Below are 57,671 nucleotides of genomic sequence, written 5' to 3' on the forward strand. Positions count from 1 at the left end.
AAAGGGACCGAGGCGCTGGTGATACTTGCCAGAAAACTGGCTCGGGTACTGTTTGCCTTGATGAAAAACCAAAGTGAATACAAGCCTATTTCTATGTTTGGGGGTTCCCCCCAAACATAGAATCTCCCACAGTGGTTTGTGGTGTTCAGAAATTCGGGATTATCCCCGCCGATCCAACAGATTCACCACCACCCGATCCACCCATCCCCAGACCCTCTGCTTGACCCGCTTCCACAGCGGTCGACGCTGCCAGGCCTCCAGGCTGACTTCCTGGCTCAGGGCAAAGTCTCTTTCGAAACTTGCCGTTACTGCACGAGTCAGCCCAGGGTCCAGCGCTTCGAGGTTGGCTTCGAGGTTGAAACGCAGATTCCAGTGATCAAAGTTGCACGACCCGATGCTCACCCAGTCGTCGACCAGCACCATTTTCAAGTGCAGGAAGCACGGCTGATATTCAAAGATCTGCACCCCGGCCTTGAGCAGTCGCGGGTAGTAGCGATGCCCGGCGTAACGCACGGACGGGTGATCGGTGCGCGGCCCGGTCAGCAGCAGGCGCACATCGACGCCTCGAGCAGCAGCCCGGCGCAGTGAGCGACGGACTTTCCAGGTCGGCAGAAAATACGGCGTGGCCAGCCAGATCCGGCGCTGGCCGCTGTTCAACGCGCGAATCAGCGATTGCAGAATATCGCGGTGCTGGCGGGCGTCGGCGTAGGCCACACGGCCCATGCCCTCACCCAAGGACGGTAACCGTGGCAAGCGCGGCAAGCCAAAATGCGAGGCCGGTCGCCAGGCACGTCGATGGCGGTTGGCAATCCACTGACGATCGAACAGCAGTTGCCAGTCGAGCACCAGCGGCCCGGTGATTTCCACCATCACTTCGTGCCACTCGCTAACATCTTCACCTGGCGTCCAGAATTCATCGGTGGCGCCGGTGCCGCCCACGACGGCCAGACTCTGATCGACCAACAACAGCTTGCGGTGATCGCGATAGAAATTACCGACCCAACGCCGCCAGTTCAGGCGATTATAGAACCGCAACTCGACCCCGGCGGACGTCAGGCGCTGGCGTAAAGCCAGAGTGAAGGCAAGGCTGCCGTAGTCATCGAACAGGCATCGCACCCGCACGCCGCGCTCGGCAGCCTGGACCAACGCCTGAACCATCGCTTCGGCGCAAGCGCCCGCCTCGACCAGGTACAACTCCAGCTCGACCTGTTCTTCGGCACGGGCAATCGCCACCAACATGCGCGGAAAAAACTGCGGGCCATCGATCAGTAGCTCGAAATGGTTGCCTTCACGCCAGGGAAAGATCGCGCCGGCCATGTCAGCGCGCCGTGAAAATCAGCACCGCACCCACCGGTACCGACAGGCTGATTGCCGATAAACCGGCCAGTTTGCGCAAGGTTTCCAGACCCGGCGCCAGATCAAAATCTTCGGCATTGATGACCACCGGTTCAAGTGTCACCACTTGAAAACGTCGGTCATCGAGTCGGGTCGCCAACAACTGCGCGTCGTAGGTGTGCTGCTTGCCGTGCAGGTCGACGGTCAACGGCAGACGCAACTCCAGCTGCGCGCCGGGGGCGAGATCGTTGATCGGACGCAAATCGATCTGCGTGGTGATCAGTGCTTCGGGAAACTTGTCGATCTCGAACAGTTCTTTGCGCATGCGCTCATCGCGCAGCGGAATGCCGCTGTTGATCGAGTCCAGTTCGACTTCCACCCGCGCCAGCCCTTTGGGATCGACCTGACCGTGCAACACCAGAAAGCGCTGCACTTCAGAAACATTGGCGTTTTTGGTGCTGACAAACGACAGCCGAGAGGACTCGCCGTCGAGGTACCAGTCGGCGCGGGCCGACAGCGTAGCGCCGGTCAACAGCAGGAAAGCGAGGGTTTTCAGGGTGAAACGCTTGAACATAAAAACTCGTGAGGGCAGATAAACCTGTGCTGAACCTTAACTGGCCCTCAGCGCATTGCAAGCCGTCTACGACACCAAACCCGCTTTTGTGGTGAGGGAGCTTGCTCCCTCACCACAAAAGCCCCCACCTGGACTTTCCGCTTCATTGTTGCAAGCGACAGCCCTGGCGTTCGCCGATCCATACTGCGCTGTTGCTTCGACCCATGCCGCTGACTGTTATTTGCTTGCTGGCAACATCATCGACGAAACCGCTGGTCGGCAGCCACTGTTTCACGTATCCGCGGCAGTACTCGGCATCGTTGTTCATCACATAACGGCACGAGCAATACTCCTTGGCGGTGTAGGCGCTGATGATGCCGGGGAACGCCCACAGCGCAACACGTTCGTGCCAGATCCAACCGAGCAAGGCCAGCAACAGGATCAGCAACAGTGAACTGATCGGTCGGCGTCGAAAAAAACCGCTCATGGCTGCACCTCGGCGGCGAAGGTTTTTAGCGCGAGCTTGAGCAATTCGTTATGTCGATAGCTACCGTCGCGGTCATCGCCGTAGCGCACGATCACCAGGTTTTCACTGGGGATCACGTACATCGCCTGCCCCCAATGGCCCAGCGCGGCGAAGGTGTCGGCCGGGGCATCAGGCCAGGGTTGGGCGGCCCCGTCGACTGCGCGATTGAGCCACCAGTGTCCGCCAGGCACGGCGGCGTCCTGATTCGCACGATAGTGGGCGAAGGGCTCGCGATTGAACGCGACCCAGTCTTTGGGCAGCAGTTGCCTATCACCCCAACGTCCATCACGGGCCATCAACAGGCCGACTCGCGCCAGATCCCGCGCAGTGAGATAGGCATAAGAGGACGCGACGAACGTGCCGGTGGCATCGGTTTCCCACACGGCACGGCGAATGCCCAGCGGTTCGAATAATGCAGCCCACGGATAGTCCGCATAGCGATTCGGCCCGACCATGGTTTTCAACGCGGCGGACAGCAGATTCGTGTCACCGCTGGAATAGCGAAATGCCTGGCCCGGTGCTGCGTAGCTGTCGTGATCGACAGTGAATGCGCCCATGTCTGCGCGGCCTCGGGTATAGAGCATGGCCACCACCGAGGATTTCAACGGTGCGTATTCGTAGTCTTCCTGCCAGTCGATGCCCGAGGCCCAGTGCAACAGGTCGGCCAAGGTCATGGTCGGGTATTTCTTCAGCGGGGGATAAAATTTTTGTACAGGATCCTGGAGCTTGAACAGCCCTTCGCCATAGGCCACACCCAGGACGGTTGCCATCAAGCTTTTACTGATGGACCAGGTCAGGTGTGGAGTCTCGGCGGTGGTCGGCCCGGCGTAGCGCTCGTAGATCAATTGGCCGTCGCGGATCACCAGCAAGGCATCGGTGCGGATGCCTTGGCGGGTGTTGTCGTTGCGGGGCGCGAAGGCGTATTGCTCCAGTGCCTGAAGTGCGGGTCCGGTCATGACCGGGCCGGACGGCCATTGCTCCGCGGGCCATTGTTCGGCGCGGGTGCCGAAGCTGAGCAACAGCAGGAAAATCAGGGGCAAGCCTTTCAACATGGCGGGGGCTCATGGGAAATAACCGGGTTAGCCTAGCCCAATTAAATGACACTCACGCGAGCCTTGCAGGAGCTGCAATTGTCAAAGGCCTGCCAGTGCCTTCACCAACCGTTTCCCCCGTGCCCCGGCAGCCAAATCCATCACGGCCTGATCCCTCTGCCACATTGCCGACCACTCTGGCGGTCCCTCCGCCAGCGCTTCATTGATGTCAGGCTTCAGAGCATCAAACTGCGCAAATAACCCGCCCAACAACACATGCCCGGCCGGACTGGTAGGCGGCTGTCGACTGACTTCCGCGCAGCCGGCGAGCAACGCCAGCAGGCGCAGTTGCAAGCCCTGAGACCAATCGCTGTCCTGTCCGACGCCATACAACCACGCCGTCATTGCGCTCAACACATAAACATCTTCCAGCGTTCGGAATGGTTTGACGTAGGCATCCCAGCCATCCCCCGCCAGCAATTCACACAAGGCGTTATCCAGAAACAAGCGGCCATGGCTGATGTCGGGCATCAACGGGATCGCTGGCAACTGCTCCACCCGCACACCGGGTTCTTCGCGATAGATCACCGCCAGGCTCAAACGCGGATCTTCGCCGGGCTCTTCACTGCGTGCCGCCACCAGCAACCAGTCGGCGGCGTCGCCAGCGGTGACGAAATCCTTGCGCCCGTTCAGGCGCAAACCGCTGAGCCGGGTCTGCATGTCCGCCGGGCGCAGGCTGCGCTGTTCGGTGGCACACAACGCGCCGAGGCTTGCGGGTGCACTCGGCCAGAGCATGCGCAACGCCGCCTGATAACCCACCAGAAACGCCAGCCCCGGCGTTGCCATCAAGCGTGCGCCCGACACCGCCAATTCAAATGGCGTGACGGTACCCAACTGCTGCAACAGAGTCGCGAAACCTTCGGCCAGATCAGGGTTGGCGGGCAGGCGCTCGCCACGGTTCAACAGGGTTTGCCAGGGCATAAGAGGCTCCTTGTGGGCTGTCATATAAGCATCACCAAAGCTTAATGGCGATGACACCGGGGCTACATAGCCTGACTTTGCACAACACGGCTAGACAAAGAAAGTCGATTTGCTGTAGCCCAAAGACGGGTGAGCAGCCCGAATGGAGATTCGCCATGACTCAGATCGCCCGCATCAGCGACACCGGCACCGAACGCCGACTGCAAGCCGAACGCCTGGTGGGCGCCGAGGCTTTGCAAGAAGCCCAGGCCTTGCGATTCAACGTGTTCAGCGGCGAATTCAACGCCAAGCTCAAAGGCGCGGAGCGGGGTCTGGACATGGATGACTACGACGTTCACTGCGCCCACATCGGTGTGCGTGACCTCAACACCGGTCGTCTGGTGGCGACCACCCGTTTGCTCGACCATACAGCCGCCAGCAGCCTGGGTAAATTCTACAGCGAAGAAGAATTCAGCCTGCACGGCCTGGTCCACTTGCAAGGCCCGATCCTGGAAATCGGCCGCACCTGCGTCGACCCGGCCTACCGCAACGGCGGCACCATCGCCGTGCTCTGGGGCGAGCTGGCCGAGGTCCTGAACCAGGGCGGCTACAGCTATTTGATGGGCTGCGCGAGCATTCCGATGCAGGACGGCGGCATTCAGGCCCACGCGATCATGCAGCGTCTGCGCGAGCGCTACCTGTGCACCGAACACCTGCGGGCGGAGCCGAAAAAACCGTTGCCGAGCCTCGACATTCCTTCGAACGTGATTGCCGAAATGCCACCGCTGCTCAAGGCCTACATGCGCCTGGGCGCGAAGATTTGCGGCGAGCCGTGCTGGGATGAAGATTTCCAGGTCGCCGACGTGTTCATCCTGCTCAAGCGCGACGAACTTTGCCCGCGCTATGCCAAACACTTCAAGGCGGCTGTGTGATGAGCCGGCTGCGCATTTACGCGCGAATCGCACGAGTATTGCTGGTAGTGGCGCTAGGCCTGGGCATGGCCAGTGTGTTCGGGTTGTTCGAGCGCCTGGGCATGGCCCATTCGATGGAACGTCGTCAACGCTGGTCGCGATTTTTCATGGCACGCCTGAGCAATGCCCTGCCCTTTGACGTGACGGTTCAGGGTGAACTGCCAAAGACACCGATGCTGTGGGTGAGCAATCACGTGTCCTGGACCGACATCCCGCTGCTGGGCATGCTCACGCCCATGTCGTTCCTGTCCAAGGCCGAAGTGCGCACCTGGCCGGTGGCCGGTTGGTTGGCGGCCAAGGCTGGCAGCCTGTTCATCCGTCGCGGTTCGGGCGACAGCCAGTTGATCCGCAAACAGATGACCCGTCATCTGGAAACGGCGCATCCGCTGCTGATGTTTCCGGAAGGCACCACCACCGATGGCCGTTCACTTCGCACCTTCCACGGTCGCTTGTTGTCCGCGGCCATCGATTCCGAAGTGGCGATGCAACCGGTGGCGATTCGTTATGTGCGCAACGGCGAGCTCGATGCGCTGGCGCCGTTCATTGGTGACGATGATTTGCTGTCGCACCTGATGCGTCTGTTTGCCAATGATCGTGGCGGCGTGGAGATTCATCTGCTCAAGCCGATTGCCTGCGAAGGCCGGGAACGCGCGGCACTCGCGTTCGAGGCGCAGCAGGCGGTGCAGAAGGCGTTGTTTGGTGCTGTTGTTGAATCGCAACGAGCTCCCCTGCGCCCCGCGATTGCCGCGTAAACACATTCCCCCTGTAGGAGCGAGCCTGCTCGCGATAGCGGATTTACATTCAACGATGATGCTGAATGACAAATCGAAATCGCGAGCAGGCTCGCTCCTACAGAGGTTCAGCGTGCTGGGTGGCTCTGCGCAAAATTCTGAAGCTGCGGATAGAACAACCGGAAGTCCTCGCTCAACGGCTCGTACAACCGCCGCAACTCCGGCATCGCCGCCGCCAACTCTTCCGGCCGGGTCAACCGCCGCGAAATCCCGCGCAACACCTGCTCCAGCACCTCGAACTCCCGGTAAGAACCCAACCAGTCATCAGCCACCATATAAGGCGCGATGCGAGCCAGGCGCTCCGGGAGTTGCGGTTCAGTGGACAACACTCGGTAAACGTCCGAGGTGAACAACGCCAGCGGCCGCTCGGCATACAGCGTCCAGTCCCGCGCCAGGCAATGATCGAAAAACACGTCGAGGACGATCCCGGCATACCGCCGGCGCGTCAGGGAAAACCGTGACAACGCCGTATCCACCAGTGGATGGCGGTCAGTGAACACGTCGATGCTGCGATGCAACTGGATGGCCGCTTCGATCTCTGGATCGTACTGCCCTTGCAGCCTGCCTTTGACGAAATCGCCATACAGGCTGCCGAGCCATTGACCGGGACGCTGGCCACCGAGGTGAAGATGTGCGAGATAGTTCATGGGCGCAGCTTAGCACCGCGGCCTTGCCTTGTTACACTCAACGTATCGTTATAACTCGATATACCGATTTTCTCAGTCATAAGAGCAAAATCATATTGGTATATCGCGAAATACCGATTTAAAGTTCGCTTCATCGCGATATAGCGTTTTACTGATCACGAGCCCACTGCCATGAACCTAGACCTCGACGAAATAATAAAAGCCCTGGCGCACCCGGTACGGCGAGAAATCCTGCACTGGCTCAAAGACCCGACCGTCGAATTTCCCGACCAGTCCCACAGTAACGAGCACGGCGTTTGCGCCGGGCAGATCGATCAACGTTGCGGCTTGTCGCAATCCACGGTGTCCGCACACCTGGCGACCCTGCAACGCGCCGGCCTGATCAGCAGCCGAAAAGTCGGCCAGTGGCATTTTTTCAAGCGCAACGAGGAAACCATTCAGGAGTTCCTCCGCATCTTCAGCAACGAGCTCTGACCCTGTGGGGGCGTTCTCAATTGGTTTTCACACAGCCCCGGGAAAGCCAATTGAGAACGCCCCCCACGTCAGCCAGCCATAAGGAATTAGACATGCCCCTCTCGCTACTCATCCTCGCCTTGAGCGCCTTTGCCATCGGCACCACCGAGTTCGTCATCATGGGCTTGCTGCCCAACGTGGCGGCCGACCTCGGTGTGTCGATCCCCGGCGCCGGCTGGCTGGTGACCGGTTACGCCCTGGGCGTGGCCATCGGCGCGCCGTTCATGGCGCTGGCCACCGCCAAGCTGCCGCGCAAGGCCGCCCTGGTGGCGTTGATGGGCATCTTCATTATCGGCAACCTGCTCTGCGCAGTGGCTGGCGACTACAACGTGCTGATGTTCGCCCGTGTGGTCACCGCCCTGTGCCATGGCGCCTTCTTTGGTATCGGTTCAGTGGTGGCAGCGGGCCTGGTGCCTGCGAACAAACGTGCTTCAGCCGTCGCATTGATGTTCACCGGCCTGACCCTGGCCAACGTCCTCGGCGTACCGCTGGGCACCGCGCTCGGCCAGGAAGCCGGGTGGCGCTCGACCTTCTGGGCGGTGACCGTGATCGGCGTGATCGCACTGATCGGCCTGATCCGCTTCCTGCCGGCCAAGCGCGATGAAGAGAAGCTCGACATGCGCGCCGAACTGTCCGCGCTGAAAGGTGCCGGGATCTGGCTGTCGTTGAGCATGACCGCGCTGTTCGCCGCCTCGGTGTTCACGCTGTTCACTTACGTCGCACCGCTGTTGGGTGAAGTCACCGGCGTCTCGCCCCGCGGCGTGACCTGGAGCCTGATGTTGATCGGCCTGGGCCTGACGGTCGGCAACATCATCGGCGGCAAGATGGCCGACAAAGGCCTGGCGGCAACGCTGATCGGTGTCTTCATCGCCATGGCCGTGATTTCCACCGTCCTGACCTGGACCAGCGTCGCGCTGATCCCGACCGAAATCACCCTGTTCCTCTGGGCCACCGCGTGTTTCGCCGCCGTGCCGGCCTTGCAGGTGAACGTGGTGACCTTTGGCAAAGCCGCTCCGAACCTGGTGTCGACCCTGAACATTGGCGCTTTCAACGTCGGTAACGCCTTGGGTGCCTGGGTCGGCGGCAGTGTGATTGCCCACGGTTTCGGCCTGACCAGCGTGCCGCTTGCTGCAGCTGTATTGGCGGTTCTCGCCCTGCTGGTGACCCTGATTACGTTTCGTCAGAGCGGCAATCCCGATCTGGCACCTGCTACCAACTGATCATCCATTACCTCACGAGGGTTGCATTAAATGACGACTATTTTCGATCCGATCAAACTGGGCGACCTCGAGTTGGCCAACCGCATCATCATGGCCCCGCTGACCCGCTGCCGCGCAGACGAAGGTCGCGTGCCCAACGCGCTGATGGCCGAGTACTACGTGCAACGCGCTTCCGCTGGCCTGATTCTCAGCGAAGCCACGTCGGTCACGCCGATGGGCGTCGGCTACCCGGACACCCCGGGTATCTGGTCCAACGACCAGGTGCGTGGCTGGTCCAACGTGACCAAAGCCATCCACGGCGCCGGTGGCAAAATTTTCCTGCAACTGTGGCACGTGGGCCGGGTTTCGCATCCGTCGTATCTGAATGGCGAAGCTCCGGTTGCACCAAGCGCCATCCAGCCAAAAGGCCACGTCAGCCTGGTGCGTCCGCTGGCGGACTACCCTACCCCACGCGCACTGGAAACCGCTGAAATCGCCGACATCGTCGACGCTTATCGTGTGGGTGCTGAAAATGCCAAGGCAGCGGGATTTGATGGCGTGGAGATCCACGGCGCCAACGGATACCTGCTTGACCAGTTCCTGCAAAGCAGCACCAACCAGCGCACCGACCATTACGGCGGTTCCCTGGAAAACCGTGCACGCCTGCTGCTGGAAGTGACCGACGCAGCGATCGAAATCTGGGGCGCCGGCCGCGTGGGCGTGCATTTGGCTCCACGTGCCGACTCCCATGACATGGGCGACGACAACCTGGCTGAAACGTTCACCTACGTCGCTCGTGAACTCGGCAAGCGTGGCATCGCCTTCATTTGCTCACGAGAAAAAGAAGGCGCCGACAGCCTCGGCCCACAATTGAAAGAAGCTTTCGGCGGCCCTTACATTGCCAACGAACGCTTCACCAAGGACAGCGCCAACGAATGGCTGGCCAGTGGCAAGGCCGATGCCGTCGCGTTCGGCGTGCCGTTCATTGCCAACCCGGATCTGCCGGCGCGCTTGAAGGCTGATGCGCCGCTCAACGAAGTGCGTCCTGAACTGTTCTATGCCAAGGGCCCGGTTGGTTATATCGACTACCCGACGCTGTAATCAGTCATCCTGGAAATGCAAAAGCCCCGACTCGAAAGAGCCGGGGCTTTTTGTTATCTGAAAACAATATTGTGGTTTTGACACCGCGAAAAGGACTTGCTCACAGTCTCGACACAAAACTCCTACAAATTACTGAGCTCGCAACCTGTCAACGGGCCGAGTGTAAGTATATAAAAGCAGCCCATTGTCGAAGGGCACGTGAAGAACCGTTCATTTACGGTCTCGACGGTTGACACACATGACGTCGATTTCGCATTTTGCTTCATTTACGCAGGCTGGGGCTCAAGCGCAGCATGTCCAGCCCCGTATCGGCCCAACGCTCGGCTTCGGTGTGCAGTTCAAAGCTGTCGGGGGCCAGCAACCACTGGTACAGGATGCCGTCGATGTAGGCATGCAGGCTGATGGCCGCACGGACAGTGTCGAGGTTTTCCGGCAGTTGCCCGCGGTTGACTGCATTACTCAGGGCCACGCCGATGCGCACGTTGCAGTCGAGGCTGGCTGCCACACGCTGTTGACGCAGGTCGCACATTTCATCGGTGAATTCGCACTTATGAAACAGAATTTCGTTGATGCGCCGGGTTTTCGGGTCCAGCGCAACTTGATGAAACAAATGAACCAACAACTTGCGCATGCAACCCAGGGGATCGAGTTCATCTTCGCTCTCGCTGGCCTTGGCCATTTCTTCCAGCGGCTCATGCAGTGTGTCGAGCATGGCCTGCACCAGATCCGCCTTGTTGCTGAAATGCCAGTAAATGGCCCCGCGCGTCACGCCCGCGAGGGTCGCGATGTCCGCCAGCGTGGTGCGCGCCACGCCCCGCTCGAAAAAGGCCTTCTCCGCCGCCACGAGAATCTGGGCACGGGTTTCCTGAGCTTCTTCTTTGGTGCGACGGACCATGGCAGTACAACCTCAATCAGGGTGCTTCAGCGATGTCTGAATATCAGCTGAATAAAAGTGGGGCGAACGTTCTTGGGTATCGTCCCCGGCCTACAATTCGAACCTGCGAACGGCTTCTGTAACGGTATGAGTACACAGTCTAGGTATTTACAAACAGCCATGTACGTAAGTATATTCCTTAGCAAGCTACTTATCCACTCGGCACACATTTTTAAACCTTCCACCTTTCTTGTGCGCACCTTGCGCGCCTGACCCGAGGATTTTCATGCAATTCAAGCCAGCTGTTACCGCTCTGGTCGCCGCCGTCGCCCTGGCATCGCTACTCAGCGGATGCAAAAAGGAAGAGGCAGCACCAGCCGCACCGCCCCCTCAGGTCGGCGTCGTAACCCTGCAACCGCAACTTTTCACCCTGACGTCTGATCTTCCGGGACGCACCAGTGCATTCCGCATGGCCGAGGTTCGCCCTCAGGTCAACGGCATCATTCTGAAGCGCCTGTTCAAGGAAGGCAGCGACGTCAAGGCCGGCCAGCAGCTGTATCAGATCGATCCGTCGGTCTATGACGCAACACTGAAAAGCGCTGAAGCCAACCTGCGTTCGACCAAGTCGGTCTCCGACCGCTACAAGCAATTGGTCGATGAGCAAGCCGTCAGCCGTCAGGAATACGACACCGCCGTGGCCAACCGCCTGCAATCGGAAGCCGCCCTGCAAACCGCCCAGATCAACGTGCGCTACACCAAGGTCTACGCACCGCTGACCGGCCGCATCGGTCGTTCTTCGGTGACTGAAGGCGCGCTGGTCAGCAATGCCCAGGTCGATGCGATGGCAGTCATTCAGCAGCTCGACCCGATCTACGTCGACGTGACGCAGTCCTCGGTCGAGATGCTGCAACTGCGTCGCGAACTGGAAAGCGGTCGCCTGCAGAAGGCCGGTGCCAACGCGGCAACGGTCAAGCTGACCCTTGAAGACGGCAGCCAGTACAAGCTGGACGGCAAGCTGGAGTTCTCCGAAGTCTCGGTTGACCAGACCACCGGTTCCGTCACCCTGCGCGCCGTGTTCCCGAACCCTGAGCACACCCTGCTGCCAGGCATGTTCGTACACGCCAAATTGCAGGCCGGTGTAAACAGCGCCGCAATCCTGGCCCCGCAGCAAGGCGTGACACGCGACCTCAAGGGCACGCCGACCGCTTTGGTCGTGGGTCCGGATAACAAGGTTGAACTGCGTCAGCTCAAGGCCAACCGCACCGTCGGCAACCAATGGCTGATCGAAGATGGCCTGAAGGCTGGCGATCGCCTGATCACCGAAGGTCTGCAATTCGTCAAACCGGGCATCGAAGTCAACGCTCGGGAAGCGACCAACGTAGCCGCAAAGAACCCGGTCCCCGCACAGGCAGCTGACAAGGCTTCCAGCGGCAAAGGGGAGTAAACCATGTCGAAATTTTTTATCGACCGTCCGATTTTCGCCTGGGTAATTGCCCTGGTGATCATGCTGGTCGGGGCACTATCGATCCTCAGACTGCCGATCAACCAATACCCGAGCATTGCGCCTCCGGCCATTGCGATCTCCGTGTCCTACCCGGGTGCTTCGGCACAAACGGTTCAGGACACCGTGGTCCAGGTGATCGAGCAACAGCTCAACGGTATCGACAACCTGCGTTATGTCTCGTCGGAAAGTAACTCCGACGGCACCATGACCATTACCGCGACCTTCGAGCAAGGCACCAACTCCGACACCGCACAGGTTCAGGTGCAGAACAAACTGAACCTGGCCACCCCGCTGCTGCCGCAAGAAGTGCAGCAACAGGGTATCCGCGTGACCAAGGCAGTGAAGAACTTCCTGCTGGTGATCGGCGTGGTGTCGCGTGACGGCAGCATGACCAAGGACGACCTGTCCAACTACATCGTGTCCAACATGCAGGACCCGATCTCGCGGACCGCTGGTGTGGGTGACTTCCAGGTGTTCGGTTCCCAGTACGCCATGCGTATCTGGCTCGACCCGGCCAAGTTGAACAACTTCAACCTGACCCCGATCGACGTCAAGAACGCCATCGCCGCACAGAACGTGCAGGTGTCCTCCGGCCAGCTCGGCGGTTTGCCTGCTCTGCCCGGCACACAGCTGAACGCGACAATCATCGGCAAGACCCGTCTGCAGACCGCCGAGCAATTCGACAAGATCCTGCTCAAGGTCAACAAGGACGGTTCGCAAGTTCGTTTGAAAGATGTCGCCGAAGTCGGCCTGGGTGGTGAAAACTACAGCATCAACGCCCAGTTCAACGGCGCTCCGGCATCCGGTCTGGCGGTGAAACTGGCCACCGGCGCCAACGCCCTCGACACCGCAAAAGCCCTGCGCACGACCATCGACAGCCTCAAGCCGTTCTTCCCTGAAGGGATGGAAGTGGTGTTCCCGTACGACACCACTCCGGTGGTGACTGAGTCGATCAAAGGCGTGGTTAATACCTTGGTCGAAGCGGTTGCGCTGGTGTTCCTGGTGATGTTCCTGTTCCTGCAGAACTTCCGCGCCACCATCATCACCACGATGACCGTGCCGGTGGTATTGCTCGGTACGTTCGGCATCCTCGCGGCCGCCGGTTTCAGCATCAACACCCTGACCATGTTCGGTATGGTCCTGGCCATTGGCTTGCTGGTGGACGACGCCATCGTCGTGGTGGAAAACGTCGAACGGGTAATGAGCGAAGAAGGCCTGTCACCCAAGGAGGCCACCAAGAAATCCATGGGGCAGATCCAGGGTGCCCTGGTCGGTATCGCCCTGGTGCTGTCGGCGGTTCTGCTGCCAATGGCGTTCTTCAGCGGCTCTACCGGTGTGATCTACAAGCAGTTCTCGATCACCATCGTCTCGGCCATGGCCCTGTCGGTACTGGTTGCACTGATCTTCACCCCGGCGCTCTGCGCCACCATGCTCAAGCCGATTGCGAAAGGCGATCACGGCACCCCGAAACGCGGCTTCTTCGGCTGGTTCAACCGCAACTTCGATCGCGGTGTCAGAAGCTACGAGCGCGGCGTGGGCAGCATGCTCAAGCACAAAGCACCGTACCTGCTGGCGTACCTGTTGATTGTCGTCGGCATGATCTGGCTGTTCACCCGCATTCCAACCGCGTTCCTGCCGGAAGAAGACCAGGGCGTACTGTTTGCCCAGGTGCAAACACCTGCCGGTTCGACGGCGCAGCGTACCCAAGTGGTCGTGGACGAAATGCGCGAATTCCTGCTGCGTCCGGGCAAGGACGGCGGTGAAGGCGATGCAGTGAACTCGGTGTTCACCGTGACCGGCTTCAACTTCGCCGGCCGTGGCCAGAGCTCGGGCATGGCATTCATCATGCTTCGCCCGTGGGACGAACGTAACGCTGACAACAACGTGTTCAAGGTTGCGGCCCGTGCCCAGCAGCACTTCTTCACGTTCCGTGACGCCATGGTGTTCGCCTTCGCGCCACCCGCGGTACTCGAGTTGGGTAACGCCACCGGTTTCGACGTGTTCCTTCAGGACCGCGCCGGTATCGGTCACGACAAGTTGATGGAAGCGCGCAACCAGTTCCTCGGCATGGCGGCACAAAGCAAGATCCTGTCCCAGGTCCGTCCGAACGGCCTGAACGACGAACCGCAATTCCAGCTGGAAATCGATGACGAGAAGGCCAGCGCCCTGGGCGTGACCATCGCCGACATCAACAACACCTTGTCGATTGCCCTGGGTAGTAGCTACGTCAACGACTTCATCGACCGCGGTCGTGTGAAGAAGGTTTACGTGCAAGGTCAGCCCGGCGCTCGCATGAGCCCTGAAGATCTGCAGAAGTGGTACGTGCGCAACAGCGCCGGAACCATGGTGCCGTTCACGGCGTTCGCCAAGGGTGAGTGGATCTACGGTTCGCCGAAACTGGCCCGTTACAACGGTGTGGAAGCGATGGAAATCCTCGGTTCCCCGGCGCCGGGTTATTCCACCGGTGAAGCCATGGCCGAAGTCGAAGCCATCGCCAAGAAACTGCCGGCCGGTGTCGGTATTTCCTGGACCGGTCTGTCATACGAAGAACGTCTGTCCGGTTCGCAAGCGCCAGCGTTGTATGCCCTGTCGCTGCTGATGGTGTTCCTGTGCCTGGCGGCATTGTATGAAAGCTGGTCGATTCCGATCGCGGTGATGTTGGTGGTACCGCTAGGGATCATCGGTGCGCTCATGGCTACCAGCCTGCGCGGCTTGTCCAACGACGTGTACTTCCAGGTGGGCTTGTTGACGACCATCGGGCTGGCGGCGAAAAACGCCATTCTGATTGTCGAATTTGCCAAGGAGCTGCACGAACAGGGCCGCAGTTTGCATGATGCGGCGATCGAAGCCTGCCGGATGCGTCTGCGGCCGATCATCATGACCTCGCTGGCGTTCGTCCTCGGTGTGGTTCCGCTGGCGATCTCCTCGGGCGCAGGTTCGGGTAGCCAGCACGCAATCGGTACCGGTGTGATTGGCGGTATGATCACGGCAACCGTGCTGGCGATTTACTGGGTCCCACTGTTCTTCGTCACTGTGTCTGCCATGGGTCAGCGTAAAAACGTCGACCAGCAAGACGCTACTGAAACTCCTAAAGAGGCTGGCTAATGAGCAAGTCGCTACTTTCCCTGGCAGTTGCCGCCTTCGTGCTCAGTGGCTGCTCGTTGATACCTGATTATCAGCAGCCGGACGCTCCGGTGGCGGGCCAATACCCTGAAGGGCCGGCGTATTCGTCGGCCCAGGCACCGGCTCAGGCCGCTGCCGAACAGGGCTGGAAGCAGTTTTTCCATGACCCGGCGTTGCAACAGTTGATTCAGGTTGCCCTGGAAAACAACCGTGACCTGCGTGTCGCGGCCCTGAACATCGACGCCTTTGCAGCTCAATACCGCATCTCGCGCGCCGACCTGTTCCCGGCGATTTCGGCCAACGGCACCGGCAATCGTCAGCGGTTACCGGCCGACGCGTCGCAGACCGGTGAGTCCAGCATCACCAGTTCCTACTCGGCAACCGTGGGTGTCAGTGCCTACGAACTCGACCTGTTTGGTCGCGTTCGCAGCCTGAACGAAGAAGCACTGCAAAAGTACTTCGCCACTGAAGAAGGCCGCCGCAGCACGCAAATCAGCCTGGTGGCCAGCGTGGCCAATGCCTACCTGACCTGGCAGGCCGACAAGGAACTGCTGAAGCTGACCCAGGACACTCTTGCCGCGTTTGAGGAGAGCTACAAGCTCACCGCCCGCAGCAACGAAGTCGGTGTCGCCTCGGCCCTGGACCTGGCGCAGTCGCGCACCTCGGTGGAAAACGCCCGCGCACAACTGGCCAAGTACACCCGTCAGGTCGCGCAGGACGAGAACAGCCTGGTGCTGCTGCTCGGTACCGGCGTCCCGGCGAACCTGCAAGCGGCCAAACCGCTGAACGACGACCTGCTGAGCGAAGTACCGCCGGGCTTGCCATCGGATCTGCTGCAACGTCGCCCGGACATCCTCCAGGCCGAGCACAACCTGAAGGCCGCCAACGCCAACATCGGCGCGGCACGGGCTGCGTTCTTCCCGAGCATCAGCCTGACGGCCAATGCGGGCACCTTGAGCCCGGACCTGTCCGGTCTGTTCAACGGTGGTTCGGGTACCTGGCTGTTCCAGCCGCAGATCAACCTGCCGATCTTCAACGCCGGCAGCCTGCGTGCCAGCCTGGATTACTCGAAAATCCAGAAAGACATCGGCGTGGCGACCTACGAGAAGTCCATTCAAACGGCCTTCCAGGAAGTCGCCGACGGCCTGGCCGCCCGCCAGACCTACGTCCAGCAGTTGCAGGCGCAGAAAGATTTCGTCAGCGCCAACCAGGACTACTACCGTCTGGCCGAGCGTCGTTACCGCATCGGTGTCGACAGCAACCTGACCTTCCTCGATGCCCAGCGTCAGCTGTTCAGTGCGCAACAAGTGCTGATCACCGACCGTCTGGCGCAACTGGTCAGCCAGGTCAACCTGTACAAGGCACTGGGTGGTGGCTGGAACGAGCAAACGGCGAAGAACGAGCCGTTGAAAAAAGAAGCACCGGAGTTGAAGTTGTTCTGATAGCGCTGTGAAAACACGAAGCCCACCGATTGGTGGGCTTTTTGTTGGCCGTCTGAAAATCTGTGTTGTTCGTTATGACCCCATCGCCAGCAGGCTAGCTCCCACAGGTGACCGAGTTCCTCCCGAAGAAATGCGGTCGAATGTGGGAGCGAGCCTGCTCGCGATAGGGCCGGCCAATACACCACAAAACTCCGCTCAATGTTTCGTTCGATAATCGCCCAAAACCAATTTTAGATTATTGAACCATTCAGTACATTTCCCACACCATCCGAACCACAAAACCAAAAACAACAGGTTCGACACCATGCCCCCGCGCCCCGCCCTCTCCGGCTGATCCGCTTCGCTTGTCCTGACCGAATGTTCGTCTGCAACCCCAAGTTGCGGCATCACCCCGTTTCATCCCCAAGAATTAGAGAGACCCACGCCCATGACGCCTTTTCCTGCGCAGTATTTCGTTCCCGGCCTGATCGCCATTGCCGTGACCAGCGCGGCCCTGCCCGCTCACGCCGAGGAGTCGGGCTTTGTCGAAGGAGCCAAGGTCAACCTGAACCTGCGTAACTTCTACCTCAACCGCAACTTCACCAACCCGACCAAGGCTCAGGGCAAGGCTGAAGAGTGGACGCAAAGTTTCATCCTCGACGCCAAGTCCGGTTTCACCCAAGGCATCGTCGGATTCGGCGTGGATGTGCTGGGGTTGTACTCGGTAAAACTCGATGGTGGTAAAGGCACGGGCGGTACGCAATTGCTGCCGCTGGACAGCGACGGTCGCCCGGCGGATAACTTCGGGCGCACCAACGTCGCGTTCAAGGCCAAGCTGTCGCAGACTGAAGCGAAGGTCGGCGAATGGATGCCGGTGCTGCCGATCCTGCGTTCGGACGACGGGCGCTCGCTGCCGCAAACCTTCCGTGGCGGCCAGATCACCTCGAAGGAAATCAATGGCCTGACGCTCTACGGCGGCCAGTTCCGGCAGAACAGCCCGCGCGACGACAGCAGCATGGGCGACATGTCGATGACCGGAAAAGCCGCGTTCACCTCCGACCGTTTCAACTTCCAGGGCGGCGAGTACGTGTTCAACGACAAACGCACCCAGATCGGTCTGTGGAACGCCGAACTCAAAGACATCTACAGCCAGCAATACGTCAATCTGATCCACAGCCAACCGCTGGGCGACTGGACCCTGGGCGCCAACCTCGGCTACTTCTACGGCAAGGAAGACGGCAGCGCCCGGGCCGGCGACCTGGACAACAAGACCTGGTCCGCAATGCTCTCGGCCAAATACGGCGGCAACACCTTTTATGTCGGCCTGCAAAAACTCACGGGCGACAACGCCTGGATGCGGGTCAACGGCACCAGCGGCGGGACGTTGGCCAACGACAGCTACAACTCCAGCTATGACAATGCCCAGGAGAAATCCTGGCAAGTGCGTCACGACTACAACTTCGCCACCCTCGGCGTTCCGGGCCTGACGCTGATGAACCGCTACATCAGCGGCGACAACGTGCACACCGGTACGATTACTGATGGCAAGGAATGGGGACGTGAATCGGAACTGGGCTACACCGTGCAGAGCGGTGCGCTGAAGGACTTGAACGTGAAGTGGCGCAACTCGACCATGCGCCGGGATTACAGCAACAACGAGTTCGATGAAAACCGCGTGATCGTCAGCTATCCGATCAGCTTGCTTTAACTACCAGCACTGCCATTTCTGTAGGAGCTGGCTTGCCAGCGAAGTCGGCCTCAGCAGCGACGCACAATTCCAGGGCCTCTTCGCCGGCAAGCCGGCTCCTACAGGGATCAGATCACTTACTCCCGCGATTCAACCCCCAACTCATCCCACACCGATTCCGCCAGGTGGAACGTCGCATTGGCAGCCGGAATGCCGCAGTAGATCGCGCTCTGCATGATCACTTCCTTGATCTCGCCACGGCTGACGCCGTTGTTGGCGGCGGCGCGCAGGTGCAGTTTGAGTTCGCCCTCGCGGTTCATGCCGATCAGCATGGCGATGGTGATCAGGCTGCGGGTATGGCGCGGCAGGCCTGGACGGGTCCAGATGTCACCCCAGGCGTGGCGGGTGATCATTTCCTGAAACTCCGAGTTGAACTCGGTCAGGGTGGTCAGGCTGCGGTCGACGTGGGCATCGCCCAGTACCGCACGACGGAGTTCCATTCCTTCGTCGTAACGTTGTTTCTCATCCACAAAATAATCCTCAATGTGCCGTCAAAAACGTCAGCACGCGCTCGCTGAAAGCGTCGCCTGCCTGGACGTTGGACAAGTGCGCGGCATAGAACTCGGCGTACTCGGCGCCTGGCACATGCTCCTGAATGAAGTGCCCGCCAGACGGCGGCGTCACCGCATCCTGAGCGCCGGCAATCACCAGCAGTGGCGCTTTGATCAAGGACAACTGATCACGAAAATCAGCATCACGCACCGCTGCACAGTTGGCCGCGTAACCTTCTGGCGACGTGGCCGCGAGCATGTCGGTGATCTGCTTGGCCGCTGCCGGGTTGGCCTCGGAAAAGTCCGGGGTGAACCAGCGGGCAATCGACGCATCGCGCAGGGCAATCATGGCTGCCTGACCATCGCGCAAGACCATTTCAATGCGCGGGTCCCAGATCGATGGATCGCCGATTTTCGCTGCGGTGTTGCACACGATCAGTTTGTTCAGGCGCTCGCCGGCATTGATGCCCAGCCACTGGCCGATCAACCCGCCCATGGACAGACCGCAGAAATGCGCGCGCTCGATGTGCAAGGCATCCAGCAAGGCGAGCACGTCGTGCCCCAGTTGCTCAATGCTGTACGGCCCCGGTGTCACCAAGGACTGGCCGTGACCGCGCGTGTCGAAGCGCAACACGCGAAAATGCTTGGTGAACGCCGGGATTTGCGCGTCCCACATGTGCAGGTCGGTGCCTAGCGAGTTGGACAGCACCAACACCGGTGCATCGACCGGTCCGTCGTGCGGCCCTTGAATCTGGTAGTGCAGTTCGCCCTCGGCGAGTTGTACGAAAGCCACAGCAATCTCCTTCAGGCAGTCAATGCAGAATGTTCAGCCACCGCTCGCTCGACCCAGGTTTTGGCCTGGCCGAGGTAGTGGGCGGGGTCCAGCAGATGATCGAGTTCGGCGGCCGACAACTCGGCCGTCACTTGCGGCTCGTCGCCGAGCACCGCACGCAGATGACGCTGTTCGGCCACGGCACGTTTGCAGCATTGTTCCAGCAGATGATGCGCGGTATCGCGTCCCACCCGTTGCGCGAGGACGATGCTCACCGCTTCGGCGAGTACCAGGCCCTGGGTCAAATCGAGGTTGCGGGTCATGCGTGCGGCGTCCACTTCCAGCCCCTGCGCGATCAACAGTGCTTGTTGCAGACTGCCGGACACCAGGCAGCAAATCTCCGGCAGGGTTTCCCATTCGGCATGCCACAGGCCGAGACTGCGCTCGTGTTCCTGAGGCATGGCGCTGAACAGGGTCGAGAGCAAACCGGGAACACGGGTCGCCGCGCCGATCAGCACCGCCGCGCCCACCGGGTTGCGTTTGTGCGGCATGGTCGAAGAGCCGCCCTTGCCCGGCGCCGAAGGTTCGAACACTTCGGCGGCTTCGGTTTGCATCAACAGGCTGATGTCGCGGCCCATTTTGCCGAGGCTGCCGGCGATCAGGCCAAGTACCGCGCCGAATTCCACCACGCGATCGCGCTGGGTGTGCCACGGCTGGTCGGGCAAGGTCAGTTGCAGTTCTTCGGATAGCGCCTGGGCAATTGGCATCGCTTGCTCGCCAAGTGCCGCGAGGGTTCCGGAAGCACCGCCGAATTGCAGCACCAGCAGACGCGGTTTGAGTTCGGCCAAACGTTGGCGGCTGCGTGTCACGGCGCCCAGCCAACCGGCGATTTTCATGCCGAGGGTGACCGGTGTCGCATGCTGCAACCAGGTGCGCCCCGCCAGCGGAGTGGCGGCATATCGCTGGGCCTGAGTCGCAAGGGATTGGCCCAGGTCCGCGAGATCTTTTTCAATCAATTCCAACGCTCGGCGCAATTGCAGCACCAGGCCGCTGTCCATCACGTCCTGGCTGGTCGCACCCAGATGCACGTATCGCTCAGCCTCGGCATTTTGCGCGGCGATCTGTTTGCCCAGTGCCTTGACCAACGGAATCGCCGAGTTCCCCGCCGTGGCAATCGCCTCGGCGAGGGTGGCAAAGTCGTAATGCCCGGCGCTGCACGCCGCCTCAATCGGCGCGACCGCACTCACCGGAATCAAGCCAACCCGCGCTTCAGCACGGGCCAGTGCCGCTTCGAAATCGAGCATGGCCTGGACCCGGCCCTGATCGCAGAACACTTCACGCATATCACGCGCCGTGAAATAGGCATCGAACAATTGATTGCCCGGTCGCTGGTTCATAAACAGTTCCTGAAGGCGCGGGCCTTGGCGACCCGCGCGTGAAGATCAAAGATCGTGGTGCAGATACTTCGCCTGTTTCGGCAAACGCAGGCTGAACAGGAAGGCGATCGCCATCATCACCGTCACGTACCAATAAAAGGAGTTTTCCATCCCAACGGCCTTGAGGCTCAGAGCCACGTATTCCGCCGAGCCACCGAAGATCGCATTCGCCACCGCATACGCCAGGCCAACGCCCAGTGCGCGCACTTGCGGGGGGAACATCTCGGCTTTCACCAGACCGCTGATCGAGGTGTAAAAACTCACGATCGCCAGCGCCAGGGTAATCAGCACAAAAGCCATGAACGGGCTGCTGACGCTTTTGAGGCTAAGCAGGATCGGCACGGTGCACAAGGTACCCAGCGCGCCGAACCAGAGCATCGAATTACGTCGGCCAATCTTGTCCGCGAGCATGCCGAAGATCGGCTGCATGCACATATAAAGAAACAGCGCGCCAGTCATGATGTAACTGGCCGTCTTGGCGTGCATGCCGGCGGTGTTCACCAGGTACTTCTGCATGTACGTGGTGAAGGTGTAGAAAATCAGCGAGCCACCGGCGGTGTAACCGAGCACGGTGATGAACGCGGCTTTGTGGTCGCGGAACAGTGCCTTGATACTGCCGGCGTCCTTGTTTTCGCGCATTTCCTTGCTGGTGGTTTCTTTCAGCGAACGACGCAGGAACAGCGAAATCAGCGCCGCCACTGCACCGACCACGAACGGAATCCGCCAGCCGTAGGCACGCAGGTCTTCTTCAGTGAGGATTTGTTGCAGGACCACCACCAGCGACACCGCCAGCAATTGCCCGCCAATCAATGTCACGTACTGGAACGACGCGTAGAACCCGCGCTGGCCCTTGAGTGCCACTTCGCTCATGTAGGTCGCGGTGGTGCCGTACTCGCCGCCCACCGACAAGCCTTGCAGCAAACGCGCGAACAGCAACAGGATCGGCGCCCAGACACCGATGTCCTTGTACGTTGGCAGGCAGGCGATCAGCAATGAGCCGAAGCACATCATCAGAATCGAGATCAGCATCGAGTTCTTGCGCCCGTGCTTGTCCGCGACACGGCCGAAAATCCAGCCGCCAATCGGCCGCATCAGGAACCCGGCGGCAAACACGCCAGCGGTGTTGACCAACTGCACCGTGGGGTTGTCGGACGGGAAAAACGCAGGCGCGAAGTAGATTGCGCAGAAGGCGTAGACGTAGAAGTCGAACCATTCGACGAGGTTGCCGGACGAGGCACCGACAATGGCGAAGATCCGCTTGCTACGCTCTTCGCCGGTATAAAGAGCTGTAGGCGCTGTGGGTGTTGTCATCGTTTTTTCACTCAATGGGGACGGTGAGAGTCTAGACACACTTTGCAACAGTCCCGTTCCGCAGATGCATCAGCCTCTGTAGGAGCCGGCTTGCTGGCGATTGCGTTGTGTCATTCAACATTGATGAAACTGACACCGTAATCGCCAGCAAGCCGGCTCCTACAGGGGGGTACGGTGCTCACTCAATAATCGAAGAACACCGTCTCGGCATCGGTGCCCTGCAGAATCACATTCCACTGGTAAACACCTGATGCATCCTGCTTCGCCATCAGCGTGCTGCGGCGTTCGGCCGGTACGCATTCGAGCAGCGGATCGTCGACGTTGGCCGGTTCGCCATCAAAGTAGATCCGCGTCAGCAGGTGCTTCACCAAACCACGGGCGAACACCAGCACCACCAGGTGCGGGGCCTGGGTCGTGCCTTTCAGGCCTTCGACGGTACCCGGTTTGATCGTGGTGAAACGGAAACGCCCTTCGGCATCCACCGGCACCCGACCAAAGCCTTCAAAGTTCGGGTCCAGGGGTTTGTCCTGGTCGTCTTCCGGGTGGTCGTACTTGCCGGCCGCGTTGGCCTGCCAGACTTCCAGCATGGCGTCGTTGACGACGTCGCCGTTGCCATCGACCACTTGCCCGGTGATCGCCACGCGTTCGCCCAGGGTTTGCTCGACAGCCAGATTTTCACGATTCAGCCAGGTCAGGCCGATGTGGTAGTACGGCCCGACGGTGTGGGACGTGGTCGCATTCAGCGTCATCTTATTTCTCCATCGGCGTGGCGTCGCGGCCGCGCAAAACGATGTCCCAGCGATAACCGAGGGCATAGGAAGGGATGGTTTTTTCCAGATCGAACGTGGCGATCAAACGCTCTTTGGCGCGGGTATCCGGCACACAGTTGTAGATCGGGTCGTAGGCCAGCAGCGGATCGCCCGGGAAATACATTTGGGTGACCAGACGCGTGAGGATGCTCGGCCCGAACAGCGAAAAATGGATGTGCGCCGGGCGCCAGGCATTGTGATGGTTGCCCCACGGATAGGCGCCAGGCTTGATGGTCTGGAACTGATACCAGCCATCGGCGTCGGTCACGGTGCGGCCAGTGCCGGTGAAGTTCGGGTCCAGCGGCGCGTCGTGCAAATCACGGGCATGGGCGTAGCGACCGGCGGCGTTGGCCTGCCAGATCTCCACCAGAATCCCCGGCACCGGCAGACCGTTTTCGTCCAGCACGCGGCCGTGGATGATGATGCGCTCACCCTGAGGTTCCGCGTCATGCTGGGCGGTCAGGTCGTTGTCCTTCTCGTTGATGCGTTCGGCACCTACGGTCGGACCGGTAATTTCCGACAACGAATGCGGCAGGAACACCAACGGCTTGGACGGCGAGCGCAGGTTGGTGGATTGGTAGGTCGGATGCAGATAAGGCGGCTGGGTGCCTTCCTGCGGGCGACGGTAACCAGGCTTGTCAGTCATTACACTTTCCTCAATTCTTATAAGTCGACGGCGCGTGTCAGACGCGCTCGATCGCCAGTGCCAGACCTTGGCCAACGCCGACGCACATAGTCGCCAGACCTTTCTTGCCGCCGGTTTTTTCCAGCTGATGCAAAGCGGTCAACACCAACCGCGCGCCACTCATGCCCAACGGATGCCCCAAGGCAATGGCGCCGCCGTTCGGGTTGACCTGCGCCGCATCATCCGCGATCCCCAGTTCACGCAACACTGCCAAACCCTGGCTGGCGAAGGCTTCGTTGAGTTCGATCACGTCGAAATCGCTGACCGCCACGCCGAGGCGCTCGATCAGTTTACGCACTGCCGGTACCGGACCGATGCCCATTACACGCGGGGCAACACCGGCGCTGGCCATGCCCAGCACTTTGGCACGGGCCGTCAGGCCGTGTTTCTTCACCGCTTCGGCCGAGGCCAGGATCAACGCGGCAGCACCGTCGTTCACGCCCGAGGCATTGCCGGCCGTGACGGTTTTGTCGGGGCCGTTGACCGGTTTCAGTTTGGTCAGGGCTTCGAGCGTGGTGTCGGCGCGAGGATGTTCGTCCTGGCTGACCACGGTTTCACCCTTCTTGTGGGCAATGCGCACTTCGACGATTTCTTCGGCGAAAAAGCCTGCGGCTTGCGCGGCGGCGGTGCGTTGCTGACTGCGTAGGGCGAACGCGTCCTGATCGGCGCGAGATACCTTGTAGTCATCCGCAACGTTGTCAGCAGTCTGCGGCATCGCGTCCACACCGTACTGGGCTTTCATCAACGGGTTGATGAAGCGCCAGCCGATGGTGGTGTCTTCCAGTTTCATGTTGCGCGAAAACGCCGCGTCGGCCTTGCCCATCACGAACGGCGCACGGGACATCGACTCGACGCCACCGGCAATCGCCAGCTCCATCTCGCCACTGGCGATAGCGCGGAACGCGGTGCCGATGGCATCCATGCCCGAAGCGCAGAGGCGGTTGAGGGTCACACCCGGAATGGTTTCCGGCAGGCCGGCCAGCAGCAGCGCCATGCGCGCCACGTTACGGTTGTCTTCACCGGCCTGGTTGGCGCAGCCGAGGAACACCTCGTCCACGGCGTTCCAGTCCACCGACGGGTTGCGCTCCATCAAGGCCTTGATCGGCACGGCGGCGAGGTCGTCGGCGCGAACCGTCGACAAGCCGCCGCCGAAACGGCCGATGGGAGTGCGGATCGCGTCGCAGATATAAACGTCACGCATCACGCTTCTCCGGGAGCTTGGCCGTGGGCGGCCGCGGTACGGGCTTCGAGATCGCGCAGCGCGGTCAGCTCGACTTCAGTCGGCTCGGCGGTGTGCTCAATCGTGTCGGCAAAGCGAATCGCCCAACCGGTGGCCGCTACCACTTGTTCGCGGGTCACGCCCGGGTGCAGTGCGGTGACCACGAACTCGTGGGTGCCCTCCTCCGGTTCCATGATGCACAGGTCGGTAATGATGCCGACCGGACCGGCGCCTGGCAGGCCGAGACGCTTGCGCGAATCGCCGCCCTCACCATGGCCGACCGAGGTAATGAAGTCGAGCTTGTCGACAAACGAACGCGCCGACTGCTTGAGGATGATCAGCACGCTCTTGGCGGAACCGGCGATCTCCGGCGCGCCACCGGCACCTGGCAGGCGCACTTTCGGCGAGTGGTAATCACCGACCACGGTGGTGTTGATGTTGCCGAAACGGTCGACCTGCGCCGCGCCGAGGAAGCCGACGTCAATGCGACCGCCCTGCAACCAATAGCGAAAAATCTCACCGGTCGGTACGACGGTGTCAGCGGTTTCCGCCAGTTCACCGTCACCGATCGACAGTGGCAATACGCTCGGCTTGGCCCCAATCGGACCCGATTCGTAGATCAAGACGACATCAGGCGAGGAAGTCAGGCGCGCCAGGTTGGCCGCTTTCGACGGCAGGCCGATACCGACGAAGCACACCGAACCGTTCTTCAAGCGACGGGCAGCGGCGACGGTCATCATTTCATTGGTGGTGTAAGTCATTACTTCGCCTCCGAAGCGGCGGCCAGTTTGGCCTGGAACTCGCTGAAGTCAGCGCTGCCATGGATGTACTCGTTGATCCACGCGGTAAAGGTTTCACGGTCGCGGGCAATCGGGTCCCAGGCTTGATAGAAGCGGTTGTCGCGCTCGTTGTAACCGTGGGCGTAGGAAGGATGCGCACCGCCAGGTACGTGGCAAACCGCGCTCAAGGCCCAAGTCGGCAAGACACAGGAGTTCATCGGTGCATTGAGGTCATCGACGATTTCTTCAACGGTGACGATGCAGCGCTTGGCCGCCAGTGCGGCTTCTTTTTGCACGCCGAGGATGCCCCAGAGCAGCACGTTGCCCTTGCGGTCGGCTTTCTGCGCGTGAATCACGGTGATGTCCGGACGCACAGAAGGCACGGCGGCCAACACTTCACCGGTGAACGGGCAGGTCACGGATTTGATCAGCGGGTTGACCTTCGGCAGGTCAGAACCGGCGTAGGCACGCAGCACTGCGAACGGTAGGCCGGAAGCACCGGCGACGTAGGCATTGGCCAGGTCGGCGTGGCTGTGTTCTTCGATTTCCAGCGCGTGGGGCCACTGCTTCTCGACGGCGTCACGCAGTCGATGCAGCGAACCAACACCCGGGTTACCGCCCCAGGAGAAAATCAGCTTGCGAGCACAACCGGCACCGATCAACTGGTCGTAGATCAGGTCAGGGGTCATCCGCACCAGCGTCAGGTCTTTCTTGCCCTGGCGAATGATTTCGTGACCCGCCGCCGTAGGGATCAAGTGAGTGAAGCCTTCGAGCGCAACGGTATCGCCGTCGTTTACGAATTGCTTCACCGCGTCGTGCAGCGAAAGGATTTCAGCCATTGGGGCAGGCTCCCGTTTATTGTTAACCGACAGTGGAAGAAGGCGCCGATGCGCAGCGCCGGAATGACTGAAGATTAAGCCCGTGCAAAACGCCAAACAATCCGATAATCGACTGAGTGTTCGTTTATCGAACACATTGTTGCCTGGCTATCTTTATGCGCAGCCCCCAAAAGATCGCAGCCTGCGGCAGCTCCTACAGATTTATACATTCCCCTGTAGGAGCTGCCGCAGGCTGCGATCTTTTACTGCTACACCACTATTTCAAACCGGAATCAGGTCGCATCCGCATGACTGACCATGCCCTTGATCACCACCGCCACGGTCGCCAGCGCGGCCGGAATCACCAGCGCCGTCAGCACTTGCTCGAAGTTCCAGCCGAGGCCCAACAGCGTGGCGCCCATCCAGGCACCGAGGATGGCACCGAAACGACCGATGCCGAGCATCCACGACACACCGGTCGCACGCCCCTGCGTCGGATAGAACCGCGCCGCCAGCGATGGCATCGCCGATTGCGCACCGTTGACGCACATCCCGGCCACCAGCACCAGCGTCGCCAGGAGGGTGATATTGCCCAGGCTCTGTCCCACCGCGTAGGCAAACACCCCGGCCAACAGGTAGAAAGTGCCGATGACCTTGTGCGGATTGAACCGATCCATCGCCCAGCCCACGCCCACTGCGCTGAGCACGCCGCCAAACTGGAACAGCGCGCCGATGAACGCTGCTTGCTCCATGCTCGCGCCGCTGTCGCGCATCAGGGTCGGCAACCAACTGGTCAGCAGATAAACAATGACCAGGCCCATGAAGTAGGTCAGCCACAACAACAAGGTACCGACGCTGTAGGTGCCGGAGAAAATCACCGCGAACACATTGCGCGCCTTCACGGTTTTCTGTTCGGGCACGCTGAAGCTGGAGGCCTGCGCCACCACGCTTGGGTCAATCGGTGCCAGCGCTTTGCGCACCTTGTCGGTGCCGCGGTTGCGAACCACGAGATAGCGCGCCGACTCCGGCAACCAGAACAGCAAAACCACCGCCAGGATCAACGGCAGGACCCCGCCGATCAGCAACAGGCTGTGCCAGCCGAACGCAGGAATCAGCTTGGCCGAAATGAATCCGCCACCGGCCATGCCGAGGTTGAAGCCGCAGAACATGCTGGTCACCAGCAGGGACTTTTTGCGCTCGGGGGTGTATTCCGACAGCAGCGTGGTGGCGTTCGGCATGCCGGCGCCCAGACCCAGACCGGTCAGGAAGCGCAGCACCAGCAACTGCTCGACATTGGTGCTGTACGCAGAGGCCAGGCTGAAGGCGCCGAACAACAGCACCGCGCCGACCAGTACGACTTTTCGCCCGAAGCGGTCAGCCAGCGGTCCGGAGCCCAGGGCGCCGAAGACCATGCCGATCAACGCTGCACTCATCACCGGGCCGAGACTGGCGCGATCGATGCCCCAGTCTTGAGAAAGCGCAGGCGCAATGAACCCCATGGCCGCCGTATCGAGGCCATCGAGGAAGACAATCAGGAAACACAGGATCACCACGCGCCACTGGTAGCGCGAAATGGGTTGGGCATTGATGAAGGACTGCACGTCGAGGCAGTTTCCTACAGCAGACTGAGGCTGGTTCATTATTTTTATTCCACGAATCGCAGGCGAACAGTGTCAGCAGACGCTGACGAAGCCGCGACAGTAATGAGCCAGAGGAAAGAGCGTCAATTCGATAAACGCGACTCTGTGCGTTTATCGAACATCTTAGGCAAACAGCTGAGCGCTGAGATCGCGGCTGGCACTCAACAGGCCGGGCAGAAAACGTTGCTCCAATTCGTTGCGGCTGACTCGGCCGGCATGGGTGCTGACATTGAGCGCGGCGACCACCTGACCGGAAGCGTCGTACACCGGAACGGCGATCGAACGCAGGCCCTGTTCGAGCTCCTGATCGACGATGCACCACCCTTGTTGCCGCACTTCTTGCAGGCATTCGAGCAACGCCTCGGGAGTATGGATAGTGCGGCTGGTCTTGGCTTGCAACTCGGCATGGTCGAGGTACTCACCCAAAGACGTGTCATCCAGCGCGGCCAGCAGGATCCTGCCCATCGACGTGCAATAGGCCGGTAAACGCCCGCCCACCGACAGATCAACCGAAATCAGGCGCTGAGTGGTTGCGGACCGGGCGATGTACAGAATGTCCTCGCCCTCCAGCGTGGCCATGTTGCACGCCTCGTGGAGTTGCTCGCTCATGCGGTCCAGATAAGGCTGGGCAGAAACCGCCAGCGGTGTCGAGGACACATAGGCATGACCGAGGGTCAGCACCTTGGGCAACAACGAATAAGTGCGGCCGTCGGTGGTGGCATAGCCGAGCTTGATCAAGGTGTGCAGGCAACGGCGCACGGCGGCACGGGGAATTTCCGTGCGGTGGCTGATCTGGGCGATGGTCAGGTGCCGTTTGCGCTCCTGAAACGCTTGCACCACGGCCAGGCCACGGGCCAGTGAGGTCATGAAGTCCGGGTCACCGGTCAATGCCTGGATCCGCTTGGCCGGGGACGCGACGATGGGCGGGGCGACGGAAGCGAAAGAATTGCGCAATTGATCGTTCATATAAGGTCCTTTTCCCGCACGGATCAGCGGCTATTACAAGGGGCTGGCGCTTGTCGCACAACCCCGAGCCGTCAACATCGGGCGATTATCGAACGCTCGACCGATAATCGCAATCCGTCGTTTGCCTGCCTGAACGAGCGCGGCCAAGTTTTCATGCCCACCTCGCCAACTTGAATTTACATGGTCTCGGCCCCAGATCTAATGGCCGTTCAAGTTACTGCAACTTGATTGACTTAATGACGTCAGAAACGCATCACCGCACATCGATATCGGCCATTGCGTTTACTTGGCATTAAATTTTCGAGCACAAAGATCACACACCCGGCTTCACTTTTAACTCTTCAGAGATAGTGTTCTTCAAATCGGCCGCTATAATACAATTCAGTAGCGGGCGGGTTTTTATTTGCCGTTCCTGCTACCCGGCAATGTCGAGCTCCATCGTTGCCGACCACAGCAATCGCCTGACTTCCATTGCAAGGATTTCGTCAGTGCGCTCTGTGAGAAAGGAAATTGATGCTACGTCAGCCGTTCAACTCTGGTGCCGTGGCCGCCTGCGACATGGAAGCATTGATCACACTGTTGTCAGCACGATGCCTTTAAAGGCGTTGTCCATTCGACGAGTGCGGTCAGTCGATTTGATGCAGCGCGTTTCACCAGAAATAATCTCAACTCAATCAGGTATCACTGTGACGAAAGACGAACTGCGCGCGGAACTTGAGCGCCAGGAACAACGTTACAAGGAAGTTTACGGCGGAGAAGTCACCACTTACGCCGCTCAACCGGAACCGGAGCGCAAACCCTGGCGTAAACGCGCCACCGTTCAGGATCAGGTTTTTCAGCAAGAAATTCAGAAAATGGAAAAGGAACTCAAAGCCGAAGAGCCATGACCGCTTCGGCCTGATCCTTCAAGGGCCTGCCTCTACACCTGTTAAAAGCGGGATGTATTGATGCTGCCTTCCGCGCCCGCTACGAGCGGGCGGCGGCCATCTCGATCAATGGGCACACCAAAATGCCCATATCTGACCGTCTTCTCAGATATTTCACACAAGCGCTCAAGCCCTTCGCTGTCAGGCGCCAAACCCTTGCGATTCAGGTTTTTTACAGCAATATCAATGACTTAAAAATCACAGTAAAACCCTGGGACTTAGGGTCCTGCTCAAAAAAAAATCGTTGAAGAATGTTACCGATTAGCAGCGAATGCATTGATTGTCAGTCTTTTCTGGCATAATCCCGCCCCCTTATGACCGGGTCAGAAAACCTTCATGATCGATTTATTCAGCGGACTGGATGCTTGGGTGCTTGTGAGCCTCTTGCTCGCCCTGGCCTTTGTCCTCGCCTTCGAGTTCATCAACGGCTTTCATGACACCGCTAACGCGGTGGCTACCGTTATCTATACCAAAGCCATGCCGCCTCACCTGGCAGTGTTCTTTTCCGGTGTGTTCAACTTCCTCGGCGTGTTGCTGGGCGGTGTCGGCGTGGCGTATGCCATCGTCCACCTGCTACCGGTAGAACTGCTGATCAATGTGAACACCGGTCACGGCCTGGCCATGGTGTTCTCGTTGCTCGCCGCCGCCATCACCTGGAACCTGGGCACCTGGTACTTCGGTATCCCCGCCTCCAGTTCCCATACGCTGATCGGTTCGATCCTCGGCGTGGGCCTGGCGAACGCCCTGATCAACGAAATCCCGTTGGCGGATGGCGTGAACTGGCAGAAAGCGATCGATATCGGCATGTCGCTTGTGTTCTCGCCAATGGCAGGCTTCCTGATCGCTGCACTGATCCTGATCGGTCTTAAATGGTGGCGTCCTCTGTCGAAGATGCACAAGACACCGGAAGAGCGCCGCAAGATCGACGACAAGAAGCACCCGCCGTTCTGGAACCGTCTGGTTCTGGTGATTTCAGCCATGGCTGTGAGCTTCGTGCACGGTTCCAACGACGGTCAGAAAGGTATCGGCCTGATCATGCTGGTACTGATCGGTATCGTGCCGGCGCAGTTCGTACTCGACCTGAACAGCACCACCTATCAGATCGAGCGGACCCGCGACGCCACTTTGCACCTGAGTCAGTTCTACCAGCGCAACTCTGAAACCCTGGGTGAGTTCCTGGCCTTGGGCAAAAGTGTTGAAGGCGACCTGCCGGAGAAGTTCCGTTGCAACCCGCAACAGACCGAACCGACGATCACCGCGCTGCTGGGCACCCTCAAGGGCGTAGCCGACTACCATTCGTTGTCGTCGGACAGCCGCATCGAAGTGCGTCGCTACCTGCTTTGCCTGGATGACACCGCGAAGAAAGTCAGCAAATTGCCAAGCCTGGCACCCCGTGAAAAGGCTGACCTGGACAAGCTGCGCAAAGACCTGACCACCACCACCGAATACGCGCCGTTCTGGGTGATTCTGGCGGTCGCACTGGCCCTGGGCCTTGGCACCATGGTGGGCTGGAAGCGTGTGGTACTGACCATCGGTGAGAAGATCGGCAAGCAAGGCATGACCTATTCCCAGGGCATGTCGGCCCAGATCACCACCGCCAGCCTGATCGGCCTGGCCAACATCTTCAGCCTGCCAGTGTCCACCACCCACGTCCTGTCCTCGGGCGTGGCAGGGACCATGGTCGCTAACAAAAGCGGCTTGCAGGGCGGCACCGTCAAAACGATCCTGCTGGCCTGGGTACTGACCCTGCCAGCGACCGTGGCCTTGTCGGCCGGTTTGTTCTGGCTGGCCTCGAAGGCACTGGGCAGCTGATACGCAGCCCAACGAAAAAGGCGCGCTCCGCAAGGACCGCGCCTTTTTTATGCCTCTAATCCAGCAAACACCGCTCCCACAGTGTTCTATTGGCATTTACATTCTTACAGGCAAAAAAAAAGGCAACCGAAGTTGCCTAAAATGCCTTGCGTGCTCATTACATCCGGAAGGAACTACGGTTATTTGCGCTTTTGCGAATCCTTCCAGATAAAAAGTCCGAACCCTGCAAAAAATACAAACATGAGGCTGACAGTCAGCACTCCGGCGATCACCACGTTGTCGAAAAACATGACGCGTCTCCTGTACTTGCCGTGTTGCGATGGAGCTAAGTTAACCAAACGGACAGGAGAAAATATTGACCGGGATCAATGTCGCCCAAGACTGGGCAAGCGGAAGGGAAAAGATTGACCCGCATCAATCAATGCGGGGGAGGTATCAGCGTTTCTTCGGTTTGTTCTTCGACTTTTTCTTGGCTTTGCCCAATGGCATTGCCTGCTCGAATGCCTGGCGCACTTCATTAAGTCGCTTGTCATTGAGGTCATGAACACGCTTGGCGCGTTCTGCATTGAGGTCGATCAGTTTGTCGTCTTGGCTCATGGCGTTCAGTGCATCGCTTGATATGAGGTTTCAGTCGCCGCAAGTTGGGCAGGATTGTGCCAATAATGCGGCCTGACGCCAGCGCTGACCAGTCGTGCGCTCAAATCTCGATATCGACCCACAACCCTTGGCGTGGCTGATCTTCCATCAGCGGTGCAACGGGAACCGTATTGTCGGTATTGAGCTCATCCCCCGGAATGGCCAGATAGGCCTCAGGGGCCTCATCGGCTTCGCGGCGACGGCGCTCCTGCTCCTGTTTACGGCGCTGCTCTTCACGCAGCAGCAATGCGGTCGCTTCCGGGTCGCGGTTCTGCAGGTCGATGGTGCTGTCCTTCGAACTTTCCTGCACCGGCACCACCGGTGGAATCTCCGGACGCTGGCGGATCGGGTCATGTTGCGAAGTGATCGGCACGGCACTCAAGGGGAGCATCGGTGGCAGCATAATTTTCAGTCTCCTGTCAGCAGGCTGTCGGCTGCGGGGATGGCGACTTGAGCCATCGGTCGCAAACTGTGACTCAATTGGCACTTGCAGGCGCTGCCGACGACTACGATCTTTATCGGACAACGTAGAACTCACGCGTTCCCCGAGATCAAAAGATCGCAGCCTTCGGCAGCTCATGTGCCGTAAACCTTTTGGTCTGGAGGTCCGATTCCGTTAAGATAGCCCGCTTTTTCAAGGTGGGAGTCAGGCAGCATGGCGCAGCAGTATCAACCGGGGCAACGCTGGATCAGTGACAGCGAAGCCGAGCTGGGTTTAGGCACCGTTCTGGCACAGGACGGCCGCTTGTTGACCGTGCTCTACCCGGCCACTGGCGACACTCGCCAGTACGCGCTAAGGAATGCGCCCCTCACCCGTGTGCGGTTTTCGCCGGGTGACTCCATCACTCACTTCGAAGGCTGGAAACTGACCGTCCGCGAAGTCGACGACGTCGATGGCCTGTTGGTCTATCACGGCCTCAACGCGCAGAACGAAGTGGTCACCCTGCCGGAAACCCAACTGTCGAACTTCATCCAGTTCCGTTTGGCGAGCGACCGACTGTTCGCCGGCCAGATCGATCCGCTGGCCTGGTTCTCCCTGCGTTACCACACCCTGGAACACACCAGCCGCCAGTTGCAGTCCTCGCTGTGGGGCCTGGGCGGCGTGCGTGCGCAACCGATCGCGCACCAGCTGCACATTGCCCGCGAAGTGGCTGACCGTATCGCGCCACGGGTTCTGCTGGCCGACGAAGTGGGCCTGGGCAAAACCATCGAAGCCGGTCTGGTGATCCATCGCCAACTGCTCTCGGGCCGCGCCAACCGCGTACTGATCCTGGTACCGGAAAACCTCCAGCACCAGTGGCTGGTCGAGATGCGCCGCCGCTTTAACCTGCAAGTCGCGCTGTTCGACGAAGAACGCTTCATCGAAAGCGATGCCTCCAATCCGTTCGAAGACACCCAGCTTGCGCTGGTTGCACTTGAATGGCTGGTGGACGACGAGAAAGCCCAGGACGCCCTGTTCGCGGCGGGTTGGGACTTGCTGGTGGTCGACGAGGCTCACCACTTGGTCTGGCATGAAGATCAGGTCAGCCCTCAATATTCGCTGGTCGAACAACTCGCCGAAACCATTCCCGGCGTACTGCTGTTGACCGCCACCCCGGAACAACTGGGCCAGGACAGCCACTTCGCTCGTCTGCGCCTGCTCGACCCGAACCGTTTCCACGACCTGCAAGCCTTCCGCGCCGAGAGCGAAAACTATCGCCCGGTGGCCGAAGCCGTTCAGGAACTGCTCGACAAGGGACGCCTGTCCCCTGAAGCACACAAGACCATCCACGGTTTCCTCGGCAACGAAGGTGAAGCCCTGCTGACGGCGGTCAACGATGGCGACACCGAAGCCAGCGCCCGCCTCGTGCGCGAACTGCTCGACCGCCATGGCACCGGCCGCGTGCTGTTCCGTAACACCCGCGCCGCCGTGCAGGGTTTCCCGGAACGCAAACTGCACCCGTACCCGCTGCCGTGCCCCGACGAATACCTCGAACTGCCGCTGGGCGATCACGCCGAGCTGTACCCGGAAGTCAGCTTCCAGGCCCAGCCGGACGCCAATGAAGAAGAACGCTGGTGGAAGTTCGACCCGCGTGTCGAATGGCTGATCGACCAGCTGAAAATGCTCAAGCGCACCAAAGTGCTGGTGATCTGCGCCCACGCCGAAACCGCCATGGACCTGGAAGACGCCCTGCGCGTGCGTTCCGGCATCCCGGCCACGGTGTTCCATGAGGGCATGAACATCCTCGAGCGTGACCGTGCCGCTGCCTACTTCGCCGATGAAGAGTTCGGCGCGCAAGTACTGATCTGCTCGGAAATCGGCAGTGAAGGCCGCAACTTCCAGTTCTCCCATCACTTGGTGCTGTTCGACCTGCCGTCCCATCCGGACCTGCTGGAACAACGTATCGGGCGTCTGGACCGGATCGGCCAGAAGCACATCATCGAACTGCACGTGCCGTACCTGGAAACCAGCCCGCAAGAGCGCCTGTTCCAGTGGTACCACGAAGCGCTGAACGCCTTCCTCAACACCTGCCCGACCGGCAACGCCTTGCAGCATCAGTTCGGCCCACGCCTGCTGCCGCTGCTCGAAGAAGCCGACGATGGCGAGTGGCAAGCGTTGATCGACGAAGCCCGCACCGAACGTGAGCGTCTGGAAGCCGAGCTGCACACCGGCCGCGACCGTTTGCTGGAGCTCAACTCCGGTGGTGCTGGCGAAGGTGATGCACTGGTTGAAGACATCCTTGAGCAGGACGATCAGTTCGCCCTGCCGATCTACATGGAAACCCTGTTCGACGCGTTCGGCATCGACAGTGAAGACCATTCGGAAAACGCGCTGATCCTCAAGCCGAGCGAAAAAATGCTCGACGCCAGCTTCCCGCTGGGCGACGACGAAGGCGTGACCATCACCTACGACCGTAACCAGGCGCTGTCCCGCGAGGACATGCAGTTCATCACCTGGGAGCATCCGATGGTTCAGGGCGGCATGGATCTGGTGCTGTCCGGTTCCATGGGCAACACCGCCGTGGCGCTGATCAAGAACAAGGCGCTGAAACCTGGCACCGTGTTGCTGGAACTGCTGTATGTCAGCGAAGTGGTTGCCCCGCGCTCGCTGCAACTGGGCCGTTACCTGCCGCCGGCCGCCCTGCGCTGCCTGCTCGACACCAACGGCAACGACCTGTCGGCCCGCGTGTCGTTCGAGACCTTGAACGACCAGCTGGAAAGCGTACCGCGTGCCAGCGCCAACAAGTTCATCCAGGCTCAGCGCGATCAACTGACGCCACGGATCAATGCCGGCGAAGCGAAAATCTTCCCGCGCCACGCCGAGCGTGTCGCCGAAGCGCAACGTCGCCTGGCCGCCGATACCGACGAAGAACTGGCGCGTCTGACCGCGTTGCAAGCAGTCAACCCGACCGTGCGCGACAGCGAATTGGTTGCCCTGCGCAAACAACGCGAGCAAGGCCTGGCCATGCTCGACAAGGCGGCGCTGCGACTGGAAGCGATCCGGGTGTTGGTAGCGGGTTAAGTCCCCTGCTCCACCCTGCAAAAAAGAAGGCCCGCAGCGATGCGGGCCTTTTTTTATCTGACTTTTGTGGTGATGCCGATGGCCTCATCGCTAGCAGGCTAGCTCCCACAGGGGTCGTATTCACACTGGAGATCCAATGTGGGAGCTAGCCTGCTAGCGATAGCAATTATGCAGTCGCCGCTGCAACCTCTGGCTCAACCACGGCGACCAACCCCTCCTTCATCCGCTTGGCATCGCGCACAAAACACCGCGAAGCCAACACCAGAAACACCATGGTGAAAAACAGCGCCACCGGAATCAGGTACATGGCGTCATGCAGGCCGACAGCCTTGAAAGCCTCGGTCATCTGTTCGGCACCGGCTGCCAGCATCGCCGTGTGGGCAAAGTGATCGGACAAACCGCCCACCACCACCGGCCCCAGACCACCACCCAGCAGGTACAACCCGGCAAAGAACAGCGCCATCGCCGTCGCCCGCAGGCGCGGCTCGACCACGTCCTGAATCGCTGTGTAAACGCAGGTGTAGAAGTTGTAGGCAAACAGCCAACCCAGGCTGAACACGGCTACAAAAACGCCGATCTCGATGCGACCGGCGTGCAGCGCCCAAGCGGTGCAGACGGTGGACACGATCAGACTGAATGCGGCAAACAGCAGCCGACCGTTGGCCACTCGCTGGTGAATCTTGTCTGCGATCCAGCCACCAAGGGTCAAGCCGAACAACCCGGTGACACCGACAATCACACCGGTGGCCACCGCCGCTTCCTGCAACGGCATCAGGAAATAGCGCTGCAGCATCGGCACCAGGAACGAGTTACAGGCATAGGTGGCGAAGTTGAAACACAGGCCGGCCATGACCAGCCACAGGAAGGTCGGTACCGCCAGCACTCGGCGGATCGGCCGGTCTATACGTTCCTGAGAAACCTGCACACTTTCCGCGGCACCGCGCTTGGGCTCCTTGATGAAGAACATGAAAATCGCGAGGATCAGCCCCGGCACCGCCGCGATAAAGAACGGCGCACGCCAGCTGTCGAAGGCCTTGACCATCCAGCCAATGGTGAAGAACGCCAGCAAAAGCCCCAAAGGCAAGCCGAGCATGAAGATGCCCATGGCTCGCGCACGACGGTGAGCAGGGAACAAGTCGCCGATCAGCGAGTTGGCCGCTGGCGCGTAACTGGCTTCACCGATACCGACGCCCATGCGCACGATCAGGAAACTCCAGAAACTGCCGACCATGCCGTTGACCGCCGTCAGACCGCTCCACACTGCCAGGCCCCAGCCCATCAGCTTGCTGCGCGAACCGGTGTCGGCCATGCGCCCCAGAGGCAGGCCGGCGATCGCGTAGACGATGGTGAATGCCGTACCGATGATTCCCAGTTGAAAGTCACTGAGGTGCCATTCCATGCGGATCGGTTCGATGATGATCGCCGGGATGGTGCGGTCGAAAAAGTTGAACAGGTTGGCCAGGAACAACAGGAACAGAATGCGCCAGGCATTCGCCGCTTGGGTCGAGTTCTGCATGGGTCCGTCTCTTTTATTGTTATGGGGGCGTCACTGTCCCCGGAGTCTGCAATCTAGACAGGCCTGCCTGAGCTGTCTGTCATTATTCGCACGGCTGATATCAGGCCATGACGCATGACCTGTGGGAGCGTTCGCGGGACGTGCATTTTCAGCCTGCCGGCACCCTGAAAAAATACCTGTCACACCCCCTTCCCAAGCCGCTGGCGAAGCCTAGAATAGCGGCCTTGTTTGCCCCCCCTGCGTGCCCACTCCTTTTAGATAATCGCCCATGTCCGAAGCCAGTCCGTGTCTGAATTGCGGTGCCTGCTGTTCTCATTTTCGCGTGTCGTTCTTCTGGGGTGAATGCACCTCGGCAGGGGGAACAGTGCCCGATGAGCTTGTCGATCAGATCAGTCCCAGCCGGGTAGCGATGCTCGGCACCGGTTGCAAACCCGTACGCTGCATCAGCCTGGTGGGTGATGTGGGCAGTGAGGTGCAATGCTCGATCTACGACAAACGTTCGAGCACCTGCCGGGAATTTGATTCGTCCTGGGTCGATGGCGTCGCTAACCCTGATTGCGATGCAGCCCGGGCAGCGTTCGGTTTGCCGGCCCTGGAACCTGTGTTCGAGACGCCCGAGAAGAAAATCGCCTGACGCTTAGCACCAATCGCTATTGGGCTAATGCCAAAATTATTAGCACCAATGTGCCACTATCGCTTGCTCTCCACCCACGGACTCTATACTCCTTGGCATTCACCAGCGCTCTCTTGGCGCTGGCAAAGTGACCATGATGGGGCATGCTATGGAGTGGCCGGGTCTGCATTTCATGACCGCGCAGCCAGAAAACGGGCAGGTCATACTTAACGGTGTACATGACCCTTTTCTGGTGTTGCTGGGGTACCTGGTCGCCTGTGTCGGCTGCTTTGCCACGCTGGACATGGCCGAGCGGGTGAACCATTCGGAACAGTCAGCCTCTCAGCGGCGCTGGCGCTGGGTAGGTACAGGCTGCCTGGCCGGCGGGATCTGGGCCATGCATTTCATCGGGATGCTGGCGTTCCGCGCGCCCATCGAGATTCACTACCAACTGCCCGTCACGCTGCTCTCTCTGGTCATCGCATTGATCGCGTCATGGTTGGCGATGCAGACGCTGAGCCTTCCGAAGCTGAGTTTGCAACAATGCTGCACGTCATCGATCGGCATCGGTCTGGGCATCGCCACCATGCATTACGTGGGCATGACGGCTATGCATTCACATGCCACGGGGTATTACCAACCCGTTTTATTCGCCCTTTCCATCCTGATCGCCATTGCCGCTGCCTTGGCGACATTGCTGTTGGCCAGGCACTTGCGCAACGGTGCCGGCATGCTCCACCAACTCTCCAAATACGGCGCCAGCCTGATACTCGGGGCGGGCATCCTCAGCATGCATTTCACGGCGATGGCCGCCTTCAAACTGGTGCTGCCTATCGACAGCCCCCTGACGCCGGCGAGTGACCACAGTCACGTACAACTGGCGCTGACGGTGGCGGTGATGACACTGCTGATCATCGGCAGCAGCATCAGCGCAGCACTCGCCGACAAAAAACTCCAACACAAGGACCATGACCTGCAGCGGGTCAACTCCTTGCTCAGCCAACTCGACCAGGCCCGCATGTCGTTGCAGCAGGTGGCGCACTACGATGCCCTGACCAACCTGCTCAATCGTCGGGGTTTCAATCAGATCTTCGCCGAAAAAGTCATCGAGAAGACCAACGAAGGCGGGATGCTGGCGGTCCTGTTCCTGGACATTGACCATTTCAAGCGGATCAATGACAGCCTCGGTCATGACGCCGGCGACGAACTGCTCAAGGTGCTGGCCAGCCATATCAAGAGTTCGGTCCGCAGTCACGAAGACGTGGTGGCGCGTTTCGGTGGCGACGAGTTCTGCCTGCTCATCGACCTGCGCGATCGTGAAGAGGCGCGGCAGATGGCTCAACGCATCATGTTGAAAATGAAAGAACCGGTCGAGCTGGCCGGACGGCGCATGGTCATGACCACCAGCATCGGCATCAGCCTGTTTCCGGAAGACGGCAAGACTTGCGAGGAGTTGCTGAAAAACGCCGACCTGGCGCTGTATCAATCCAAGGGCAGTGGTCGAAACGGCTTGAATTTCTTCAGCGCCAACCTCAAAGCCCGTGCCACGCTGGAGCTGCAACTGGAAGAAGAATTGCGCCACGCCCTGCGCGAAGACACCGGGCTGATGCTGTACTACCAACCGATCTATGACCTTAAAACCGGTCAGGTCAGCAAGCTTGAAGCGTTGATCCGATGGCAACACCCCGTCCACGGATTTCTCGTGCCCGACCGCTTCATCGCCATCGCCGAGGCGAACGGCCTGATTGCCGAACTGGACAACTGGGTGCTGCGCAAAGCTTGCGAGGATCTGGGCGAGCTGTCACGCCAGGGTTGCGAAGAACTCAAGATCGCCGTGAACTGCTCGCCCCTGAACCTGGCGCGTGAAGAACTGGCCGATGAAATCGAACTTGCACTGCGCACTTCCGGGGTAGAGCCCCATCGACTGGAACTGGAAGTCACCGAAAATGCCTTGATGGGCAATATCGCCAACACGCTGGTGTTGTTGCGTCAGATACGCGCCCTCGGTGTGTCGCTGTCGATCGATGACTTCGGCACTGGCTATTCATCCCTCGCCTACCTCAAACGCCTGCCGCTCAACACCCTGAAAATCGACCGCTCGTTCATTCAGGACATCCCCAAGGCCACCCAGGACATGGAAATTGTCCAGGCCATTATCGTCATGGCCCACACCCTGCACCTGCAGGTGGTCACCGAAGGGGTCGAAACCTTCGAGCAGTACCAGTTCCTCGAAGACCACGGCTGTGACTTCGTTCAAGGTTATCTACTCAGTCGGCCCGTACCGCTGACCGACCTGATTCCAGTGCTGAATGAAATCAACCAGCGCAAACACTCCTACAGCGCTACGACGTTGAGTCTGGTTCACGGTACATCTGCACTAATGTAGAAGGGTCTTTCTCGAGAAAACCCTGGCTCCCGTGCAGTCGCATCAACTGCGCAGCCAGACCGGTAATCGGTGTCGCCGAACCCTGTTCACGAGAAAACTTCACGGCCGTGTCGAGGTCCTTGAGCAAGGTCCGAACGTGCCATTTGACCGGTTCAAAACGGCTTCCGGCCATTTGCGGGGCCAGAATCTGCAACGGTTTCGAATCGGCAAAACCGCCGGCCAGCGCTTCGGCGATCAGGCTGGCATCAACGCCGGAACTTTCCGCCAGCGCCACCACTTCGGCAATCACCAACGCATTACAGGCGACGATCATCTGATTGCATGCCTTGGTCACCTGCCCTGCTCCAACGCCACCCATGTGCGTTACGCGCTGCCCCAGGCTCAACAATACGGACCGGACTCGCTCAAGGTCCCGGGCCTCGCCACCGACCATGATCGCCAGCGTTCCCGCTTCGGCGCCGACCACCCCACCGGACACCGGGGTGTCCAGCCAGCCCATGCCGGACGCGTTCATCAGCTCATTGGCCATTGCCCGCGTGGCACTGGGCTCAAGGCTGGAAAAATCCACCAGCAACTGACCGCTTTTCGCCCCTTCGGCCACACCCGTCGGGCCAAAGACCACTTCGCGCACCACCGCCGTGTCGGCCAGGCACAGCATCACCACGTCAGCGTGCTGGCACAACTCGGCCGCCGTGGCGACCTGTCGTGCGCCAGCCTCCACCAGAGGCTCGCACTTGGCCGGATTGCGATTCCACACCGTCAGCGGATAGCCCGCCGCCAGCAAACGCTGGCACATCGGCAACCCCATCAGGCCGATACCGGCAAACCCAAGCGAAGGTAGCATTGACATCATTTAGCCTCCTTTTGATTAAAGATCGCAGAATATTGGCCGATTCATCATGACTTGGGAAAGGATTCCCCGAGCCCTGCTCAGGTAAAAACCCAGGCTTGGGCTCAATACGCGCTGAAAAAAGACGCGATTCTATTCCGTGAAGGTTTGACGACAGTGAGTCGGCCAACCCACCAGCCCAGGTAGATGGCGAACAATGACTTCCAAAAACAACCCGGCCACTGCGCTATCCGATCTGACCTTGAGCCCCGCGGCCAACAGCCCGTCGTCACTGAAGCCATTGATCCCTGCTCGTCCATTGTCGACCCAGCAGTATCTGTATTTCACCGAAACCAACACCGACCGCATTCTCGATAACCTCGACGGCCTGCGCGACATGGTGTTCCCGCGTCCACCGCACCTGGAAAGCGACAGCGAACACCACAGCGACCAGGAATTCCCGTCGGTGTGCCTGATCGGCCTGGGCCGCTGCGGCTCGAACATTGCGCTGGATGTCGCGGAGCTGGTGTACAACGCGCGCAAGTTCTACCTCAACGAATTCAACAACGAAGATCGCCTGTCGCCGGACAAGCGTTTTGCCGAAAAGGGCTACAGCCCGGCCCAATGGATTCGCAACAACCTGCGCCTGGGGCCGAACAAGGCTACCAAACCGGTGTTTCTGGTCGAGCCGCTGGTGATGCTCGGTGACCTGGACAAGGACATCGCCGGGCGTATCCGCTTCTCGCGCAAGGGCGAAAAAAGCGGCTTCCTGCGCGACTACAGCAAAATGAAAATCATGGACTTGTCGGAAGTCCACGCCGGTGGCGCCGGTAACGCGCCGATCCTCGGTCAGTACCTGGCCAAGATCATCCTGAACAAGGACACCCAGCGTTTCTCCAGCCCGGACTGGAAGATGATTCACTCGTACCTGATCGACAGCTGTGGCATCAAGGCCAACCAGTCGCGCCTGTATTTCTCGATTTTCAGTGCCGGCGGCGGTACGGGTTCGGGCATGGCTTCGGAATTCGGCCTGGCCCAGCAGCATTCGTACATGAACAAGACGTTCGACACCAAGCCGATGGACGAACATGACGGCAAGAGCGGCCATTCGTTCGTGTTCGAGCCGATCTTCACCAGCGGTATCTGCGTGCTGCCGAACATTTCCGACCACCGCAGCGAAATGTCCGAAGCCCTGCACATCAACGCCGGTCGACTGTTGTGCAAATACCTGTCGGAAGAGTGGGACTTCTCATACAACTTCGCCAACGAAGACAGCAGCGAAGCCAGCGTCATGGGCCGTATCCGCCCATGGAACGCAATGATGCTGATCTCCAACGACATCATGCGTTACGCCGAAGAGAACGATGACGGCAACATCCAGAACATTGACGTCAATGCCATGGAAAAGCACGCCAACCAGTACATCTCGCAGCAGATCTTCAACATTCTGACGGCGCAGGCGGTCACGACTGACTACGACCAGAACTACTTCCGTCGCGCCGGCATCGACATCGGCGAAACCATTCGCCTGGACGCCAACGACCTGTTCATGAGCCTGGCCGGTCCGGTGGCAATTGCCTACGCCGAATCCGTGGTGCCGGAAACGCCGCAGCCGAGCAACGACAAGTTCAAAGTCTTCGAGAAAGAACCGCAGCGCCTGAACATCGACGACCTGTTCTTCCGCTCGATCGACCTGCCGCACTTCAATAAAGTCACCCAGGCCATCGAAGGCATCAGCCTGCTGCCGATCGAGTCCAAGCGCTATCGTGCGTCGCTAGAGCAATACAAGAACTCCGGCTACGACGCCGCTGCACTGCATGACCTGCATTTCTTCAAGAATTGCTCGTCGGTGGTGTCGATCGTTTCGTTGCCGAAGGACTACAAGCTGTCCTACATGGACCTGAACCGGTTGAAGACCCACCTCAACAGCCTGTTTCCCAACACCACGCTCAAGCGTTATGCGCTGGTGATCGGTGCCTCGGCCAACCTGTCGCTGACCACCCTGATCGCCAAGAGCCCGTGCCTGTCGGACGACTTCCTGACGCTGATCGTGGCGTTCATCAAGCGTTGCTTCGCGAAGAATCCGTACCGTTTCGATGACACCCTCGACAACTCGATCCTCGACTTCATCATCAACGAAGATTTCGACGAGGACCTGATCGACGATTTGCTCAACGAATTCGAGAACCCGGCGAAGATCCTCGACACCAACTGGTACGCGATCAAGCCGATGTACGAGAAGAAGTACCGCGAGCTGATCAACGACAAGGACAAGTTCGTTTCGATCAACGACATCCGCCTGTCCCGGGATTGTGTGAAGAAGGCGATCAAGTACCTGCGCGAGATCTACCGTCACCGGATTGGCAAGACCAAGGTTATTTCGCTGAATAACCATACGGGCAAGACGTTCTCGGCCTGATCCAGAACCGAGTGGCCCCAATCGCCGGCAAGCCAGCTCCCACAGGTTCGTGGCGTACACATTAATTGTGAACGCTCCGGACATTGTGGGAGCTGGCTTGCCAGCGATGAGGCCCTGAAATTCACTGAAGATTTCAGCCATTCCAACACCCGGAAACAATTAAGCAGCCCTTAGGCCGCTCTCTCAACTGTTCCCGTTACGTTTACGTCACCGTGAGGCTGTGGCCTTTCTCCACGGCAACGTGCCATCACGCTACTCGGCTACACACTTTCAGCTCGACACGAGGCGCACCAAGAGAGTGCATCGACTCAATCCTGCGCCCTTTCCTGAATCATAATCCACGGCGAAACCACGACGGCCCACAGCGGCGGATCACGTTCGAAAAGGTCCAGCGCCCGTGTTTCAGACAGCTTGGCGAGCTGGTCGGCGGCCAGCCAGGCAGCCACTTTCTCGCCATCATCGGTCGCCATGGCTTCGGCAGCGGCGATCAAATCCAGCTCGGGGTCGACCCACAATAGGGCACCCTTGGCGAAGAACGGCTCCAACTCCTTCCAGGTAATAGATGCGGTTTCACCAAGCAGCTTGGCATAGAGGGTGCTAGGTTCTTCAGTCATGGGTCCGGTCCGGAAAAGAAATCGACGCAATGATAACGTCGGTGCTCTGGCAGAAAAACCCTGAAGCAATTTGCATCACTGAATGAAAAGCGCAGGAATGCCAAGGAATGCACGGAATCAGGTTATATGCCCGTCAAACCCCCGCCGCAATTCTGACTTTTTCTTTCAAATAAGCGACACCCGCAGATTTTGTCCCCCGGCGCCAGCTTCCCAGGCTGACAATCGGCGCTCTACACTGTACCGGTACAGTTGCCGAGGGGCTTTTCCGGGGATGTCGTCGATATCTGACCCGGTTCTGCCGCCCCAAGGCGCCAGGACTATAAAAACTACAACAGTAAGAGTGGAGCACTATGACTAAGGCTACTAAGCAGATTTCCAAACTGTTTGCCGCTATGGTTCTGGCCGGGGTTGCCAGCCATTCGTTCGCAGCTGACACCATCAAGATCGGCATCGCCGGCCCTAAAACCGGCCCTGTAGCCCAATACGGCGACATGCAGTTCAGTGGCGCCAAAATGGCCATCGAACAAATCAACGCCAAAGGCGGCGTAGACGGCAAGAAACTCGAAGCCGTTGAATACGATGACGCGTGTGATCCAAAACAAGCGGTCGCGGTCGCGAACAAAGTCGTCAACGACGGCGTCAAGTTCGTGGTGGGTCACCTGTGCTCCAGCTCCACTCAACCGGCTTCTGACATCTACGAAGACGAAGGCGTGATCATGATCACCCCGGCTGCCACCAGCCCGGACATCACCGCCCGTGGTTACAAATTGGTGTTCCGCACCATCGGTCTGGACAGTGCCCAGGGCCCTGCCGCCGGTAACTACATCGCCGACTTCGTGAAACCGAAGATCGTTGCTGTTCTGCACGACAAACAGCAATACGGTGAAGGCATCGCCACTGCCGTGAAGAAAACCCTGGAAGGCAAAGGCGTGAAAGTCGCCGTGTTCGAAGGCGTCAACGCCGGCGACAAAGACTTCTCGTCGATGATCTCCAAGCTCAAGCAAGCCAACGTCGACTTCGTCTACTACGGCGGCTACCACCCGGAGCTGGGCCTGATCCTGCGTCAATCTGCGGAAAAAGGCCTGAAAGCCAAGTTCATGGGTCCGGAAGGCGTGGGTAACGACTCCATTTCGCAGATCGCCAAGGACGCTTCCGAAGGCCTGCTGGTGACCCTGCCGAAATCCTTCGACCAGGATCCGGCCAACGTCGCCCTGGCTGATGCGTTCAAAGCCAAGAAAGAAGATCCAAGCGGTCCGTTCGTGTTCCCGGCCTACTCGGCTGTGACCGTGATCGCCGACGGCATCAAGGCTGCCAAGTCCGAAGACACTGCCAAAGTGGCTGAAGCCATCCACGCCGGCACCTTCAAGACCCCTACCGGCGACCTGAGCTTCGACGAGAAGGGCGACCTGAAAGACTTCAAATTCGTGGTTTACGAGTGGCACTTCGGCAAACCAAAAACTGAAGCCAAACCTCAGTAAGGCATTGCCTGACTGACTGCCAACAAAGCCCACGGCGTGCCGTGGGCTTTGTTTTACGAACGTATTTGGGCCGCGCTGGCGTGATCCGCCAGTCTCCCCACCTGAAAATCTCAAAACCGTCATCAGCGGTTCGCTGGCAAACCCCGAATTCGAAGTGGATGCAGATCCACGGGGCTCGGGCGGGAAAATGACTCCACCAGTGAAATGCGTATCGGGTTTTTAGGAGCGCTGTAATGCCTGACATCTATCACTTCTTCCAACAGCTGGTTAATGGCCTGACCATTGGCAGCACGTATGCCCTGATCGCCATCGGCTATACGATGGTTTACGGCATCATTGGAATGATCAACTTCGCCCACGGCGAGGTGTACATGATCGGTTCCTACGTGGCGTTCATCGCCATCGCCGGGCTGGCCATGCTGGGACTCGACAGTGTTCCGCTGTTGATGACCGCCGCTTTCCTCGCCACCATCGTTGTAACCAGTGCCTACGGCTACAGCATCGAACGGATCGCCTACCGCCCCTTGCGCGGCAGCAACCGTCTGATCCCGCTGATCTCCGCCATCGGCATGTCGATCTTCCTGCAGAACACCGTTCTGCTGGCGCAAGACTCCAAGGACAAATCCATCCCCAACCTGATTCCGGGCAACTTTGCCTTTGGGCCAGGTGGCGCACATGAAGTGCTGATTTCCTACATGCAAATCGTGGTGTTCGTGGTGACCCTGATCGCCATGCTCGGCCTGACCCTGTTCATCTCCCGCTCTCGCCTGGGCCGCGCCTGCCGCGCCTGCGCCGAAGACATCAAGATGGCCAACCTGCTGGGTATCAACACCAACAACATCATCGCCCTGACCTTCGTCATCGGTGCTGCGCTGGCGGCCATCGCGGCCGTGCTGCTGAGCATGCAATACGGCGTGATCAACCCGAACGCCGGTTTCCTCGTCGGCCTCAAGGCCTTCACCGCCGCAGTACTGGGCGGCATCGGCAGCATTCCGGGCGCCATGCTCGGCGGGCTGGTACTGGGTGTGGCGGAAGCCTTTGGTGCCGATATCTTCGGCGACCAATACAAGGACGTCGTGGCCTTCGGTCTTCTGGTTCTGGTGTTGTTGTTCCGGCCAACCGGCCTGTTGGGCCGTCCGGAGGTTGAGAAGGTATGACTAGGAATCTTAAACAGGCACTGTTCAGTGCCTTGCTGGTGTGGGCCGTGGCCTACCCGGTACTCGGTCTGAAGCTGACCATCGTCGGCATCAACCTCGAAGTTCATGGCACCAGCAACGCCACCCTGATCACCATCGCGGTGTGCTCGGTGTTGATGTTCCTGCGTGTGCTGTTCGATCAACGGATCAGCTCGGCCTGGCGCTCGTCGCCAGGCATGCCGCTGATTCCGGCCAAGGCCAGCAACTTCCTGACCTTGCCGACCACCCAGCGCTGGATCATCATCGCGTTGATCGCCGGTGCCCTGGTCTGGCCGTTCTTCGGCTCCCGCGGTGCGGTGGATATCGCCACGCTGGTGTTGATCTACGTGATGCTCGGCCTCGGCCTGAACATCGTGGTCGGTCTGGCCGGTCTGCTTGACCTCGGTTACGTCGGCTTCTATGCCGTCGGCGCCTACAGCTACGCGCTGCTGTCGCACTACTTCGGCTTGAGCTTCTGGATCTGCCTGCCTATCGCGGGCCTGATGGCGGCCACCTTCGGCTTCCTGCTCGGTTTCCCGGTGCTGCGTCTGCGTGGCGACTACCTGGCGATCGTGACCCTGGGCTTCGGTGAAATCATCCGTCTGTTCCTGCGTAACCTGACAGACATCACCGGCGGTCCGAACGGCATCAGCAACATCGAGAAGCCAACGTTCTTCGGCCTGACCTTCGAACGTAAAGCCGCGGAAGGCATGCAAACCTTCCACGAGTACTTCGGCCTGCAATACAACTCGATCAACAAGGTGATCTTCCTTTACCTCGTTGCGCTGTTCCTGGCACTGGCTGCACTGTTCGTCATCAACCGTTTGCTGCGCATGCCTCTGGGCCGTGCGTGGGAAGCGTTGCGTGAAGACGAAATCGCCTGCCGCGCGCTGGGCCTGAACCCGACCCTCATCAAATTGTCTGCCTTCACCCTGGGTGCAAGCTTCGCCGGTTTCGCCGGTAGCTTCTTCGCCGCCCGTCAGGGTCTGGTGACACCGGAGTCCTTCACCTTCATCGAGTCGGCGATCATTCTCGCCATCGTGGTGCTGGGTGGCATGGGCTCGCAGCTGGGCGTGATCCTCGCTGCCGTGGTGATGATCCTGCTGCCGGAAATGATGCGTGAGTTCAGTGAGTACCGCATGTTGATGTTCGGTGCCTTGATGGTACTGATGATGATCTGGCGCCCTCAGGGTCTGCTGCCCATGCAACGTCCTCACATGGAGCTGCGCAAATGAGCCGCGAAATCCTTAAAGTAGAAAACCTGAGCATGCGCTTCGGCGGCTTGCTGGCGGTCAACGGCGTAGCCTTGAGCGTGAAAGAGAAACAAGTGGTTGCTCTGATCGGCCCCAACGGCGCCGGCAAGACCACCGTGTTCAACTGCCTGACCGGTTTCTACAAACCGAGCGGCGGCAGCATCCTGCTCGACGGCGAGCCGATCGAAGGCCTGCCGGGCCACAAGATCGCCCTCAAAGGCGTGGTGCGCACCTTCCAGAACGTGCGGTTGTTCAAGGACATGACCGCGGTCGAGAACCTCTTGATCGCTCAGCACCGTCACCTGAACACCAACTTCCTGTCCGGCCTGTTCAAGACCCCGGCGTTTCGCAAAAGCGAACGCGAGGCCATGGATTTCGCCGAGTTCTGGCTGGACAAGGTCAACCTGCGCGAATTCGCCAACCGCCCGGCCGGTACTTTGGCTTACGGTCAGCAACGTCGCCTGGAAATTGCCCGCTGCATGATGACCCGTCCGCGGATCCTCATGCTCGACGAACCGGCCGCCGGCCTGAACCCGAAGGAAACCGAAGACCTCAAGGCGCTGATCAGCATGTTGCGTGAAGAGCACAACGTGACGGTGCTGCTGATCGAACACGACATGAAACTGGTCATGAGCATTTCCGACCACATCGTCGTGATCAACCAGGGCACCCCCCTGGCCGATGGCACGCCGGAACAGATCCGCGACAATCCTGAAGTGATCAAAGCCTACCTGGGGGAAGCGTAAATGCTGCAGTTCGAAAACGTTTCCACCTTCTACGGCAAGATCCAGGCCCTGCACAGCGTCAACGTCGAAGTCCGCCAGGGCGAGATCGTGACCCTGATCGGCGCCAACGGTGCCGGCAAGTCCACGCTGCTGATGACGCTTTGCGGTTCGCCGCGGGCCCACAGCGGCAGCATCCGCTACATGGGTGAGGAACTGGTCGGCCAGGACTCTTCGCATATCATGCGCAAGAGCATTGCGGTGGTGCCGGAAGGTCGTCGGGTGTTTTCCCGCCTGACCGTGGAGGAGAACCTGTCCATGGGCGGTTTCTTCACCGCCAAGGGCGACTATCAGGAACAGATGGACAAGGTCCTCGGACTTTTCCCACGCCTGAAAGAACGCTTCAGCCAACGCGGCGGCACCATGTCCGGCGGCGAACAGCAAATGCTCGCCATCGGCCGTGCGCTGATGAGCAAGCCCAAGCTGTTGCTGCTCGACGAGCCATCGTTGGGCCTGGCACCGATCATCATCCAGCAGATCTTCGACATCATCGAACAGCTGCGCAAGGACGGTGTGACGGTGTTCCTGGTCGAGCAGAACGCCAACCAGGCGCTGAAAATCGCTGACCGCGCCTACGTTCTGGAGAACGGCCGGGTGGTGATGCAAGGCACCGGTGAAGCCCTGCTGACCGACCCGAAAGTGCGCGAAGCGTACCTCGGCGGTTAAGCCTTTGCGGTAAACAAAAAAACGGCCTTCGGGCCGTTTTTTTGTACCCACACACAATTCCGAAAACAATGAGTAACCCCTGCAGGAGCCGGCTTGCTGGCGATTGCGGTGTATCAGTCACCTTCTCTTTTGAATGTTACAACGCCATCGCCAGCAAGCCGGCTCCTACAAGGGCCTATAGCTTGTCCAGCGCCTCACCACTGCGCTTGAACCACCCAATCAAGTAATCCGCCAGCACCTGCGTACGCTTGGGCAACCCACCTTGATACGCATGCACCAGGTACATCGGCATGCTCCGGGTCTGATAATCGCGCAGGAGCCAGCGCAAACGTCCGTCAGCCAATTCCGCCGACAAACAATAAGACGGCAGGCGCGCAATCCCGGCGCCGGCCAGTGCGGCTTTTTTCAGCAAGTTGTAATGGTTGCTGGCGAACGGTCCCGACACCCGCACCTTCAGCAATTCATGCTGCTGGTGATACAGCCATTCTTCACGACCGCTGTAGTGACTGTTGAGCAAACAACGATGCTCGGCCAGCGCCTGGGGCGTTTGCGGTTCGCCGTACTGCTCCAGATAGGCCGGGCTGGCGCAGGTCATTTCGTGCCACGCCAACAACGGACGCGCCACCAGTCGCTGGTCTATCGCTACGTCCGAGCGGATCGCCAGGTCGAAACCGTCGCGGGACAAGTCACGGTAGCTGTTGTTGAGATCCAGCTCGATCTGCACCTCGGGATACTGGGCGGAAAACTCCAGCAACAGGCCATCGAAGAAGGTTTCTCCCAGCGAAACCGGAACCGTCATACGAATCGGACCCGCCATGTCGTCCTTCAATCGCGCCAATGCCTGACGCGCACGTTCAACCTGCACGACCAATGCCTGGGCTTGGGGCAGCAACGCCGCGCCCGCCGCCGTCAGGCTCAAGCGCCGCGTGGTGCGCTGCAGCAGAATCACGGAAAACTGTGCTTCCAGCTGACTGATGCGCTTGGACAATTGGCCCTTGCTGCACCCCAATTGCTGCGCCGCCAGGGTAAAACTCCCCGCTTCGATCAACACCGCGAACGCCGCCAGATCATCCATTTCGCTCATGGATTGTTTCCAATTGAAAACCAAAGGTTGCCTATTAGCGCGCTTATCAGCAGAAAAAACCACTCTAAACTGAGGCCTCGTTCACACCCACTTGAGGATCAGCCCCCATGAAAATTCTTTTGATCGGCGCAGGCGGCACCATTGGTTCGGCTGTCGACAAGGAATTGTCCCAACGCCACGAAATCATCCGCATCGGCCGCACCAGCGGTGATTTCCAGGTAGATATCAGTGACAGTGCTTCGATTCGCAAACTGTTCGAGCAGACCGGCAAGTTCGATGCGTTGATCTGCGCCGCCGGCAACGTGACCTTCGCGCCGCTGAATGAAATGACCGAAGACAGTTTTGCCCTCGGTCTGAAAGACAAGCTCATGGGCCAGGTCAACCTGCTGTTGATCGGCCGCGAATTCGCCAATGACGGGGCATCGTTCACCTTCACCACCGGCGTACTGAGCCACGATCCGATCTATAGCGGCGCATCGGCGGCGCTGGTCAACGGTGCACTGGACAGCTTTGTCCGCGCCGCCGCCATCGAGTTGCCTCGCGGCCTGCGGGTGAACTCGATCAGCCCGAACGTCCTGGTGGAAGCCATGGGCAAATACGCGCCGTACTTCCGTGGGTTCAAACCGGTTCCTGCGGCGGATGTGGCGTTGGCCTACGCCAAAAGTGTGGAAGGCTTACAGACGGGTCAGACTTTTCAAGTGGGTTAATTCACCCAGAAAACCGTAGGAGCCGGCTTGCTGGCGATGGCGCCTTCCGATCGCTATCGCCAGCAAGCCGGCTCCTTCCGGTTGATCGACAACAATTGATGGGGTTGTGATGAACGGTCATGCTGAGTAACGTGGCGGCACTTGTCTGGAGAGCCAAAGATGCGTGTTGCCCGTTCCTTAGCCGTCGTTGCCCTGCTTCCTCTGTTCGCCGCCTGCCAATTGTTCGACAGCCCGCGTGAAAACGCCGCGAATGTCGGTCAAACCCGCCTGCAAGGGCAGTTGACGGCGGCGGATGGAAAACTGCTGTTCCAGCCGTGCAATCAGCCAAATCGTTACGTGGTCAACGACACGGGCGGTACCAGCATCCTGCAACAGGCTGCATCCCTGGCCGATGGCAAGGGCAAACTGTTTGCCGATGTGCGTGGCAAGGTTGTCTCCGGTAACGGTGCCGACGGCCAACTTGACCTGGAAACGCTGTACCGCATCGAGCGCTCGGGCACGGCATGTGACGATCCAAACTTCAAACTGTCGATTTTGCGTGCAGCGGGCCACAACCCGGAATGGACGATGAAAGTCAGCGGCAAAGGCCTGATCCTCGAGCGTGCCGGCCAGCCACCATTGGCCGTGCCCTACGTCGAAGAGCAACTGGGCGATGGCCGTTTCAACCTCAGCACCGATGCCAATAACCAGCACATCGAACTGTGGGTTGCACCACAACGCTGCGTCGACAGCAGCACCGGCAGCATCCAGCACATGAGCGCGGAACTTCGAGTCGACGGAAAAGTGCAGCGCGGTTGCGCATCCTTCGGCGGTGCACGGGACGACTGATTCGACGAGAGGCCGTTTTTGCCTCACTGGACGGTGCCATTGGGGCTTATAATCGCCGGCTTCAAACGCCCTGGCGCAGTTGTGCGCCCCGCGAACCGGATCCCGCCATGTTACGAATCACCGAACTCAAGTTGCCGATCGACCATCCCGAAGAAGACCTGCGCCCTGCCATCGTGCAGCGCCTAGGCATCGCCAGTGATGACCTGCTCGACTTCACCTTGTTCAAGCGCAGCTACGATGCGCGAAAAAAGTCCTCCGAACTGTGCTTCATCTACACCATCGACCTCAACGTTCGCGATGAGGCGGCGGTGCTGCACACGTTCGCCGATGACCGTAACGTCAACGTGGCGCCGGATGTCAGCTACAAAGAAGTCGGCCAGGCGCCGGCCGACCTGAGTGCACGCCCGATCGTTGTCGGTTTCGGCCCGTGCGGGATTTTCGCCGGATTGTTGCTCGCACAAATGGGCTTCAAACCGATCATCCTCGAACGCGGCACCGAAGTACGCCAGCGCACCAAGGACACCTGGGGCCTGTGGCGCAAAAGCGTGCTCAACCCGGAATCCAACGTGCAGTTCGGCGAAGGCGGCGCAGGGACGTTCTCTGACGGCAAGCTCTACAGCCAGATCAAGGACCCGAAATTCCTCGGCCGCAAAGTGCTGCACGAATTCGTCAAGGCCGGTGCCCCGGAAGAAATCCTCTACGTCAGCAAGCCGCATATCGGTACATTCCGTCTGACCGGCGTGGTGGAAAACATGCGTGAGCAGATTCGCGCCATGGGCGGCGAAGTGCGCTTCCAGCAGCTTGTCACCGATGTGTTGATCGAAGACGGCCAACTGGTCGGCGTCGAACTCAACGGCGGCGAGCAGATCCATTCCAAACACGTGATCCTGGCCCTCGGTCACAGCGCCCGCGACACGTTCCGCATGCTTCACGGCCGTGGCGTGTTCATGGAAGCCAAGCCGTTCTCGGTGGGTTTCCGTATCGAGCACCCGCAGTCGCTGATCGACCGCGCGCGCCTGGGCAAGTACGCGGGCCACCCGAAACTGGGCGCCGCCGACTACAAACTGGTGCACCACGCCAAGAATGGCCGTTCGGTCTACAGCTTCTGCATGTGCCCGGGCGGCACCGTGGTGGCGGCGACCTCCGAGCCAAATCGCGTGGTCACCAACGGCATGAGCCAGTACTCGCGTAACGAGCGCAATGCCAACTCCGGGATCGTTGTCGGCATCACCCCGGAAGTCGATTTTCCGGGCGGCCCGCTGGCCGGTATCGAGTTGCAGGAGCGTCTTGAGTCCCACGCCTTTGTGCTGGGTGGCAGCAACTACGAAGCACCGGCGCAGTTGGTCGGCGATTTCATCGCGGGCAAACCGTCCACCGAACTGGGCAGTGTCGAGCCTTCCTACAAACCGGGCGTCGCTCTGGGCGATCTGGCCCTGGCCTTGCCGGACTTCGCCATCGAAGCGATTCGCGAAGCCTTGCCGGCGTTCGAGAAGCAGATTCGTGGTTACTCGTTGCACGACGCGGTGCTGACCGGCATCGAAACCCGCACATCGTCGCCGCTGCGCATTACCCGCAACGAATCGATGCAGAGCCTGAACGTGAAAGGCTTGTTCCCGGCCGGTGAAGGCGCGGGTTATGCGGGCGGGATTCTGTCGGCAGGTGTTGACGGGATTCGCATTGCAGAAGCCGTTGCCCGCGACATCCTCGGTCTCGAGGCCTGACCGGAACCCTGTAGGAGCTGGCTTGCCAGCGATAGCGGTGGATCAGCCGACATTCATGCTGAATCCGAACCCGTCTCGCCGGCAAGCCAGCTCCTACAGGTAATGGGTGTCAGATATTGGCGCGCAGCACGCTCGCCGGCAACGGCTCGCCCCGCTCCACCGTCGCAGCCACCGTGGCAATCAATCCACTCAGTTCATACCCCTGAGCCTTGAGCCAGGCCTGATCGTAATAGGTCGTGGCATAGCGCTCGCCGCTGTCACACAGAATCGCCACCATCGACCCCGCCTCCCCGGCCGCCTTCATGTGCTGAGCCGCCATCAATGCGCCGATCAGGTTGGTCCCGCTCGACCCGCCCACATGCCGTCCCAAGCGCTCCGCCAGGTAATGCATGGCCGCCAGTGACAACGCGTCAGGCACCTTGACCATCGCATCGATCACCTTGGGCAGGAACGAGGCTTCCACCCGCGGCCGTCCAATGCCCTCGATCCGCGAACCGTGATCAAGGCGCAGGCTGGCATCGCCGGTCTGGTAGTAATCGAAGAACACCGAGCGCTCGGCATCGGCACACAGCACACGGGTGTCGTGCTGGCGATAACGTACGTATCGGCCCAGTGTGGCCGTGGTGCCGCCGGTACCGGGGCTGGAAATCAGCCAGCTCGGCTCGGGATGCTGCTCGAATCGCATCTGATGGAAGATGGACTCGGCGATATTGTTGTTGGCCCGCCAGTCGGTGGCGCGCTCGGCATAGGTGAACTGGTCGATGAAATGCCCGTCGTGCTCACGCGCCAGGCGCTCGGATTCGGCGTAGATCTGGGTCGGGTCGTCGACCAAATGGCTTTGGCCACCGTAGAACGCGATCTGCGCGATCTTCTCTTTGGAGGTGGTGGCAGGCATCACCGCAATGAACGGCAAACCCAGCATGCGTGCAAAGTAAGCCTCGGAAATGGCGGTCGAGCCACTCGACGCTTCGATGACCGGCGCACCGGGTTTGAGCCAGCCGTTACACAGCGCATACAGGAACAGCGAGCGCGCGAGGCGATGCTTCAGGCTGCCCGTGGGGTGGCTGGACTCATCCTTGAAGTACAACTCGATGCCCGGAAAACCCGGCAGCGGCAAGGGGATCAGGTGGGTGTCGGCGCTGCGCTGGAAATCGGCTTCGATAATCCGGATCGCCTCGCGGGACCACTGTCGGTTGTCGCTCATGATGGGGTTCTCGTTGAATCAGGCAAAAATCGGCGTTGTTAAAGGGCTCAATCAACAAGCTTAGGAAAAATCCTGCAGCCGGCACAGATACAGCTGAGGTCCAATACGCCAGACAACTGCTAGGCTCATGCCCGAGCCATCTGGACGTTCTGTAACGGCATATAACAAAAAAGAATATAACTTTTGTTTTAACAACTAACAGTACTTGTTAGGGTGTAACACCTTTTGAATTCACGGATGGAGAGCGACCTTGCCTCTGCGTAGCACTTTCACGCGTTTCTTTCAGTTGGAAGCTGCCAGCGGTCTCTTATTGATCGCGGCTGCCGTTCTGGCTCTAGTCATCAACAATTCGCCACTGTCGTGGCTCTACACCGGGCTGCTGGACACCCCCGTCGTGGCCCAGATCGGCGCCCTGAAAATCGCCAAGCCGGCGCTACTGTGGATCAACGACGGCCTGATGGCGTTGTTCTTCCTGCTGATCGGCCTGGAAGTGAAACGCGAAGTCCTCGATGGCCAACTGTCCAAACCGTCGCAGATCGTATTGCCCGGTACCGCGGCCATTGGCGGCATGGTGGTGCCCGCGCTGATCTATTGGTTCCTCAACCGCGATAATCCAACCGCCCTGAGTGGCTGGGCAATTCCGACCGCTACCGATATCGCCTTTGCCCTCGGCGTTCTCGCGCTGTTGGGTAAACGTGTTCCGGTCTCGCTGAAACTGTTCCTGATGACCCTGGCGATCATTGACGACCTTGGCGCAATCATCATCATCGCGATCTTCTATTCCGGCTCGCTGTCGACCCTGTCCCTGACGTTGGCCGCAGCCTGTATCGCGACATTGATCGCGATGAACCGACTCGGCGTGGTGAAGCTCGGCCCCTACATGCTGGTTGGCTTGATCCTCTGGGTTTGCGTACTCAAGAGCGGTGTCCATGCCACGCTGGCTGGCGTCACTTTGGCGTTCTGCATTCCTTTGCGCACGAAAAACGCTGAGCCGTCCCCTCTGCTCAACCTTGAACATGCGCTGCACCCCTGGGTGGCCTACGGCATTCTGCCGCTGTTTGCGTTCGCCAACGCCGGCCTGTCCCTGAGTGGCGTGACCGTCGAAAGCTTCACCCACGACGTACCGATGGGCATTGCGGTTGGTCTGCTCCTCGGCAAAACCGTCGGCGTGTTTGCGCTGACGTGGTTCGCCGTCAAAATCGGTATTGCCACCCTCCCTCAAGGCGCCAATTGGGGCCAGATCCTGGGCGTGGCGATCCTCTGTGGCATCGGCTTTACCATGAGTCTGTTTGTCGGCTCCCTGGCCTTCGAACCAGGCGTCAGCGACTACGCCGGCATGGACCGCATGGGGATTTTGACCGGTTCGATTCTGGCAGCGTTGATCGGTTATGCCGTGACGGCGATGGCGAGCCGCAAAAGCACCGTCGTGGCTGCCCGATAAACAGCGACAGTTCCTAGCGTCATCCCGGACGCGTCCTACAGTCACGATCAAGCACCTTGGTTAACGTCGTGCAGCCCCTTCGCGGGGCTGCCGATGGACGTAACCAAGGATGATCAGTGGCTGGCAACAAGAACATTCCCCTCATCAGAAACCCGCCTCAGGGCGATGGGCATCACGTCACCTATCGCCCGATGACGGCCCGCGAACTCGCAGCACGGGACGCCCGGCAAAACGCCTACGAAACAATGCTCGCCCGGCAGCAGGCGTTCGAAGACAGCCTCACGGTAGCTGCAAAAAAGGAAGAACCGACGCACGCAGGCTGCGTGTTCGCCAAGTCCTGCAACCTGCCTGACGCCATCATCGACTACACCAACCCTTCAGGAATGGTGCCGACCGACAGTCTCAAGGATTACGGCGACATCGCCTGGCTCGGCGGGCGTAATGTCGACGACGACGGCCTGCTGAATCTGGAAACCATCAGCGGCAGCACTGTCGCGCTTGGCGTCGGGCGTCTGGCCCTGAGTGCCCCGAGTCTCGCCGCGCCGGTCATGGGTGCCATTGGAGCTACGGCGAGCGCTACCTTGACCGGGTTGGTCGCCCTGTTCTGGGCCCCGAGCCTGGGCGACAGCGCCCTCTACACCGAAGACCAACTGCGCAACCTCAAACAAGCCCGCACCCGCGTGCGCCTTCAGATCGAGCAACAAGCAGACGGCAGCCTCAAGGGTTACGGCTTCTACACCGGCAGGAACCTCGACTGGGAAATGGTCGATGTCGTGCAGATCACCGCCCGGGGCAGCCAATTCATCGCCGACCTCGGCGAAGGCATCGAACTGATCTGGACCCCGGCCGAAGACGGC

General features: G+C 59.7%; 51 protein-coding genes and 1 pseudogene (1 of these 52 running past the window's edge). 26 read left to right on the forward strand and 26 right to left on the reverse strand.

What is annotated here, in order from left to right:
• A pseudogene (locus CKW19_RS29110) lies at positions 1–120 on the forward strand (IS110 family transposase); the annotation flags it as partial.
• 39 nt (positions 121–159) lie between these two features.
• On the opposite strand, the gene CKW19_RS15910 reads toward CKW19_RS29110, so the two are convergent.
• The 5 genes from CKW19_RS15910 to CKW19_RS15930 form a co-directional block, all read right to left on the reverse strand.
• Positions 160–1,317: a phosphatidylserine/phosphatidylglycerophosphate/cardiolipin synthase family protein gene (locus CKW19_RS15910; RefSeq protein ID WP_095058700.1), complete on the reverse strand. Its 1,158-nt coding sequence runs from the start codon at positions 1,315–1,317 to the stop codon at positions 160–162.
• A gap of 1 nt (position 1,318) precedes the next feature.
• Positions 1,319–1,909 (reverse strand): YceI family protein, encoded by a 591-nt coding sequence (locus CKW19_RS15915; RefSeq protein ID WP_095058701.1) that lies wholly within the window; start codon positions 1,907–1,909, stop codon positions 1,319–1,321.
• Positions 1,910–2,051: 142 nt separating this feature from the next.
• On the reverse strand, positions 2,052–2,375 hold the full coding sequence (locus tag CKW19_RS15920) for an amidase (RefSeq protein ID WP_095058702.1): 324 nt from the start codon (positions 2,373–2,375) through the stop codon (positions 2,052–2,054).
• The gene (locus CKW19_RS15925; protein ID WP_095058703.1) at positions 2,372–3,466 is read right to left on the reverse strand and encodes a serine hydrolase; all 1,095 of its coding nucleotides are present in this window, start codon (positions 3,464–3,466) and stop codon (positions 2,372–2,374) included. Before CKW19_RS15925 ends, CKW19_RS15920 begins: the two co-directional genes overlap by 4 nt.
• 81 nt (positions 3,467–3,547) lie before the next feature.
• Positions 3,548–4,426, reverse strand: coding sequence for an acyl-CoA dehydrogenase family protein (locus CKW19_RS15930; protein ID WP_095058704.1), 879 nt, complete (start codon positions 4,424–4,426; stop codon positions 3,548–3,550).
• 155 nt (positions 4,427–4,581) lie between these two features.
• Here CKW19_RS15930 and olsB point away from each other — a divergent pair, with 155 nt between their 5' ends.
• Positions 4,582–5,337, forward strand: coding sequence for an L-ornithine N(alpha)-acyltransferase (gene olsB, locus CKW19_RS15935; protein ID WP_095058705.1), 756 nt, complete (start codon positions 4,582–4,584; stop codon positions 5,335–5,337).
• Entirely contained in the window at positions 5,337–6,128 is a 792-nt protein-coding gene (locus CKW19_RS15940; RefSeq protein WP_095058706.1) for a 1-acyl-sn-glycerol-3-phosphate acyltransferase, read from the forward strand. The genes olsB and CKW19_RS15940 overlap by 1 nt, the downstream gene beginning before the upstream one ends.
• A gap of 107 nt (positions 6,129–6,235) precedes the next feature.
• Here CKW19_RS15940 and CKW19_RS15945 read toward each other — a convergent pair whose 3' ends face one another.
• Entirely contained in the window at positions 6,236–6,814 is a 579-nt protein-coding gene (locus CKW19_RS15945; protein WP_095058707.1) for an ACP phosphodiesterase, read from the reverse strand.
• A 171-nt stretch (positions 6,815–6,985) separates the two neighbouring features.
• Here CKW19_RS15945 and CKW19_RS15950 point away from each other — a divergent pair, with 171 nt between their 5' ends.
• The 3 genes from CKW19_RS15950 to CKW19_RS15960 all read left to right on the forward strand — a co-directional run bounded on the left by CKW19_RS15950 (position 6,986) and on the right by CKW19_RS15960 (position 9,627).
• The gene (locus CKW19_RS15950) at positions 6,986–7,288 is read left to right on the forward strand and encodes a helix-turn-helix transcriptional regulator (protein ID WP_095058708.1); all 303 of its coding nucleotides are present in this window, start codon (positions 6,986–6,988) and stop codon (positions 7,286–7,288) included.
• Between the two features lie 92 nt (positions 7,289–7,380).
• The gene (locus CKW19_RS15955; protein ID WP_095058709.1) at positions 7,381–8,547 is read left to right on the forward strand and encodes an MFS transporter; all 1,167 of its coding nucleotides are present in this window, start codon (positions 7,381–7,383) and stop codon (positions 8,545–8,547) included.
• Between the two features lie 30 nt (positions 8,548–8,577).
• Complete coding sequence (locus tag CKW19_RS15960; RefSeq protein WP_095058710.1) at positions 8,578–9,627, forward strand: alkene reductase; 1,050 nt, start codon at positions 8,578–8,580, stop codon at positions 9,625–9,627.
• Positions 9,628–9,889: 262 nt separating this feature from the next.
• On the opposite strand, the gene emhR is transcribed toward CKW19_RS15960, so the two are convergent.
• A complete protein-coding gene (gene emhR, locus CKW19_RS15965) occupies positions 9,890–10,522 on the reverse strand; it encodes an efflux system transcriptional repressor EmhR (protein WP_095058711.1) in 633 nt (210 codons plus the stop codon).
• Between the two features lie 265 nt (positions 10,523–10,787).
• Between emhR and CKW19_RS15970 the strand changes: the two genes are divergently transcribed.
• The 4 genes from CKW19_RS15970 (at position 10,788) to CKW19_RS15985 (ending at position 18,257) form a co-directional block, all read left to right on the forward strand.
• On the forward strand, positions 10,788–11,945 hold the full coding sequence (locus CKW19_RS15970; protein WP_095058712.1) for an efflux RND transporter periplasmic adaptor subunit: 1,158 nt from the start codon (positions 10,788–10,790) through the stop codon (positions 11,943–11,945).
• A 3-nt stretch (positions 11,946–11,948) separates the two neighbouring features.
• On the forward strand, positions 11,949–15,110 hold the full coding sequence (gene emhB, locus CKW19_RS15975) for an efflux RND transporter permease subunit EmhB (RefSeq protein WP_095058713.1): 3,162 nt from the start codon (positions 11,949–11,951) through the stop codon (positions 15,108–15,110).
• Positions 15,110–16,570, forward strand: coding sequence for an efflux RND transporter outer membrane subunit EmhC (gene emhC, locus CKW19_RS15980; RefSeq protein ID WP_095058714.1), 1,461 nt, complete (start codon positions 15,110–15,112; stop codon positions 16,568–16,570). The genes emhB and emhC overlap by 1 nt, the downstream gene beginning before the upstream one ends.
• Before the next feature lie 427 nt (positions 16,571–16,997).
• Complete coding sequence (locus CKW19_RS15985; RefSeq protein ID WP_095058715.1) at positions 16,998–18,257, forward strand: OprD family porin; 1,260 nt, start codon at positions 16,998–17,000, stop codon at positions 18,255–18,257.
• A gap of 116 nt (positions 18,258–18,373) precedes the next feature.
• Here the strand turns inward: CKW19_RS15985 and pcaC are convergent, their stop codons facing one another.
• The 11 genes from pcaC to pcaR form a co-directional block, all read right to left on the reverse strand.
• Positions 18,374–18,766: a 4-carboxymuconolactone decarboxylase gene (gene pcaC / locus CKW19_RS15990; RefSeq protein ID WP_095058716.1), complete on the reverse strand. Its 393-nt coding sequence runs from the start codon at positions 18,764–18,766 to the stop codon at positions 18,374–18,376.
• A 10-nt stretch (positions 18,767–18,776) separates the two neighbouring features.
• Positions 18,777–19,580, reverse strand: coding sequence for a 3-oxoadipate enol-lactonase (gene pcaD / locus CKW19_RS15995; protein WP_095058717.1), 804 nt, complete (start codon positions 19,578–19,580; stop codon positions 18,777–18,779).
• Positions 19,581–19,591: 11 nt separating this feature from the next.
• A complete protein-coding gene (locus CKW19_RS16000; RefSeq protein WP_095058718.1) occupies positions 19,592–20,956 on the reverse strand; it encodes a 3-carboxy-cis,cis-muconate cycloisomerase in 1,365 nt (454 codons plus the stop codon).
• A gap of 45 nt (positions 20,957–21,001) precedes the next feature.
• Positions 21,002–22,306, reverse strand: a complete 1,305-nt coding sequence (locus CKW19_RS16005; RefSeq protein WP_095058719.1) for an MFS family transporter — start codon at positions 22,304–22,306, stop codon at positions 21,002–21,004.
• 182 nt (positions 22,307–22,488) lie between these two features.
• The gene (gene pcaG / locus CKW19_RS16010; RefSeq protein ID WP_095058720.1) at positions 22,489–23,055 is read right to left on the reverse strand and encodes a protocatechuate 3,4-dioxygenase subunit alpha; all 567 of its coding nucleotides are present in this window, start codon (positions 23,053–23,055) and stop codon (positions 22,489–22,491) included.
• Position 23,056: 1 nt separating this feature from the next.
• Entirely contained in the window at positions 23,057–23,761 is a 705-nt protein-coding gene (pcaH, locus tag CKW19_RS16015) for a protocatechuate 3,4-dioxygenase subunit beta (RefSeq protein WP_095058721.1), read from the reverse strand.
• A 37-nt stretch (positions 23,762–23,798) separates the two neighbouring features.
• Positions 23,799–25,004, reverse strand: coding sequence for a 3-oxoadipyl-CoA thiolase (pcaF, locus tag CKW19_RS16020; RefSeq protein ID WP_174245503.1), 1,206 nt, complete (start codon positions 25,002–25,004; stop codon positions 23,799–23,801).
• Positions 25,001–25,780, reverse strand: a complete 780-nt coding sequence (locus CKW19_RS16025) for a CoA-transferase subunit beta (RefSeq protein WP_095058722.1) — start codon at positions 25,778–25,780, stop codon at positions 25,001–25,003. The genes pcaF and CKW19_RS16025 overlap by 4 nt, the downstream gene beginning before the upstream one ends.
• Entirely contained in the window at positions 25,780–26,637 is an 858-nt protein-coding gene (locus CKW19_RS16030; protein ID WP_008054173.1) for a CoA transferase subunit A, read from the reverse strand. Before CKW19_RS16030 ends, CKW19_RS16025 begins: the two co-directional genes overlap by 1 nt.
• A gap of 272 nt (positions 26,638–26,909) precedes the next feature.
• Positions 26,910–28,256 carry an MFS transporter gene (locus tag CKW19_RS16035; RefSeq protein WP_095058723.1) on the reverse strand — a complete coding sequence of 449 codons (1,347 nt, stop codon included), beginning with the start codon at positions 28,254–28,256 and terminating at the stop codon, positions 26,910–26,912.
• Positions 28,257–28,379: 123 nt separating this feature from the next.
• Positions 28,380–29,222 (reverse strand): pca regulon transcriptional regulator PcaR, encoded by an 843-nt coding sequence (gene pcaR / locus CKW19_RS16040; RefSeq protein ID WP_095058724.1) that lies wholly within the window; start codon positions 29,220–29,222, stop codon positions 28,380–28,382.
• Between the two features lie 686 nt (positions 29,223–29,908).
• On the opposite strand from pcaR, the gene CKW19_RS16045 reads away from it, so the two are divergent.
• Together CKW19_RS16045 and CKW19_RS16050 are read left to right on the forward strand one after the other, a co-directional pair.
• Entirely contained in the window at positions 29,909–30,109 is a 201-nt protein-coding gene (locus tag CKW19_RS16045; protein ID WP_008054177.1) for a hypothetical protein, read from the forward strand.
• A 375-nt stretch (positions 30,110–30,484) separates the two neighbouring features.
• Positions 30,485–31,960 carry an inorganic phosphate transporter gene (locus tag CKW19_RS16050; RefSeq protein WP_095058725.1) on the forward strand — a complete coding sequence of 492 codons (1,476 nt, stop codon included), beginning with the start codon at positions 30,485–30,487 and terminating at the stop codon, positions 31,958–31,960.
• Between the two features lie 179 nt (positions 31,961–32,139).
• On the opposite strand, the gene ccoM is transcribed toward CKW19_RS16050, so the two are convergent.
• From ccoM to CKW19_RS16060, 3 genes are all read right to left on the reverse strand, one after another.
• A complete protein-coding gene (gene ccoM, locus CKW19_RS29345; RefSeq protein ID WP_007998356.1) occupies positions 32,140–32,250 on the reverse strand; it encodes a cytochrome c oxidase subunit CcoM in 111 nt (36 codons plus the stop codon).
• 145 nt (positions 32,251–32,395) lie between these two features.
• Complete coding sequence (locus CKW19_RS28865; protein WP_095058726.1) at positions 32,396–32,557, reverse strand: hypothetical protein; 162 nt, start codon at positions 32,555–32,557, stop codon at positions 32,396–32,398.
• A gap of 100 nt (positions 32,558–32,657) precedes the next feature.
• Positions 32,658–32,999, reverse strand: a complete 342-nt coding sequence (locus CKW19_RS16060) for an aspartate-semialdehyde dehydrogenase (RefSeq protein WP_095058727.1) — start codon at positions 32,997–32,999, stop codon at positions 32,658–32,660.
• A gap of 252 nt (positions 33,000–33,251) precedes the next feature.
• Here CKW19_RS16060 and rapA point away from each other — a divergent pair, with 252 nt between their 5' ends.
• A complete protein-coding gene (gene rapA, locus CKW19_RS16065) occupies positions 33,252–36,098 on the forward strand; it encodes an RNA polymerase-associated protein RapA (RefSeq protein ID WP_095058728.1) in 2,847 nt (948 codons plus the stop codon).
• Between the two features lie 166 nt (positions 36,099–36,264).
• Here rapA and CKW19_RS16070 read toward each other — a convergent pair whose 3' ends face one another.
• Positions 36,265–37,614 (reverse strand): MFS transporter, encoded by a 1,350-nt coding sequence (locus CKW19_RS16070; RefSeq protein WP_095058729.1) that lies wholly within the window; start codon positions 37,612–37,614, stop codon positions 36,265–36,267.
• Between the two features lie 268 nt (positions 37,615–37,882).
• Between CKW19_RS16070 and CKW19_RS16075 the strand changes: the two genes are divergently transcribed.
• Together CKW19_RS16075 and CKW19_RS16080 are read left to right on the forward strand one after the other, a co-directional pair.
• The gene (locus CKW19_RS16075; RefSeq protein ID WP_095058730.1) at positions 37,883–38,248 is read left to right on the forward strand and encodes a YkgJ family cysteine cluster protein; all 366 of its coding nucleotides are present in this window, start codon (positions 37,883–37,885) and stop codon (positions 38,246–38,248) included.
• Positions 38,249–38,396: 148 nt separating this feature from the next.
• The gene (locus CKW19_RS16080; protein WP_305883147.1) at positions 38,397–40,613 is read left to right on the forward strand and encodes a bifunctional diguanylate cyclase/phosphodiesterase; all 2,217 of its coding nucleotides are present in this window, start codon (positions 38,397–38,399) and stop codon (positions 40,611–40,613) included.
• Here the strand turns inward: CKW19_RS16080 and CKW19_RS16085 are convergent.
• On the reverse strand, positions 40,570–41,466 hold the full coding sequence (locus tag CKW19_RS16085) for an NAD(P)-dependent oxidoreductase (protein ID WP_095058731.1): 897 nt from the start codon (positions 41,464–41,466) through the stop codon (positions 40,570–40,572). The genes CKW19_RS16080 and CKW19_RS16085 overlap by 44 nt on opposite strands.
• A gap of 193 nt (positions 41,467–41,659) precedes the next feature.
• Between CKW19_RS16085 and CKW19_RS16090 the strand changes: the two genes are divergently transcribed.
• Positions 41,660–43,861, forward strand: coding sequence for a hypothetical protein (locus CKW19_RS16090; RefSeq protein WP_095058732.1), 2,202 nt, complete (start codon positions 41,660–41,662; stop codon positions 43,859–43,861).
• Between the two features lie 308 nt (positions 43,862–44,169).
• On the opposite strand, the gene CKW19_RS16095 is transcribed toward CKW19_RS16090, so the two are convergent.
• Entirely contained in the window at positions 44,170–44,475 is a 306-nt protein-coding gene (locus CKW19_RS16095) for a DUF2288 domain-containing protein (RefSeq protein WP_095058733.1), read from the reverse strand.
• Between the two features lie 350 nt (positions 44,476–44,825).
• Here CKW19_RS16095 and CKW19_RS16100 point away from each other — a divergent pair, with 350 nt between their 5' ends.
• The 5 genes from CKW19_RS16100 (at position 44,826) to CKW19_RS16120 (ending at position 49,829) form a co-directional block, all read left to right on the forward strand.
• A complete protein-coding gene (locus CKW19_RS16100) occupies positions 44,826–45,953 on the forward strand; it encodes a branched-chain amino acid ABC transporter substrate-binding protein (RefSeq protein WP_095058734.1) in 1,128 nt (375 codons plus the stop codon).
• A gap of 233 nt (positions 45,954–46,186) precedes the next feature.
• Positions 46,187–47,110, forward strand: coding sequence for a high-affinity branched-chain amino acid ABC transporter permease LivH (gene livH, locus CKW19_RS16105; RefSeq protein WP_095058735.1), 924 nt, complete (start codon positions 46,187–46,189; stop codon positions 47,108–47,110).
• Positions 47,107–48,363 (forward strand): high-affinity branched-chain amino acid ABC transporter permease LivM, encoded by a 1,257-nt coding sequence (locus tag CKW19_RS16110; RefSeq protein WP_053155567.1) that lies wholly within the window; start codon positions 47,107–47,109, stop codon positions 48,361–48,363. Before livH ends, CKW19_RS16110 begins: the two co-directional genes overlap by 4 nt.
• On the forward strand, positions 48,360–49,127 hold the full coding sequence (gene livG, locus CKW19_RS16115) for a high-affinity branched-chain amino acid ABC transporter ATP-binding protein LivG (protein WP_095058736.1): 768 nt from the start codon (positions 48,360–48,362) through the stop codon (positions 49,125–49,127). The genes CKW19_RS16110 and livG overlap by 4 nt, the downstream gene beginning before the upstream one ends.
• Positions 49,128–49,829, forward strand: a complete 702-nt coding sequence (locus CKW19_RS16120) for an ABC transporter ATP-binding protein (RefSeq protein WP_095058737.1) — start codon at positions 49,128–49,130, stop codon at positions 49,827–49,829.
• A gap of 175 nt (positions 49,830–50,004) precedes the next feature.
• Here the strand turns inward: CKW19_RS16120 and CKW19_RS16125 are convergent, their stop codons facing one another.
• Positions 50,005–50,913, reverse strand: a complete 909-nt coding sequence (locus CKW19_RS16125) for a LysR family transcriptional regulator (RefSeq protein WP_095058738.1) — start codon at positions 50,911–50,913, stop codon at positions 50,005–50,007.
• A gap of 107 nt (positions 50,914–51,020) precedes the next feature.
• On the opposite strand from CKW19_RS16125, the gene CKW19_RS16130 reads away from it, so the two are divergent.
• The 3 genes from CKW19_RS16130 (at position 51,021) to CKW19_RS16140 (ending at position 54,169) form a co-directional block, all read left to right on the forward strand.
• Positions 51,021–51,620: a short chain dehydrogenase gene (locus CKW19_RS16130; protein ID WP_095058739.1), complete on the forward strand. Its 600-nt coding sequence runs from the start codon at positions 51,021–51,023 to the stop codon at positions 51,618–51,620.
• A 159-nt stretch (positions 51,621–51,779) separates the two neighbouring features.
• Positions 51,780–52,448 carry a COG3650 family protein gene (locus CKW19_RS16135; protein ID WP_095058740.1) on the forward strand — a complete coding sequence of 223 codons (669 nt, stop codon included), beginning with the start codon at positions 51,780–51,782 and terminating at the stop codon, positions 52,446–52,448.
• A 107-nt stretch (positions 52,449–52,555) separates the two neighbouring features.
• Complete coding sequence (locus tag CKW19_RS16140; RefSeq protein ID WP_095058741.1) at positions 52,556–54,169, forward strand: NAD(P)/FAD-dependent oxidoreductase; 1,614 nt, start codon at positions 52,556–52,558, stop codon at positions 54,167–54,169.
• A 109-nt stretch (positions 54,170–54,278) separates the two neighbouring features.
• Here the strand turns inward: CKW19_RS16140 and CKW19_RS16145 are convergent, their stop codons facing one another.
• Entirely contained in the window at positions 54,279–55,376 is a 1,098-nt protein-coding gene (locus tag CKW19_RS16145) for a PLP-dependent cysteine synthase family protein (RefSeq protein ID WP_177408820.1), read from the reverse strand.
• Between the two features lie 247 nt (positions 55,377–55,623).
• On the opposite strand from CKW19_RS16145, the gene nhaA reads away from it, so the two are divergent.
• Positions 55,624–56,814 (forward strand): Na+/H+ antiporter NhaA, encoded by a 1,191-nt coding sequence (nhaA, locus tag CKW19_RS16150; protein ID WP_095058743.1) that lies wholly within the window; start codon positions 55,624–55,626, stop codon positions 56,812–56,814.
• A 116-nt stretch (positions 56,815–56,930) separates the two neighbouring features.
• Positions 56,931–57,671, forward strand: the 5' portion of a protein-coding gene (locus tag CKW19_RS16155) for a colicin E3/pyocin S6 family cytotoxin (RefSeq protein WP_095058744.1). It continues 486 nt past the right edge of the window; only the first 741 of its 1,227 coding nucleotides appear in the window; its start codon is at positions 56,931–56,933; its stop codon lies beyond the right edge, outside the window.

It is taken from the genome of Pseudomonas sp. Irchel s3f7 (genome assembly GCF_900187615.1).
In the GTDB taxonomy this organism is placed as follows: domain Bacteria; phylum Pseudomonadota; class Gammaproteobacteria; order Pseudomonadales; family Pseudomonadaceae; genus Aquipseudomonas.

Bases quoted from the DNA above. Each gene is read 5' to 3' on its own strand.
- CKW19_RS15910 (WP_095058700.1), bottom strand. From the start codon at position 1,317: ATGGCCGGCGCGATCTTTCCCTGGCGTGAAGGCAACCATTTCGAGCTA.
- CKW19_RS15940 (WP_095058706.1), top strand. From the start codon at position 5,337: ATGAGCCGGCTGCGCATTTACGCGCGAATCGCACGAGTATTGCTGGTA.
- CKW19_RS15950 (WP_095058708.1), top strand. From the start codon at position 6,986: ATGAACCTAGACCTCGACGAAATAATAAAAGCCCTGGCGCACCCGGTA.
- CKW19_RS15930 (WP_095058704.1), bottom strand. From the start codon at position 4,426: ATGCCCTGGCAAACCCTGTTGAACCGTGGCGAGCGCCTGCCCGCCAAC.
- CKW19_RS16000 (WP_095058718.1), bottom strand. From the start codon at position 20,956: ATGAACCAGCGACCGGGCAATCAATTGTTCGATGCCTATTTCACGGCG.
- CKW19_RS16125 (WP_095058738.1), bottom strand. From the start codon at position 50,913: ATGAGCGAAATGGATGATCTGGCGGCGTTCGCGGTGTTGATCGAAGCG.
- CKW19_RS16005 (WP_095058719.1), bottom strand. From the start codon at position 22,306: ATGACAACACCCACAGCGCCTACAGCTCTTTATACCGGCGAAGAGCGT.
- emhB (WP_095058713.1), top strand. From the start codon at position 11,949: ATGTCGAAATTTTTTATCGACCGTCCGATTTTCGCCTGGGTAATTGCC.
- CKW19_RS16035 (WP_095058723.1), bottom strand. From the start codon at position 28,256: ATGAACCAGCCTCAGTCTGCTGTAGGAAACTGCCTCGACGTGCAGTCC.
- CKW19_RS16030 (WP_008054173.1), bottom strand. From the start codon at position 26,637: ATGGCTGAAATCCTTTCGCTGCACGACGCGGTGAAGCAATTCGTAAAC.
- pcaG (WP_095058720.1), bottom strand. From the start codon at position 23,055: ATGACGCTGAATGCGACCACGTCCCACACCGTCGGGCCGTACTACCAC.
- CKW19_RS16025 (WP_095058722.1), bottom strand. From the start codon at position 25,780: ATGACTTACACCACCAATGAAATGATGACCGTCGCCGCTGCCCGTCGC.
- CKW19_RS16120 (WP_095058737.1), top strand. From the start codon at position 49,128: ATGCTGCAGTTCGAAAACGTTTCCACCTTCTACGGCAAGATCCAGGCC.
- CKW19_RS15915 (WP_095058701.1), bottom strand. From the start codon at position 1,909: ATGTTCAAGCGTTTCACCCTGAAAACCCTCGCTTTCCTGCTGTTGACC.
- CKW19_RS16070 (WP_095058729.1), bottom strand. From the start codon at position 37,614: ATGCAGAACTCGACCCAAGCGGCGAATGCCTGGCGCATTCTGTTCCTG.
- CKW19_RS15955 (WP_095058709.1), top strand. From the start codon at position 7,381: ATGCCCCTCTCGCTACTCATCCTCGCCTTGAGCGCCTTTGCCATCGGC.
- pcaH (WP_095058721.1), bottom strand. From the start codon at position 23,761: ATGACTGACAAGCCTGGTTACCGTCGCCCGCAGGAAGGCACCCAGCCG.
- CKW19_RS16095 (WP_095058733.1), bottom strand. From the start codon at position 44,475: ATGACTGAAGAACCTAGCACCCTCTATGCCAAGCTGCTTGGTGAAACC.
- CKW19_RS16100 (WP_095058734.1), top strand. From the start codon at position 44,826: ATGACTAAGGCTACTAAGCAGATTTCCAAACTGTTTGCCGCTATGGTT.
- pcaR (WP_095058724.1), bottom strand. From the start codon at position 29,222: ATGAACGATCAATTGCGCAATTCTTTCGCTTCCGTCGCCCCGCCCATC.
- CKW19_RS16130 (WP_095058739.1), top strand. From the start codon at position 51,021: ATGAAAATTCTTTTGATCGGCGCAGGCGGCACCATTGGTTCGGCTGTC.
- CKW19_RS16135 (WP_095058740.1), top strand. From the start codon at position 51,780: ATGCGTGTTGCCCGTTCCTTAGCCGTCGTTGCCCTGCTTCCTCTGTTC.
- CKW19_RS16110 (WP_053155567.1), top strand. From the start codon at position 47,107: ATGACTAGGAATCTTAAACAGGCACTGTTCAGTGCCTTGCTGGTGTGG.
- CKW19_RS15970 (WP_095058712.1), top strand. From the start codon at position 10,788: ATGCAATTCAAGCCAGCTGTTACCGCTCTGGTCGCCGCCGTCGCCCTG.
- ccoM (WP_007998356.1), bottom strand. From the start codon at position 32,250: ATGTTTTTCGACAACGTGGTGATCGCCGGAGTGCTGACTGTCAGCCTC.
- emhC (WP_095058714.1), top strand. From the start codon at position 15,110: ATGAGCAAGTCGCTACTTTCCCTGGCAGTTGCCGCCTTCGTGCTCAGT.
- CKW19_RS28865 (WP_095058726.1), bottom strand. From the start codon at position 32,557: ATGAGCCAAGACGACAAACTGATCGACCTCAATGCAGAACGCGCCAAG.
- CKW19_RS16050 (WP_095058725.1), top strand. From the start codon at position 30,485: ATGATCGATTTATTCAGCGGACTGGATGCTTGGGTGCTTGTGAGCCTC.
- livH (WP_095058735.1), top strand. From the start codon at position 46,187: ATGCCTGACATCTATCACTTCTTCCAACAGCTGGTTAATGGCCTGACC.
- CKW19_RS15945 (WP_095058707.1), bottom strand. From the start codon at position 6,814: ATGAACTATCTCGCACATCTTCACCTCGGTGGCCAGCGTCCCGGTCAA.
- CKW19_RS16080 (WP_305883147.1), top strand. From the start codon at position 38,397: ATGGAGTGGCCGGGTCTGCATTTCATGACCGCGCAGCCAGAAAACGGG.
- CKW19_RS15925 (WP_095058703.1), bottom strand. From the start codon at position 3,466: ATGTTGAAAGGCTTGCCCCTGATTTTCCTGCTGTTGCTCAGCTTCGGC.
- CKW19_RS15920 (WP_095058702.1), bottom strand. From the start codon at position 2,375: ATGAGCGGTTTTTTTCGACGCCGACCGATCAGTTCACTGTTGCTGATC.
- CKW19_RS15985 (WP_095058715.1), top strand. From the start codon at position 16,998: ATGACGCCTTTTCCTGCGCAGTATTTCGTTCCCGGCCTGATCGCCATT.
- CKW19_RS16060 (WP_095058727.1), bottom strand. From the start codon at position 32,999: ATGCTGCCACCGATGCTCCCCTTGAGTGCCGTGCCGATCACTTCGCAA.
- emhR (WP_095058711.1), bottom strand. From the start codon at position 10,522: ATGGTCCGTCGCACCAAAGAAGAAGCTCAGGAAACCCGTGCCCAGATT.
- CKW19_RS16090 (WP_095058732.1), top strand. From the start codon at position 41,660: ATGACTTCCAAAAACAACCCGGCCACTGCGCTATCCGATCTGACCTTG.
- CKW19_RS16075 (WP_095058730.1), top strand. From the start codon at position 37,883: ATGTCCGAAGCCAGTCCGTGTCTGAATTGCGGTGCCTGCTGTTCTCAT.
- rapA (WP_095058728.1), top strand. From the start codon at position 33,252: ATGGCGCAGCAGTATCAACCGGGGCAACGCTGGATCAGTGACAGCGAA.
- livG (WP_095058736.1), top strand. From the start codon at position 48,360: ATGAGCCGCGAAATCCTTAAAGTAGAAAACCTGAGCATGCGCTTCGGC.
- CKW19_RS16140 (WP_095058741.1), top strand. From the start codon at position 52,556: ATGTTACGAATCACCGAACTCAAGTTGCCGATCGACCATCCCGAAGAA.
- olsB (WP_095058705.1), top strand. From the start codon at position 4,582: ATGACTCAGATCGCCCGCATCAGCGACACCGGCACCGAACGCCGACTG.
- CKW19_RS16085 (WP_095058731.1), bottom strand. From the start codon at position 41,466: ATGATGTCAATGCTACCTTCGCTTGGGTTTGCCGGTATCGGCCTGATG.
- CKW19_RS15960 (WP_095058710.1), top strand. From the start codon at position 8,578: ATGACGACTATTTTCGATCCGATCAAACTGGGCGACCTCGAGTTGGCC.